Origin of the sequence: Streptomyces sp. NRRL F-5126 (assembly GCF_000721265.1) — a bacterium.
GTDB lineage: Bacteria > Actinomycetota > Actinomycetes > Streptomycetales > Streptomycetaceae > Streptomyces.
In genome coordinates, this window is the sequence record NZ_JOFZ01000009.1 from 223,620 (window position 1) to 270,012 (window position 46,393).

Consider the following 46,393-nt stretch of genomic DNA (forward strand, 5'->3'; position numbering starts at 1 on the left):
GGCCGAGGCGGCCGACGACCCGGCCGACGCGCCGCGTCACCACCCAGTGCAGCCGGCGCATCGGGGCCGTGCCCCGGTAGTACCAGCGCGCCGGGCCGCTGACGGAGACCACCGCGTCCGTCCGCGCGTCCGAGCGGTCACGGTAGAGCGCGGCGTGCCGGACGGCGACGGAGCCGCCCATCGAGAAGCCGACCGTCACCACGTGCCGGTGGCCGAAGGAGCGCGCCCAGCGCACGGCGGCGGCCAGGTCGAGCACCTCGCGGTCACCGACCGTCGAGCGCCCGCCCGAGCCGCCGTGGCCGCGGAAGGTGAACGTGACGACCGCCGCACTACGCGCGAAGACCTCCGCGGCCCTGCGCACGGCGGGCCGGTCGACGGACCCCGTGAAGCCGTGTGCCACCACGATGACGGCACGCTCGGCGACGTCGCCGTCCGCACCCCCGCCACCTGCGGCTTCGGCCCTCGCCGCGTCCGCCGTGCACGGCGTGTACACGGCCTCGACGCGGACGCCGTCCTCGGTGCGCAGCAGCGTCCGCACGCCGCCCGGCGGGCCGGTGCGGGCGGGTGATCTGCGGGATCGGCCTGCCGACAGGGAACGCATGTGGGCTATTGTGCTGGGAAGAGGATCCGGGCGACGCAGCCCCCGGGTCCTTTTGCGTTTTCTGCCTCTTAGTACAGACATTCGTTGTCACCGGCAGAAGGAATTGCCCCCATCGCAGGGACCGAGGAGGAACCGACGTCATGGGCAAGCGATCCAGCGACCCTCACTGTCCGAACCACCTGAGCACCGCACACCGCATGCACCGGCCGGCCGGGGCGGGTGGGCGCCGATGAGCTCGCTGCTGCTGCTGACCAACGCGCTCCAGCCCTCCGCCGAGGTGCTGCCCGCCCTCGGCCTGCTGCTGCACAACGTGCGCGTGGCGCCGGCCGAGGGCGCCGCGCTCGTGGACACCCCGAGCGCCGACGTGATCCTCCTCGACGGCCGCCGCGAGCTGCCGCAGGTGCGCTCGCTGTGCCGGCTGCTGCGCTCCACGGGGCCCGGCTGCCCGCTGCTGCTCGTGGTCACGGAGGGCGGCCTCGCCGCCGTATCCGCCGACTGGGGCATGGACGACGTCCTGCTCGACACGGCGGGCCCGGCCGAGGTGGAGGCCCGGCTGCGGCTCGCGACGGGCCGCAGCCAGATCACGGCGGACGACGCCCCGCCGGAGATCCGCAACGGCGACCTGTCGGTCGACGAGGCCACGTACAGCGCGAAGCTCAAGGGCCGGGTACTCGACCTGACGTTCAAGGAGTTCGAGCTCCTGAAGTACCTGGCGCAGCACCCGGGCCGCGTCTTCACGCGCGCCCAGCTGCTCCAGGAGGTCTGGGGCTACGACTACTTCGGCGGTACGCGCACGGTCGACGTCCACGTGCGCCGCCTGCGCGCGAAGCTCGGCCCCGAGCACGAGTCCCTGATCGGCACGGTGCGCAACGTCGGCTACCGCTTCGTCTCGCCGGAGAAGCCGGAGTCGGGCGACAGGATGGCGATGGCCTGACGGGCCGCGTGGTCGGCCGGGAGGGCCGGCGTGGGGGCGTGTCATCCCGCGTAGACTCCCGTGCGTGGCCAAGGTGACGCGGGACGACGTGGCGCGACTGGCGGGTACTTCGACCGCGGTCGTCAGCTATGTCATCAACAACGGACCCCGGCCGGTCGCACCGGCCACCCGCGAGCGCGTACTCGCCGCGATCAAGGAGCTGGGCTACCGGCCCGACCGGGTCGCGCAGGCCATGGCGTCCCGGCGTACCGACCTCATAGGGATGATCGTCCCCGACGCGCGCCAGCCGTTCTTCGGCGAGATGGCGCACGCGGTCGAACAGGCCGCCGCCGAGCGCGGGAAGATGGTGCTCGTCGGCAACTCCGACTACCGGGGCGAGCGCGAGGTGCACTATCTGCGCGCGTTCCTCGGGATGCGGGTGTCGGGCCTCATCCTCGTCGCGCAGGGGCCGAGCGAGCGCGCGGCGGCCGAGATCGACGCGTGGGACGCGCGCGTGGTGCTGCTGCACGAGCGCCCCGAGTCCATCGACGACGTCGCCGTGGTGACGGACGACGTCGGCGGCGCCCAGCTCGCCACCCGCCACCTCCTGGAGCACGGCCACCCGTACGTCGCCTGCCTGGGCGGCACCGAGGACACGCCGTCCGTGGGCGACCCGGTCGCCGACCACGTCGAGGGGTGGCGGCGCGCCATGCGGGAGGCCGGCAGGCCCATCGAGGGACGGCTGTTCAAGGCCCCCTACAACCGCTACGACGCCTACCGGCTCGCGCTCGGCCTGCTGTCCGGCCCCGACCGCCCGCCCGCCGTGTTCTGCGCGACGGACGACCAGGCGATCGGCGTGCTGCGCGCCGCACGCGAGCTGCGGATCGACGTGCCGGACGGGCTCGCCGTCGCCGGCTTCGACGACGTGAAGGAGGCGGGCCTCACCGACCCGCCGCTGACGACCGTCTCGTCCGACCGGCCCGCCATGGCGCGTGCGGCGGTCGACCTCGTGCTGGACGACGGCCTGCGGGTCGTGGGCGCGCGGCGCGACGGCGTGTACGGGCGCGTGCGGCAGTTCCCCTCGGCGCTGATCGTGCGGCGGTCCTGCGGCTGCGCCTGAGGGCCGGGCGCGCACCCCGCGCAGGCGTCTTTATATCGGGCATACGAGGTTCTGTCGGGCTTCTCACAGCGCCCTCATAGTGTTCTCATCCAACTGTCCGACAGTCGTAGACATGACGAACTTCTTCGGGCACCGCGACAGCCACAACAGCGACGACCAGTCCTTCGGCGAGCGGCCTGAGCAGGCGCAGCACGAGCCTCACCAGGCACAGCAGCAGCCGTACACGTCATCGGCCTTCTCGGCACCCTCGGCGGACCAGAGCCAGGGCCAAGGCCAGAGCCAGGGCCAGGACGAGTCGCACACCGCGCAGTTCCCGCCGCCGCCCGGCTACGCCCCCGCGCACGGCGCGCACACCGCGACCCGCAGGCGCATGCGCGGCCCGGTCGCGCTCGTGGCGTCCGTGGCGCTCGCCGCCGCCGTCGTCGGCGGCGGTGTCGCCACCGTCCTGACGAACGCCGCGAACAACGACCCGAACGCCAGCACCACCGTCGGCGTCAGCGGCACGACCGTCTCGCAGAGCAGCAAGGGCACCGTCGCCGGCGTCGCCCAGGCCGTGTCCCCGGCGATCGTCGAGATCACCGCGGACTCGCAGGCCGGCGAGTCCATCGGCTCCGGCATCGTCATCACGTCGGACGGCCAGGTCATCACGAACAACCATGTCGTGGCGGGCGCGTCGCAGATCAAGGTCAAGATGGACAGCGGCAAGACCTACACTGCGAGCGTGATGGGCACCGACCCGGCCAAGGACCTCGCGCTCATCAAGCTCGAAGGTGCGAGCGGCCTGAAGACAGCGAGCCTCGGCAACTCCGACAATGTGCGGGTGGGCGACCAGGTCGTCGCGATCGGCTCCCCCGAGGGCCTGTCGGGCACCGTCACCAGCGGCATCATCTCGGCGCTCGACCGCGACGTCACCGTCCCCGAGGAGGACGGCAGCGGCCAGTCGCAGAGCCAGCAGGGCGGCGGCAGCCTGTTCGGCGGGGGCAGCGGCGGCAGCGGCGGCGGCGACAACTGGCCGTTCGAGTTCGGCGGCCGGCAGTTCAACGGCGACACCGGCAGCCAGACCACGACCTACAAGGCCTTCCAGACGGACGCGTCCCTCAACCCCGGCAACTCGGGCGGCGCGCTGATCGACATGAACGGCGACATCGTCGGCATCAACTCCGCCATGTACGCACCGTCGTCGAGCGGCAGCTCGAGCAGCGGCTCCAGCTCGGCCGGCAGCGTCGGACTCGGCTTCGCCATCCCGATCAACACCGTCAAGGCCGACCTGGGCAACCTGCGCGACGGCGGCAGCTCGGCCAACTGACCCGAGAGGACGAAACCCCCGTGGCCGACTCCGTTACCTTCGGATACGACAAAGAGGGTGTGGACGGACGAGGGAGCAGCGATATGAGTCCCGCCGAGGCGGATCCGCAGCGGATCCTGATCGTCGACGACGAGCCCGCCGTGTGCGAGGCCCTCCAGCGGAGCCTCACGTTCGACGGGTACGGCACGGAGGTCGCCGTGGACGGCTTCGACGCCCTCGCCAAGGCCGAGTCCTACGAGCCCGACCTGATCGTCCTGGACATCCAGATGCCCCGGATGGACGGCCTGACGGCGGCCCGCAGGCTCAGGAGCGGCGGCTCCAGGGTGCCGATCCTGATGCTCACCGCACGCGACACGGTCGGCGACCGGGTCACCGGCCTCGACGCGGGCGCCGACGACTACCTGGTCAAGCCGTTCGAGCTGGACGAGCTCTTCGCGAGGATCCGCGCCCTGCTGCGCCGCAGCTCGTACGTGGCGACGGCGGCCGGTGCCACGGCCGTGCCGGAGGACGACGTGCTGTCCTTCGCCGACCTGCGGATGGACCTGACCACGCGCGAGGTGACGCGCGGCGAGCGCCGCGTCGAGCTGACGCGCACCGAGTTCACCCTGCTGGAGATGTTCCTCGCGCACCCGCGCCAGGTCCTCACCCGCGAGCAGATCCTCAAGGCGGTGTGGGGCTTCGACTTCGAGCCGAGCTCGAACTCGCTGGACGTCTACGTGATGTACCTGCGGCGCAAGACCGAGGGCGGCGGCGAGCCGCGCCTCGTGCACACCGTGCGCGGCGTCGGCTACGTGCTGCGCGCCGACACGGCCCCCGGCGGCACGGCATGACGTTCCCCACCCGCTCCACCACCGGATCCCACCTGGCCTGGTCGGAGGCGTCGATGCGGCGCTTCCGCGCGCTGCCGATCCGCTCCCGCATGGCCCTGCTCGTGGGCGCGGCCGTGGCGATCGCGGTCGCGGCGATGGCGGTGGCGAGCTGGCTGCTGACCCGCGCCCAGCTGCAGAACGAGCTGGACACCTCGCTGCACAACACCCAGCCACCGAACTCGCAGGTCATCGAGGCCCTGAAGAGTTGCGGGTCGGGTGGCGGCAGCGCCGGGCCCAACGAGAAGAACTTCGAGTACTCGCAGGTGGTGTTCGCCAGCGGTGAGCGCTGCGTCGTGTCGTACTCGCAGCCGGTCAAGGTGACCGACGCCGACGTGGACGTGGCCAAGCAGATGGAGCACGGCCGGTACGCGAGCACCACGCACGACAGCACGACCGACAGGGGCCAGCAGGTGCGGGTCAACACCCGGGTGCAGAACCTCGGCCCCGCGGGGTTCGCGGCCGTGTCCGTGTCCCGGCCGCTGCACGAGATCCAGGCGTCGCAGAACCGCATGGCGCTGCTGCTGACCCTGCTCGCGGGCATCGGCGTCGTCGGCGCGGGCGCGGCGGGCCTGTGGGTGGCGCGCACCGGCCTGCGGCCGGTCGACGGGCTGACGCGGGCCGTCGAGCACGTGGCGCGCACGGAGGACCTGAGCGTGCGCATCCCCGTCGACGGCGAGGACGAGATCGCGCGTCTTTCCCGGTCGTTCAACTCCATGACGGCCGCACTCGCCTCGTCGCGCGAGCGCCAGTCGCAGCTGATCGCGGACGCGGGACACGAGCTGCGCACGCCGCTCACGTCGCTGCGTACCAACATCGAACTGCTGGCGCGCAGCGAGGAGACCGGCCGGGCCATCCCGCCGGAGGACCGCAAGGCGCTGATGGCGTCCGTGAAGGCGCAGATGTCGGAGCTCGCCGCGCTGATCGGCGACCTCCAGGAGCTGTCGCGGCCGGACGCGCTCGCGGCGAGCCAGGTGCAGGTCGTGGCGTTGCACGAGATCGTCGAGCAGGCGCTGCGCAGGGCCCGGCTGCGCGGCCCCGACCTGGTCATCGACGCGACGACCGCCACCTGGTACGTGCGGGCGGAGCCCGCCACGCTGGAGCGCGCCGTCGTCAACGTCCTCGACAACGCGGTCAAGTTCAGCCCGAAGGGCGGCACGGTCGAGGTCGTGCTCGACGGGCAGGGCCGGCTCACCGTGCGCGACCACGGGCCCGGCATCCCGCCCGAGGACCTCCCGCACGTCTTCGAGCGGTTCTGGCGCTCCCCGTCCGCGCGGTCGCTGCCGGGCTCGGGGCTCGGGCTGGCGATCGTGGCACGCACCGTCCAGCAGGCGGGCGGCGAGATCTCCCTCGACCCGGCGGACGGCGGCGGCACGGTGGCGAGGATCAGGCTCCCCGGCGCCCCGACGCCGCCGCCTGACATGCCGGAGGCGTAGGGCCGTCCGCGGCCTGACCGGCGCGCCCCGGCCCCGTACCCTCGTCGCATGACTGACGCAAGCGCTCGCGAGCCCGCACGGCACATCGAGATCCTCGACGCGCTCACGCCCGCACAGGCCGACGCGGTGCTCGGCCTGCTGGCCGACGCCGCCTCGTCCGACGGCATGCAGGCGGTCTCGGAACAGGGCAGGCTGCAACTGCGCGGCGGACACCGGCAAGGCGTGCGGCACCTCCTGCTGACGGCCGGCGACGACGTCGTGGGGTACGCGCAGTTGGAGGACACGGACCCGGTGGAGGCGCCGGCCGCGGAGCTCGTCGTGCACCCCTCGCGCCGCGGCCGCGGCCACGGACGCGCCCTGGGCGACGCGCTGCTGGCGGCGTCGGGGCGGCGGCTGCGTCTGTGGGCGCACGGCGGGAAGCCGGCGGCGCGCCACCTCGCGCAGGTGCTCGGCCTGACGCTCTTCCGCGAACTGCGCCAGATGCGGCGGCCGCTGACGCCGGACGACGCCCCGGAGCCGTACATCCCCGCGGGCGTCTCGATCCGGACGTACCTGCCGGGCCGGGACGACGCCGCGTGGCTCGCGGTGAACGCGGCGGCGTTCGCGCACCACCCGGAGCAGGGCGGCATGACCCAGCGCGACCTCGACGACCGCAAGGCCGAGCCGTGGTTCGACCCGAAGGGCTTCTTCCTCGCGGAACGCGGCGGCGAACTCGTCGGCTTCCACTGGACGAAGGTGCATGCCGCGGAGCGCCTCGGCGAGGTGTACGTGGTGGGCATCAGGCCGGACGCGCAGGGCGGCGGCCTCGGCAAGGCACTCACGGCCATCGGCCTGCGCCACCTGGCGGCCGAGGGCCTGCCGACCGCGATGCTGTACGTGGACGCGGACAACGAGGCAGCCGTCGGCGTCTACGAGGGCCTCGGCTTCACGACCCACGAGACGGACCTGATGTACCGCACGGAACTCTGACCGCCGCGCGGGCCTCGGCCGGCCACATATGCATCAGTGCTAATCTGATTAGCGCTTATGCATATGTGACACGAGGGGGCAGCATGGACGCGCGACGGGTGTTCGACGACCTGGTGCGCTTCGAGACCGACCTGTGGAACGGGATCGACGCCCGGCTCCGCCGCGACGCGGACCTCTCGCTCGGCAACCTCAACGTGATGCTCGTCCTCGATCGCGCCGGTGACTGCAGGGTCAACGACATCGCCGCCGCCCTGTCGATCACGATCGGCGGCGCCAGCCAGGCCGTGGACCGGCTGGAGCGGAGCGGCATGTGCGAACGCAGGCCGAACCCCGCCGACCGCCGCTCCTCGATCGTCCGGCTCACCGGCGCCGGAGCCGCGCTCACCCGCGACGCCGGCCGGATATTCGACGAGGAGCTCGCCACCCGTATCGCCGCGCCGCTCACCGCCACGCAACTCGGCGACCTCGCGACGGCGCTGACCGCGCTGCGCGCCGCCACGACCCGCCCGGCGGCACCCACCCGCAAGGCCTGAACCACCCCAGGAGGCACTCGTGACCGCCGTACCAGCACACGCCCGCGCCGTACGCTTCGACCACTACGGGGACCGCGACGTGCTGCATGTCGCCGACATCCCCGTCCCCCGCCCCGCCGCCGGCGAGGTCCTCGTCGAGATCAGGGCCGCGGGGATCAACCCGGGCGAGATCGCCATCCGTACCGGCGCCCTGCACGACCGGTTCCCCGCGACCTTCCCCTCGGGCGAGGGCAGCGACCTCGCCGGCGTGGTCCTCGAAACCGGCGAGGACGTCACCGGCCTCGCGCCGGGCGACGAGGTACTCGGCTACTCCTGGCAGCGCTCCAGCCACGCCACCCACGCCGCGGTCCCCGCCACCCAGCTGATCCCCAAACCCGCGGGACTGACCTGGCCCGTGGCGGGCAGCCTCTACGTCGCCGCCTGCACGGCCTGGGCCGCCGTCGACGCGGTCGGGCCGCGGCCCGGCGAGACAGTCGCCGTCTCCGCCGCCGCCGGCGGGGTCGGCTCGATCGTCGTGCAACTGCTCGCCCTGCGCGGCGCCCGCGTCCTGGCCATCGCCTCGCCCGCCCGCGCCCCGTGGCTGACGGCCCACGGCGCCGTGCCCGTCCCGTACAGCGACCGGATCGCCGAGGACCTCACCGCCGCTGCCCCTGACGGCATCGACGCCTTCATCGACCTGTTCGGCCCCCAATACGTGCAGCTCGCCGTCGACCTCGGCATCCCGTCCGACCGCATCGAGACGATCATCTCCTTCGAGAAGGCCGCGCAGTACGGCGCCAAGACCGCGGGAAGCGCGGACGGCTCCACGCGCGAGGTCCTCAGCGAAATGGCCGAGCACGCGGCGAGCGGCCGCGTCGAGATCCCCATCGCCGCGACCTACCCGCTCGACCGCGTCCGCGACGCCTTCGCCGAGCTGGAGCAGCGCCACACCCACGGCAAGATCGTGCTCGTCCCGTAAGCGGCGACCGCCCCGTACGGGCCGACTGATTCCAGCCATGGCCGCTGGTCAGCCCGGCGGGCGCGAATCCGCCCCGGGAGTGCCCGTGGGGGGCCGTCGCATCAGTGGGTCCGGAGCTACGATTGGGGCTCTCCAAAGACGCCCCGGAGGTGCCTCCAATCGTGCCGGATTCCTTCGTTCACCTGCACAATCACACCGAGTACTCGATGCTGGACGGGGCCCAGCGCCTCAAGCCGATGTTCACCGAAGTCGCTCGGCAGGGCATGCCTGCCATCGCCATGAGCGACCACGGCAACATGTTCGGTGCGTACGAGTTCCAGCAGGTGGCCCAGGGGTTCGACACCGTCAAGCCGATCATCGGCATCGAGGCGTACGTGGCGCCCTCCTCGCGCCGCAACCGCAAACAGGAGTTCTGGGGTCCGGGCGGGCAGCGGGCCATGTCCGACGACGGCGAGGGATCGAAGGACGTCTCCGGCGGCGGCCGGTTCACCCATATGACGATGTGGGCCCGGAACGTCCAGGGCCTGCGGAACCTGTTCTACCTGTCGACCGAGGCGTCCTACACCGGTCAGTTCCCCGCGGGCAAGCCCCGCATGGACATGGAGCTCATCGGCGAGCACGCCGAAGGGATCATCGCGACGACGGGCTGCCCGTCCGGCGCGATCCAGACCCGCCTCCGGCTGAACCAGTACGACGAGGCCCGGCAGGTCGCCGCGTCCTACCAGGAGATCTTCGGCCGGGAGAACTACTTCCTCGAGCTGATGGACCACGGTCTCGACCTGGAGCGCAACGTCCGCGGCGATCTGCTGCGGCTCGCGAAGGACCTGAACATCCCGCTCCTGGCGACCAACGACGCGCACTACGTCCTGGAGGAGCACTCCGACGCCCACGACAACCTCCTGTGCATCGGCGTCGGCAAGAACAAGAACGACCCGCGCAGGTTCAGGTTCAACGGGACGGGCTACTACCTGAAGACCGCCGAGCAGATGCGGGAGCTGTTCTCGGAGCTGCCGGAGGCGTGCGACAACACGCTGCTGATCGCGGAGCGCATCGAGTCCTACGAGGACGTCTTCAACCACAACGACGAGATGCCGCAGTACCCCGACGTGCCCGAGGGGGAGACACAGGAGTCGTGGCTGCGCAAGGAGGTCCTCAAGGGCCTGGCCATGCGCTACGGCGACCCGATCCCCGAGCATGTCCTCGAGCGGTTCGAGACCGAGATGACGGTCATCGGCCCGATGGGCTTCTCGTCGTACTTCCTCGTCGTGGCGGACATCTGCCGCCATGCCCGGGAGAACAAGATCCCGGTCGGGCCCGGCCGTGGTTCCGCGACCGGGTCGATCGTCGCCTACGCCACCCGCATCACGGAGCTGTGCCCGCTGGAGCACGGGCTGATCTTCGAGAGGTTCCTCAACCCGGAACGCATCAACCCGCCCGACGTCGACCTCGACTTCGACGACCGCCAGCGCGACGCCATGGTCCGCTACGTCGTGGAGAAGTACGGCGACGAGTACACCGCGCTGGTGAACACGTTCGGCAAGCTCAAGGCGAAGAACGCGATCAAGGACACTTCGCGGCTGATGGGCTACCCGTTCTCCCACGGTGAGCGCATCACGAAGGCCCTGCCGGGTGACGTGATGGGCAAGTCCATCCCCATCGACGGTGTCTTCAACCCGGAGCACCCGCGCTACGGCGAGGCCGGCGAGATCCGGGCGCTGTACGAGGCCGAGCCGGATGTGCGGAAGGTCGTCGACGGCGCGAAGGGCGTCGAGGGCCTGATCCGCAACACGGGTGTGCACGCCGCGGCGGTCATCCTCTCGAAGGTCAGGCTGACCGACCGGATCCCGCTGCACATGCGGGCCAAGGACGGCGTCAAGATCACCGGCTTCGACTACCCCAGTTGCGAGAACATGGGGCTGGTCAAGATGGACTTCCTGGGACTGCGCAACCTGGGCGTCATCGACCATGCGCTCGCCAACATCCGCGAGAACCGCGGCGTGCACATCACCACCGACTCGTCGCCCCAGAACGGGGCCCAGGCGATCCCGCTGGACGATGCCGCCACCTACCAGCTCCTCGCCAGGGGTGACACGTTCGGGGTGTTCCAGCTCGACGGCGCCGGCATGCGGACGCTGCTCAAGCTCATGGAACCGACCCGGTTCGAAGACATCGCGGCCGCGCTCGCCCTGTACCGGCCGGGCCCGATGGCGGCCAACGCGCACACCAACTACGCGCACCGCAAGACCGGTCGCCAGGAGATCGAGCCGATCCACCCGGAGCTGCGCGACGCCCTGGAGCCGATCCTCGGCAACACGTTCCACCTGCTCATCTACCAAGAGCAGATCATGGCGATCGCGCGGCAGCTCGCGGGCTACACCCTCGGCGGCGCCGACCTGCTGCGGCGCGCCATGGGCAAGAAGAAGCCCGAGGTGCTGGCCGCCGAGTGGGAGAAGTTCCACGACGGCATGCGCGGCAACGGGTACTCCGAGGAGTCCATCAAGGCCCTGTGGGACGTCATGCTGCCGTTCTCCGGCTACGCCTTCAACAAGTCCCACACCGCCGGATACGGCCTGGTGTCGTACTGGACCGCGTACCTGAAGGCGAACTACCCCGCCGAGTACATGGCCGCTCTGCTGACGTCGGTGGGCGACGACAAGGACAAGGCCGGGCTCTACCTCGCGGACGCCCGCAAGCTCGGCGTGCAGGTCCTCCAGCCGGACATCAACGAGTCCGTCGCCGACTTCACCGCCATCGGCGAGAACGTCCGCTTCGGCCTGCGCTCCGTACGCAACGTCGGTGACGGCGTCATCGAGTCCCTGGTCGCCACCCGCAAGGCGAAGGGGAAGTACGCCTCCTTCCCGGACTTCCTCGACAAGGCCGACGTGGCCGCGTTGAACAAGAGGGCCGTGGAGTCCCTGATCAAGGCGGGCGCGTTCGACTCGCTCGGCCATTCACGCAAGGGCCTGTCCGCCGCCCACGAACCCGCCATCGACTCGGTCATCCCCGTGAAGAAGGCCGCTGCCTTCGGGCAGGACGACCTCTTCGCCGGCCTGGGCGGCGAGGGCACCGACGACGTTCCGTCGTTCGGGCTCGACTTCGCGATCGGCGAGGGCGAATGGCCCCGCAAGCAGCTTCTTGCCACCGAGCGGGAAATGCTCGGCCTGTATGTCTCCGCGCACCCTCTCGACGGCACCGAGCACATCCTCTCCCGCCACCGGGACAGCACCATCAGCGAACTGGTCGGCTCCGGCCGCACGGAAGGCGTCGTACGGCTGGCCGGCCTGATCACCTCCGTCGATCGGCGCATGACCAAGCAGGGCAACGCCTGGGCCATCATCAACCTCGCCGACCGCGACGGCGAGATGGAGGTCCTGTTCTTCCCCGCGTCCTACCAGCTCGTCCAGCACGCGCTGCTGCCGGACTCCGTCGTCTCCGTACAGGGACGCCTCAACGACCGGGACGGCGCGGTGTCCGTCTTCGGCCAGGAGCTGGAAGTGATCGACGTGTCCTCGGCCGAGAGCGGAGGCAGGCCGCCCGTCATGCTCGCGTTCCCCTCCCACAAGATCAACGAGCCGTGCGTCGCCGAACTCAAGCGGATCCTCACCGCCCACCGTGGCGAGAGCCCGGTGCGCATGCGCGTACAGGCTCCGGCGAAGACAGTGATCTACGAGCTCGGCTACACGGTCGACCCCACGTCCGTGGTCTCCGACATCAAGGGCGCCTTCGGGCCCGACGCGTGGTGCGGCCTGACGTAGCGGGGAACACGCCCCGGTCGCGCGGGCACAGCGGTCCTGGCATGGCGCCGGATCACCGGTAGAGGTCCGCTGCCTCGACCAGGACGACACCGGGGTCGGTGGCAGCGCGGTCGCGGAGGTCGTCAGTGAACCCGGTCGCGCTGTAGCAGACCAGACGTGCGTCAGCGGCACCGTAGCGCTCCTGGGCAGTCAGGAGCGCACGGATCCGGGTGAGACGTTCCAGGTGTCCCAGGCCCATCACCTCGCCCCATTTCACCTCGCCGATGGCCAGCAGTGGTGAGCGGTTGTCGTCGTCCAGGCCGTAGGCCACGACGTCCAGTTCGTGGCTGGTGCGTCGGGCCGGGTCGTTGACCGTTCCCGAACCCACCTTGTTGGGCACGTCACCGAACAGGTCGTCAGGGGCGAAGTACCGGGTCCAGTGGCGGCACACGTGTTCCAGGTGCGGGCCCAGGATGTTGCCGATGTAGCGACGTTGCGCACGTTCCCACAGGCGGCGTGCGTCGCGGGTGTGTTCCAGGTCGGACCAGATCGGGCGCATGACGGCGTGGTAGAAGGCGACCAGGGGTTCGTTGATACGGAAGTTGGTCCGGTTGGCTTTGAAGACGTCGGGTTCCCGGGTGATCAGTCCGCAGTCCTCCAAGACGGTGAGCGGGTGGGCGAGATCGCTGGACTTGCGTCCCAGGTAGGAGGCGATGCCGCCGCGGTTGGCGTTGCCGCCCGCGATGGCTGCGAGGACCGAGTGGTACAGGCCGGCATCGCGCAGGTCCGGCTCGTCGGCCAGGAGATAGCGGGCTTCGCGGAACAGCGGGCTGGTCGGAGACAGCACCGTGCGCAGAACCCAGGAATCGAAGTCCTCCGGGCCGACAGGGACGTCGTCGCGGACGAACTCGCGGCGGTAGGCCGGGGTGCCGCCGACGATCGCGTTGACCTTCAACGCGGTGACAGGGTCGACCACCCCCCAGAATTCGGCGGCGAGCCGGTGGTCCAGCGTGGGCACCACAAGCTCCAGGGCCGCTCGCCCCCGCAGCGGTGCGTTGCCGCTGAGGAGACGCCCCATGAAAGACATGGCCGACCCGCACAGCAAAAGCCGCGCCCGGCTCTGGTCGCGCTCCACGCGCAGGGGGGCCAGCGCATTTTGGATGATCGAGGGCAGTCGCGGGTTGGCGCGGGCCAGGTAGGGGAACTCGTCGATCACCACCGGGACCGGGCGCTCGCGACCCAGGGCCAGCAACGCATCCACGACTTGACGCCAGTCGGCGAAGGACAGCGGCGCGGGTGAGCCCAGGTGATCCCCGATCGCGGCGCCGATCTGCCGCAGCGACTCGCCGTCGGTCGCCTCCTCCGCCGCGAAGTAGAAGCCCCCTGTCGCCCGGCACAGCGCTCGCAGGAGGAACGTCTTGCCCTGCCGCCGGCGCCCCGAGACCACCCCCAGGGTCGCGCCCGAAGCCTCGTCGGTGGCGAAGGCCGACAGGGCGCCCCACTCGCGCTCGCGGTCGAACATCTCCATGGGGCGAGGCAATGTGGCCACGAGACCGGCCTCCTCAGTAGGGGAAATTACCATGTCTATAGTTATGGTAGCAGTGGACATGCAAATACCCATCGCCGTCCCGGCCTGCCGGTAGTACCGCGCCTGTGGCGGGGGCTCCCGCTACAGGCGCTTCACGGGCCCGGTGGCGACGATCCTGACGTCCAGGTCGAGCATTTCGGTGCTGATGGCACGGTCCTGCCACATGGGGCGCATGACGCCGCCACGCCCCTTCGGCGGTCCCCGGCCATTCCCGCACGCGGGCATCGCGCATCACATGCGGAGTTCTGGTGACAGCCCAGACCCGGGCGGCAGGGCCCTTCGCCCTTGCTGACTGTGTATGCCAACTGGGCAAGCGGCGTTGTCACATGGCTCAAGCAGTGGGCGTGGCACCGTTCGGTGGTTCATTCGTGCCGTGGAGCGGTGCGTCGTCGCGGTCCCGGCGGCCATCACGGCTTCACCGCTGACATGCGAAAGGTGCACCACGTCGTCGTGCCGTTGTCGCTGACACCCCAGCCGCTTGAGAGCGCAGCAATGAGGAACAGGCCACGGCCCGATACGTCGTCGTCGCCGGCGACGCGCAGTTCGGCGGGGACTGGATTGCTGTCGGACACTTCTACATGCACGTCGTCTGCGCTGTACCGAACCCGCAGAGCGATGTCGCCATGACCGTGCTGGACCGAGTTGGTGACGAGTTCGGAGATGGCGAGCACGATGTCCTCGGCCTGCGAGTCGGGCACGCTCCACATTCGCAAGTGAGCCCGGGTGATGCGCCGGACACCGGAGACCTGGGACCTGTCAGGGGCGAACGCGACCGAGAAGCCGCGGAGCAACTGTGTCTGCGGCTCTGCGGCGGCCCTGGTGTAGATCACCGCGCACGGCGCCGGTTGTTCACCGCAGCAGCCTTCAGTCGTCACCAGGGCGGCGGAGGCCAGGTGATACATGGTCGGGTCGATCTGCGCCTCGCACTCGCCCAGGGCAAGTGGGTCATCCATCATGGTGGACGCTTCGGGATCAAGTCGCTGGCGCATTACTGGCCTCAGTTCGTCGTGGGGTGTTGCCGGTGACGCGGGTCGGTACCTTGGCAGCGCCGCCCCGACGGAGGCCGGCCCGCACACAGTTGCGAGGGCACACCTCCAGGACTGGCGTGAACGGCGTTCCCGATCTGTCCCTCAACCACGGTGGCGCATGTGCGATTTACTGTGCAAGAGCAACGGCGAAAGCCTTAAAATTGGCAATTGCCCAAGCACAGGCAAGGGGTTGTTCAGCGGGGTACAAGGGGTGGGACACTCAGGAGCACGACCCGCCGTGACGCCGGGCATGACATGTGTTGGGCACCGACAGGGCAGGCGAGAGGGTTAGACAGTGGCAGCTAAGCGTGGCGCGACGTTCCGCCGACGGGAGCTGGGCAAGGAACTGCGGAAACTCCGGGACAAGAAGGGCGAAACGCTACAAGAGGTCGCCAAGGCCCTGGGCTTCTCCCACACGAAGCTCGCGCGAGTAGAGATCGGAGAGAACGACCTGCCGCGCGTGAGCGACCTCGAGGCGCTCATCGACCATCTGGACCCGAACCTCCCGAAGGAGGACCTGGAGACGCTTCTCCAACTGCACAGGGAATCCCTGAGCAAGGAGCCGTGGACGCCGTACAAGGCGTACATGCCGTCGAAGATGCCGACGTTCCGCGGATTGGAACAGGACGCGACAGTGATGCGCGCCTGGCAGCCGGCCTTCGTCTTCGGCCTGCTCCAGACGGAGGCGTACGCGCGAACGCTGTACCAGATCGCCAAGCCGGTCGACGAGACGACGAGCGAGTACATCGAGCAGAACGTTCGGCTTCGGATGGAGCGGAAAGAGTTGATCACTCGCTCGGAAGACGCCCTGGAGCTGCGCGTCATCATGGACGAGACGGCGGTCCGCCGGATGGTCGGAGGGCCGGAAGTGATGCTCGCCCAGTACGAGGAGATCGTGAAGCTGGGCGAGCTGGACAACGTGACGGTGCAGGTCCTGCCACACGATGTCGTGACGTACCGCGCGGAATCCAACTTCATTCTGCTGGACTTCGCCGAGGCCCTCGACCCTGTCCTGCAGGTAGACATGTGGAACACGATCAGCGTCACGGACGAGCGGCAAGACGTGCAGCGAAACGTCCGTCGCTTCGACGCGATGCGCGACAGCGCACTGCCCCCGGCCCGAACGGCCGGGTTCCTGCAACAACTAGCACGAGAATGGAAGTAGCCATCAATACCAAGATCATGGCCCACGATGTGGCACCCGAGTCCGACTGGTTCAAGTCGTCCTTCAGCAATGACTCCGGTGGCGCGTGTGTCGAAATCGCAAGCCTGACCGGCAAGGTCGGGATCCGCGACTCCAAGAACAAGCTCGGCCCGGCGCTCGTCGTGCCGAAGGCCGCCTGGTGCTCATTCGTCGGCCTGATGCTCTCGGAGTGATGACACAGCGCGAGCGGCCCGCCTCCCCAAGGCAGCCTCCGGGGAGGTGGGCCCTACTCGTCGCACGGCGGCATCCCGTGGGCCAGTGAGCCACTCTCAGGGGGCGCCCGTAGCTCGCTGTGATCGCGAGGCTCGCGTTCGCGGCCCGCGCTGCCGCCGAGCCCGGGGGTGACCCGGCCGTCCGCGCGGCGCGGACACGGGCCCGGCGCGGGCACGAGCCCGACGCACCCCGCGCGCGGCGCCGCGATTGCCCGGGCGTCATCTCGTCGTCACCGTCGGTTCAGACACCCTTGCGATCCTCGCTGGATGCAGCCCGCTGTGCCCCACGCCCACACGGCAGGAACTCCGCCGTCCCCGCACGCTCCGGGACGCCCGTTTCGGCTCCCGCGCGGAAGAATAGGGACATGAGTCAGCAGCCCGCCGAGGTTCCGGACCAGCAGCTCCCGCCCCCCACCGCGAGCACCGCGCGCACGCGGCGCAAGACGCGCACGTCCACGCCCGAGCCGTCCGTGGGTTTCATCCCCATCCACCGGCCTTACGCCGTCACCGGCTCCGTCTCCGACCTGGAGCCCGACCTCGACTCGGACCTCGACACCTACGAGGAGGCCGGCGCCCCAGACGGCGCCGACGCGCTGCCGCGCGGGCGCTTCCTCGACCGCGAGCGCAGCTGGCTCGCCTTCAACGAGCGGGTGCTCGAACTCGCCGAGGACCCGGCCACGCCCCTGCTTGAGCGGGCGAACTTCCTCGCGATCTTCGCGTCCAACCTGGACGAGTTCTTCATGGTGCGCGTCGCAGGACTCAAGCGCCGCATCGCCACCGGCGTGGCCACCCGGTCCGCCTCAGGACTGCAGCCCCGCGAGGTGCTCGACCTGATCTGGACGCGCTCCCGCGAGCTCATGGAGCGGCACGCCGCCTGCTACCAGCAGGACGTCGCCCCCGCGCTCGGCGACGAGGGCATCCACCTCATCCGCTGGCCCGAGCTGAGCGAGACGGAGCAGGCACGCCTGTTCACGCTCTTCCGCCGGCAGATCTTCCCCGTCCTCACCCCGCTCGCCGTCGACCCGGCCCACCCCTTCCCGTACATCTCCGGGCTCTCGCTCAACCTCGCGGTCGTCGTGCGCAACCCGGTCAGCGGCCACCGCCACTTCGCGCGCGTCAAGGTGCCGCCCCTGCTCTCCCGCTTCCTCGAGGCGTCCCCCGGGCGGTACGTGCCGCTGGAGGACGTCATAGCCGCCCACCTCGAAGAGCTGTTCCCCGGCATGGAGGTGCTCGCGCACCACATGTTCCGCGTCACGCGCAACGAGGACCTGGAGGTCGAGGAGGACGACGCGGAGAACCTGCTCAAGGCCCTGGAGAAGGAGCTGATGCGGCGCCGCTTCGGGCCGCCCGTGCGGCTGGAGGTCGAGGAGTCCATCGACCCGTACGTCCTCGACCTGCTGGTGCGCGAGCTGAAGGTGTCCGAGGCCGAGGTGTACCCGCTGCCCGGGCTGCTGGACCTGACGGCGCTGTTCGGCGTGGCGTCACTGGACCGGCCCGAGCTGCTGTTCCCGCGGTTCATCGCGGGCACGCACCGCGATCTCGCGGAGGTCGAGTCCGCGTCCGCGCCGGACATCTTCGCGGCGGTGCGCGAACGGGACGTCCTGCTGCACCACCCCTACGACTCGTTCTCGACCTCCGTGCAGGCCTTCCTCGAACAGGCCGCCGCCGACCCCGACGTCCTCGCGATCAAGCAGACGCTCTACCGGACGTCCGGCGACTCCCCCATCGTGGACGCGCTGATCGACGCGGCCGAGTCCGGCAAGCAGGTACTCGTCCTCGTCGAGATCAAGGCGCGCTTCGACGAGCAGGCCAACATCAAGTGGGCGCGCAAGCTCGAAGAGGCCGGCTGCCACGTCGTGTACGGCCTCGTCGGCCTGAAGACCCACAGCAAGCTGTCGCTGGTGGTACGGCAGGAGGGCGACGTCCTGCGCCGCTACAGCCACGTCGGCACCGGCAACTACCACCCGAAGACGGCCAGGCTCTACGAGGACCTCGGCCTGCTCACCGCCGACCCGCAGGTGGGCGCCGACCTGTCCGACCTGTTCAACCGGCTCTCCGGCTACTCGCGCCGCGAGACCTACCGGCGGCTCCTCGTCGCGCCGAGGTCCCTGCGCGACGGCCTGATCTCCCGCATCGGCAAGGAGACCGCCCACCACCGCGCCGGCCGGCCCGCGTACATCAAGATCAAGGTCAACTCGATGGTGGACGAGGCCGTCATCGACGCCCTGTACCGGGCGTCGCAGGCCGGGGTCCCCGTGGACATCTGGGTGCGGGGCATCTGCGCGCTGCGCCCTGACGTACCGGGCCTTTCCGAGAACATCCGCGTGCGCTCCGTGCTCGGACGCTTCCTTGAGCACTCCCGCGTCTTCGCGTTCTGCAACGGCGGCGAACCCGAGGTGTGGCTCGGCAGCGCCGACATGATGCACCGCAACCTCGACCGCCGCATCGAGGCCCTGGTACGGGTCACCGACCCCGCCCACCGCGCGGCGCTTACCCGGCTGCTGGACACCGGCGTGTCCGACGAGACCTCGTCGTGGCACCTCGGCGCCGACGGCCAGTGGACGCGGCACGCGACGGACGCGGAGGGGCAGCCGCTGCGGCACGTCCAGGAGACACTCATCGACGCCCGGAGGCGCCGGCGTGCGGCACCATGAGGCCCGGGCCGCCCGGCTCACGGCGGGGGACACACGGACGTCGGGGGGCGCGGGGGCCCCGGACGCGGCGGGGGACGCGCCGGCCCCGGGGAGCGTGCTGACGGCGCGGGACGCGCTGTCGGGGTACCTGCGGGACCGTGCCGGTGACTTCCTGCGCGGCCTGCGGCTTTACGGCGACAGCGGCTCAGGCGCGGCCGCGGCCGCCGCCGAGCAGGCGGTGCGGGAGCTGCGCGACTCGGCTCGCGGGATCGGCTCGACGCTGGAGACGTACGGGGCGCTGTTCGACCCCGCGTGGGCGGGCCACTTCGGCGGCGAGCTGGCGTGGCTGTCCGCCACGCTGGGGCAGGAGCAGGCGTGCGCCGCGCGGCTGCACCGGCTGGTGTCCGCGCTCGGGCGGCTGTCGGGGCTCGCGGTGCCGCCCGCGAGCACGCGGGTTCCCGCGCCCGCGCCCGAGGCGGCGCCGGGCGCCGCGTCCGTGCCGCGCCCCTCGCCGGGGCCCGGCGCCAACGGCGCCACCGTCCCCCGCGCCGCGGTGCCGGGCGGTGCGCCGGCGGGCGAGTGGGCCGAACCCCCGGTTGCCGCGCCGGAGCCCGCGCCCGCACCGCCGGCCCCGCCGGGGACCGCGACGCTGACCGTCGGCGCCTCGCGGGCCGGCGCCCTGCTCGACCGGCAGCTGACGCTGGCGCGCACTCGCGCGCACACCGCGGCGCTCCGGGCGCTCGGCTCGTCCCGCTTCCATGCCGTCGCCGACGCCGTGGCGGTCCTCGCCTCCGACGTTCCGCTGCGCCCCACGGCCCAGGCGCCCGCCGAACATGCGCTCGCGGGCCCGGGCGAGGCGGCGCGGCGGCGGCTGCTCGACGCGGTCGCCGCGCTCCCGCTGGCCCGCGCGGCCCACCCGTACAACGCCGAGGCGCTGCTGCACGGCCTGTCCGCCGCGCCGGGCAGCGAGGCGCAGGACGCACCCTGGCACCGGGTGCGCCACCTGCTGCGCCTGCACCGCTGCGCGAACGAGGCGCGCGGCCTGCGGGACGCCGCCGACGCCCAGTGGATCGAGGGCGCCGCTCGCGCCCTCGACCGCCACCGCGACGCGGCCGAGGCCGCGGCCGCCGCGGCGAGCGCGGCCCGCACCCCGAGGATCGCCCCGGCCACCGCGTACGCGCTCGGGGTGCTCCACGCGGACCAGCGCCTGGAGGTGGAGGCGGCCCGCTTCGCCTTCCAGCGGCTCTGGCAGCAGCACGCGGCGGACGCCGCGCGCTGACAGCGCGCGGCCGGCCACGCACGGGCCCGCGATCCCACGGGCGACGGACCACGGCCCGAGTGGCGGGCGACCAGGGGCGAACCAGGCCGTCCCCCACGGTTCACCGTGCGTTCATTTCCCCCCGTCGGCGCCTTCATCTCATCTGCCTAATTTCGGGCTTACACGGTGACGGCCGAACGCCCCACCACGAACCCGACGCACGCCGCCCTCCCGTCCCGTACGCACGGCGGCTCCTGGAAGGAACGACCCCAAGTGAAGCTTCTGCGCAAGAACGGGCTGCGTGCCACCGCGCTCGGTGCCCTCGCCGTCTCCGGCGCCCTGGTTCTCACGGCGTGCGGCTCGGACGACAACAGCGGCGGCAGCGGCAGCAGCGCGAGCCCCGGCACCAGCACGAACTCGGCCGCGGCCGGCTCCGCCGACTGCGGCAAGGGCTCGGGCAACCTGCTGGCCTCAGGATCCACGGCCCAGCAGAATGCCATGGACCAGTGGGTCAAGGCCTTCACGCAGTCCTGCTCCGGCATCCAGATCAACTACAAGGGCATCGGTTCGGGCGCCGGCGTGCAGCAGTTCCTGCAAGGCCAGACGGCCTTCGCCGGCTCCGACTCCGCGCTCAAGCCCGAGCAGATCGCCCAGTCCAAGAAGATGTGCACCGGTGGCCAGGCCATCGACCTGCCCATGGTCGGCGGCCCCATCTCCGTCGTCTACAACGTCCCCGGCGTCGACAACCTGACGCTGGACGCGAAGACCATGGCGCAGATCTTCGACTCGAAGATCACCAAGTGGAACGACCCCGCCATCGCCAAGCTGAACCCGGGCGCCAAGCTGCCCGCCACGGCGATCCAGCCCTTCCACCGCTCGGACGACTCCGGCACGACGGACAACTTCACCAAGTACCTGATCGCCGCCGCGGGCAGCGACTGGCCCTACTCGGGCGGCCAGACGTGGCAGGCCAAGGGCGGCCAGTCCGCCCAGGGCTCCGCCAACGTCACCGCGCAGGTCAAGCAGACCACCGGCGCCATCGGCTACACCGAGCTGTCCTACGCCAACGCGAGCAAGCTCTCGACCGTCGACCTGGACACCGGCGCGGCCCAGCCCGTCAAGATCAGCTCCGACGCCGCCTCCAAGGCGATCGCGGACGCGAAGGTCGTCGGCACGAACGGCGACCTCGCCCTCAAGATCAACTACACCACCAAGGCGGACGGCGCCTGGCCGATCACCCTGGTGACCAACGAGATCGTCTGCGACAAGGGCAACAAGTCGGCGACCCTCGACGCCACCAAGTCCTTCCTGACCTACATCGCGAGCGCCGACGCCCAGAAGCAGATCACGTCGCTGGGTTACGCGCCGCTGCCGGAGAACATCGCGAGCCAGGTACGCACGGCGATCAAGTCGCTGTCCTGACCCGGCCGTCCTCCCCGTTCCCGACCCCTGATTCGTGTACGGCGGGTCCCCGAGCGGCCACCGCCCGCGGGACCCCCGTACATCCGGTGCACCGCCGCCGGGGGAGCCAGGCTCCCCCACCCAGACCGGAGACCTCACCCATGGACATGACGCAGACGGCCGACGCGCCGCCACCGAGCCCGCCCAAGCCATCCGCGACGCCGGACACGGAGGTGCGGGAGCGCCCCGCGCTCCGGGCCGGCGACCGCCTGTTCCTCGGCCTGTCCGGGGGATCCGGCATCCTGCTGCTGGTCCTCATGGCCGCCATCGCCGGCTTCCTGAGCTACCGCGCGGTCGACGCGATCTCCCAGGACCACGGCAACTTCTTCACCACCTTCGAGTGGAACACCGACGCCACGCCGCCGGTGTTCGGCATCGCGGTCCTCGCCTTCGGCACCATCGTCAGCTCGGTCATCGCGATGGCCGTCGCCGTGCCGATCTCGATCGGCATCGCGCTGTTCATCACGCACTACGCGCACCGCAGGGTCGCCTCGCCGCTCGCCTACCTCGTCGACCTGCTCGCGGCCGTGCCCAGCATCGTCTACGGCCTGTGGGGCGCGCTGTTCCTCGTCCCGCACATGAACGGCCTCGACCTCTGGCTCGACCGGTACTTCGGCTGGACGTACATCCTCGACCAGTCGACGCCCGGCTCCGCCGCGCGCTCGCTGCTCACGGTGTCGATCCTGCTCGCGATCATGATCGTGCCGATCATCACCAACGTGAGCCGCGAGGTGTTCCGGCAGGTACCGCGCGCCCACCAGGAGGCGGCACTCGCCCTCGGGGCGACCCGCTGGGAGGTCGTGCGCCTCTCGGTGCTGCCGTTCGCGCGCTCCGGCATCATCAGCGCCTCCATGCTCGGCCTCGGCCGCGCGCTCGGCGAGACGATGGCCGTCGCGACCGTCCTGTCGTCCTCCTCGGTGCTGTCGCTGCACCTGCTCGACCCCGAGGGCGGCACCTTCGCGCAGAACATCGCCTCGCACTTCGGCGAGGCCACGGACTTCGGGCGCGACGCCCTGATCGCCGGCGGCCTCGTCCTCTTCGTCATCACGCTGATCGTCAACGGCGCGGCCCGCCTGATCATCGCCCGCCGCAAGGAGTACTCGGGGGCGAACGCATGAGCCACACCGTCAACGACCTGACCGCGCCCCAGGCGCGCCCGCACGGCCGCCTCGCGCAGCGCAGGCTCCCCCGCTGGACGCCGCTCGCGATCGCGGTGGGCGCGGTGCTCGCCGGCGCCGGCATCGGCGCGGGCGCGGGCCTCGGCAGCCACGTGCAGTGGGGGCTGATCGCGCTGATCCTCTTCGTCGCCGCCAACTACGCGCTCACGCGGGCGGTGGAGGGGCGGCGGCAGGCGAAGGACCGGGTGGCCACCAGCCTCGTCTACGCGTGCTTCGTCCTCGCCATCGTGCCGCTGTACTCGCTGATCGAGACGACCGTCGCCAAGGGCGCGAAGGTGCTGAACGGCACCTTCCTCAGCCACTCGATGGGCGGCGTGCTCGGCACAGAGCCGGGCGGCGGCATCTACCACGCGATCATCGGCACGCTCGAACAGGTCGGCATCGCCACCGTCATCGCCGTGCCGATCGGCGTGTTCACCGCCGTCTACCTCGTCGAGTACGGCAAGGGCGCGCTGGCCAAGGCCATCACGTTCTTCGTCGACGTCATGACGGGCATTCCGTCGATCGTCGCCGGCCTGTTCATCCTGTCCTTCTGGATCCTCATCCTGGGCTTCGGCTTCTCCGGCTTCGCCGGGTCGCTGGCCCTGACGATCCTGATGATGCCGATCGTCGTGCGCTCCACCGAGGAGATGCTGCGGCTCGTGCCGAACGAGCTGCGGGAGGCCTCCTACGCGCTGGGCGTGCCCAAGTGGCGCACGATCGTCAGCATCGTCGTCCCGACGTCCATCGGCGGCATCATCACCGGCGTCGTCCTCGCCGTCGCGCGTATCGCGGGTGAGACCGCGCCGGTGCTGCTGCTGGTCTTCGGCAGCCAGGTGATCAACAACGACCCGTTCAACGGCCCGCAGTCGTCGCTGCCCTTCTACATCTACGAGCAGTACAACCTGGGCAACACGGCCAGCTACGACCGCGCCTGGGGAGCGGCCCTCGTGCTGATCATCCTCGTGATGATCCTGAACCTGATCGCCCGCGGCATCGCCCGCTGGAAGGCCCCGAAGACGTCCGGCCGCTGACGCGGCCATCCACCACCTGATTGCGAGCAGTACCCATGGCCAAGCGCATCGACGTCAGCGGACTCAGCGCCTTCTACGGCGGCTTCCGCGCCATCGACGACATCTCGATGACCGTAGAACCCCGCACCGTGACGGCCTTCATCGGCCCGTCGGGATGCGGCAAGTCGACCTTCCTGCGCACCCTCAACCGGATGCACGAGGTGACCCCCGGCGGCCGCGTCGAGGGCAAGGTCCTGCTGGACGACGAGAACCTGTACGGCTCCGAAGTCGACCCCGTCTCCGTGCGCCGCACGGTCGGCATGGTCTTCCAGCGGCCGAACCCGTTCCCGACCATGTCGATCTACGACAACGTGGCGGCAGGACTCAGGCTCAACGGCAGGCGCCGCAAGCAGGAACTCGACGAGGTCGTCGAGAAGTCCCTGACCGGCGCCAACCTGTGGAACGAGGTCAAGGACCGCCTGAACAAGCCGGGCGCCGGGCTGTCCGGCGGCCAGCAGCAGCGGCTGTGCATCGCCAGGGCCATCGCCGTGGAACCCGACGTGCTGCTGATGGACGAGCCCTGCTCGGCGCTCGACCCGATCTCCACGCTCGCGATCGAGGACCTGATCGGCGGCCTCAAGGACCGCTTCACGATCGTGATCGTCACGCACAACATGCAGCAGGCGGCGCGCGTCTCGGACCGCACCGCGTTCTTCAACCTCGCGGCGGTCGGGCAGCCGGGCAAGCTGATCGAGATCGACGAGACCGAGCGCATCTTCTCCAACCCGTCCGTGCAGGCCACGGAGGACTACATCTCCGGCCGCTTCGGCTGACGGGCGGCCTTGGCCCACCGAGCCTCCCGCGGTGCTGCATGGCGGTGTCACCGCGGGACAGGGCCCGCCCTCCCCGGAGGGCGGGCCCTTCTTGCCATCGGGCCCTGCCGTCAGGTCAGGATCTCGACGTACCCGTCGCCGCCGTGCACGCGGATCCGCTGCCCGTCCCTGATCAGCCCGGTGGCACCCGCCACGCCCACGACGGCCGGTAGACCGTACTCCCTGGCGATCACCGCGCCGTGCGTCATCAGGCCGCCCACCTCCGTCACCAGGCCCGCGATCCCGACGAACAGCGGCGACCAGCTCGGGTCCGTGTGCGCGGTGACCAGGATGTCGCCCGCCGCCAGGTCCGCCCGCGCCATGTCGAGGACGACGCGCGCCCTGCCCTCGACCGTCCCCGCGGAGACCGGCAACCCGGCCAGCGCACCGGCCGGCACGTCGTCGCGCCGGTACGAACCGGAGATGGCCTCGCCCTCCGACGTGAGCACCCGGGGCGGTGTGAGCGCCTGGTACGAGCGGAACACGTCCTTGCGCCGCCGGACCAGCCGTTCGTCGACGCGCCGCGTGCGCACGGCGTCGTGGAACTCCTGGAACGTGAGGTAGTACACGTCCTGCGGCTCACGGACCACGCCCGCCCGCGCGAGGCGCCCGGCCTCCGCGAGCAGCGCACGCTTGTAGACGAGGTAGCGGCTGACGACGTCGTACTTCGGGTACTCCCGGTACCCGATGAACGTACGGACCCGGTCGATCATCCGCTTGGCCTCGGCCGCCTTCGCGTCGCCGTCCGGCAGTGCGCGCAGCCGCGCCAGCACGTCCCGCTCCTTGCGCGCGGCCTCCTGACGGCCGTGCTCGAATCGGCGAGCGGCGGCGCCCGGCTCGAAGTTGCGCACGTTGTCGAGGATCACGGGCACGAGCGTGGCGGGGCGCTCGCGCCAGCGCGGCCTCGTGATGTCGATCTCGCCGACGCAGCGCATGCCGTACCGGTCGAGGTAGGCCTCGATGGCGTCCCGGGCCGCGGCGCCGCCCTCGATCTTCGCCAGCCCGTCCGGGAGGCCGCCGTCCCCGGCGCCCTCGGCGTCCCCGGCGCTCTCGGCGTCCCGGAGGAACGCGACCACCCGCGGGTACGGGCGGATCACGTCGGCGACATCGAGCAGCGCGAGACCCATCTCCGACGTGACGTTGCCGGGCGCGGACAGCGTGAGCGCGTCGACGGCGTTCCTCTCGCCCAGCCACTCACCCAGCTTGTCTCCCAGCCACCACGTGGCCTCCATCCCCGCCATGATCACCTGGATGGACAGCGGATCGGCGAGCACCCGCTTGTGCTCCGCGAAGGCCTCCCGCAGGAAGTCGAACAGCGCGGGCCCTGTCTTCGCCGCGATGTCGCGTTCCAGCGCGCCGAGTGAGGCCCGGCTGCGCTCGATCAGCCCGGCGACGATCGCCGGATCGGTCTCGACCGGTGCGGGGGCGGCGCCGCCGGCGGGCGGCCGCGCGTGGCCCGCGTCCTGCGGCGGCGGGAGGAAGCCGTCGCGGCCGAGTACGGTCTCCAGCGCGTCCCTCGTCAGCGGGTCGCCCCTGCCCACGAGGTCGACGAAGGCGGCGCGGCTCGCGGGCGAGGCCAGGCGCCCGGTGGCGTCGACGAACAGCCTGCCGCCCGCCTCGACCATGGGCGCCATGGCCGTCAGCCGCCACATGGAAAGACCCAGGGGCCTCATGGCGTCGGTCATCATCTGCTGGTGGCCGACGGAGAGGTAGACGTGGTTGTCGTCGTCGGCGGCCTCGGGGACGGGGAAGAGCGTCGTGATCGGCCGGCTCTGGACGATCCGGAAGCCGTCGTCGACCAGGCACCACTCGATGTCCTGCGGGCATCCGAAGTGCGCCTCGATCCGCCGCCCGAGTCGCACGAGCGCCACGGCCTGCGCGTCCGTCAGCGCGGGCTCCTCCCGCCGCCGCGGGTCGACCGCCACCTCCCGCGTGCCGCCGCCCGGCAGGGCGTGGACGGCGCGGTCCTTGGCGGCGATCGTCCTGGCGACGACCTCGCCGCGGCGGACCGTGAAGACGTCCGGGTTCACCAGCCCGGAGACGAGCGCCTCGCCGAGGCCGGGGCCGGCGTCCACAGTTGCGGTCCTCCGGTTGCCGGTGACGGGGTCGGCCGTGAACAGGACACCGGCCGCCCGCGGGAAGACCATCCGCTGGACGACCACCGCCATGTGCACCGCGCGGTGGTCGATCGAGTTGCGCCGGCGGTAGGCCACCGCGCGCTCGGTGAACAGCGAGGCCCAGCACCGGCTGATGTGCCTGAGCACCTCGGCCGCACCGACGACGTTGAGGTACGTGTCCTGCTGGCCGGCGAAGGAGGCCGTCGGCAGGTCCTCGGCCGTCGCGCTGGACCGTACGGCGAAGGCGGCCTCCGCGCCGTGGCGGCGGAGGAACCCGGCGAGTTCCTCCGCGACATCGCCCGGGACGGGGGTCTCCTCGATGGCCCGGCGGATCTCCGCGCTGAGCGCACCGACCGCCGGGCGGTCGTCCGGGTCCAGGCCCGACAGCCGGTCGAGCCGGTCCCCGACCGACGGCGCCGCGTCCGCCATGACGCGCCGGAACGCGTCCGTCGTGACGCAGAAGCCACCCGGCACGCGGACGCCCTCGATCCGGGTCAGCGCACCCAGGTTCGCGCCCTTGCCGCCGACGACGGCGACCTGGGTCTCGTCGACGTCCTGAAGATCCCGCACGTACACACGCACGTATGCCCCGTTTCCGCTGGTTGTGGCCATGGCCGACGATTTTGCGCCACGATGGGGGCCTTGTGGCAAGCCCCCCTGTGCGCTATACGTTGAGAGTGGCAAGGAGAGGATCTCGTCCTCCTTGCCTTTCTTATTGCCTTTGCGCTCGCCGTGGCGGGCGAGACCTTCACCTACCCGCGCGACCCCGATCAGGAGCAGGGGCGCGAGTGGTGGCTGCCGGCGCCGCCCGACCGCGCGGTCGTCGGGACGGCGAAGATGAACCGCAACCAGGCGGGCAACGGGTCGCACGTCGCCAGTGCGAGCTACATGGTCGACCCGGCGCACGCCGGGCGCGGGATCGGGCGCGCACTGTGCGCGTACTCGCTGGAGTGGGCGCGCGACGCGGGGTTCCGCGCGATGCAGTTCAACGCGGTCGTGGAGACCAACACGCACGCGGTGCGGCTGTACCGGTCACTCGGCTTCACGGTGGTGGGCACGGTGCCCGAGGCGTTCCGGCATCCGGCGGAGGGCTACGTCGGGCTGCACGTCATGCACCGCCCGCTGGTCTGACGGGCAGCGGCGCCGAACACGGCGCGGCTCAGCCGAAGATCGCCCTGACGATCCAGTAGACGATCGCCGCCACGGCCCCCGCCGCCGGCATCGTGATGAACCAGCCGATCACGATGTTCCTGCCGACCCCCCACCGCACGGCGTTCACGCGCTTCGTCGCGCCCACACCCATGATCGCCGACGTGATCACGTGCGTCGTCGACACCGGTGCCTGGAAGACGTACGACGTCGTGTAGAGGATCGACGCGCCCGTGAGCTCCGCCGCGAACCCCTGCGGCGGGTCCAGCTCGATGATCTTGCGGCCCAGCGTGCGCATGATCCGCCAGCCGCCCGCGTACGTGCCGAGCGACAGCATCAGCGCGCAGACGATCTTCACCCACACCGGGATGTTGCTCGTCGAGCTCTCGTCGCCCGCGATGACCAGCGCGAGCACGACCACGCCCATCGTCTTCTGCGCGTCCTGCAGTCCGTGCCCGAGCGCCATGCCGGCCGCCGACACCGTCTGAGCGATCCGGAATCCGCGCTTCGTCTTGTGCGGGTTGGACTTCCTGAACAGCCACAGGATCGCCAGCATCACGAGGTAGCCGACGATCAGGCCCACGACGGGCGAAAGGATCATCGGGATGACGACCTTGTCGATCACTCCCGACCAGAGGACCTCGCTGCCACCCGCGAGCGCGGCACCCACCAGGCCGCCGAACAGCGCGTGCGACGACGAGGACGGCAGCCCGAGCCGCCAGGTCACGACGTTCCAGACGACCGCCCCCGCGAGCGCGGCGAAGAGGATGCCCATCCCCTGGTCGCCGTGCGGGGTCTCGATCAGCCCCTTGCTGACGGTCTCGGCGACGCCCTGCCCGAGGAACGCGCCGGCCATGTTCATCACGGCCGCCATGGCGAGCGCCGCACGCGGCGTGAGGGCGCGGGTCGACACGGAGGTCGCGATCGCGTTCGCGGAGTCGTGGAAACCGTTGGTGTACGTGAAACCGAGCGCGACACCGATGGTCACGATCAGCGCGAGGGTGTCCACGGCAGTCAGGACTCCTTGACCGCGATGGTCTCCACCGTGTTCGCGACGTGCTCGAACGCGTCGGCCGCCTCTTCGAGTACGTCCACGATCTGCTTGAGCTTGAGCACGTCCATGGCGTCGTACTTGCCGTTGAACAGGTGCGCGAGCAGCTTGCGGTGGATCTGGTCGGCCTGGTTCTCCAGCCGGTTGATCTCGATCCAGTACTCGGTGAGGTTGTTCATCGTGCGCAGGTGGGGCATCGCCTCCGCGGTCAGATCCGCGGCCCTGCTCAGGACCTCGATCTGCTCCTCCACGCCGCGCGGCAGCTTCTCGATGTTGTAGAGGACGACGAGATCGACGGCCTCTTCCATGAAGTCCATGATGTCGTCGAGCGAGGACGCCAGGGTGTAGATGTCCTCGCGGTCGAACGGCGTGATGAACGAGGAGTTCAACTGGTGGAAGATCGCGTGGGTCGCGTCGTCACCCGCGTGCTCCGCGGCCCTCATCCGTTCGGCGATCTCGGCTCTCGCGGATGCGTCCGCACCGAGGAGTTCCATCAGGAGTTTGGAGCCCGAGACGATGTTGTCCGCGGACGCGGCGAACATGTCGTAGAAGCTCGTCTCCCTGGGGGTAAGACGAAAACGCACCTGGAGTCCTCGGGGTCCCTGGAATTTCGGTCAGGCTGATGCTAGATGAATGGGGTCCCAGTGTCGCTCATCGTGCGGGACCGCCCTGAAGGACCCCCTGACCCAACCTCCCCGTAGAGGTATCATATACCCGCAGGGGGTATAACCGCCCAAACGGACAGCAACGGGACCATGACGGAGGACGCCATGACGACCACGGACGCGGCCGGCGCGACCGGCGAAGCGCCCTCCCAGGCGCCGCCCGGCCCGCACGGCGAGCACCAGGTGTACGGCTACCACAAGAGCAAGGACGAGCACCTCAAGCGGCTGCGCAGGATCGAAGGCCAGGTCAGGGGCCTGCAGCGCATGGTCGGCGAGGACGTCTACTGCATCGACATACTCACCCAGGTGTCCGCGTCCACGAAGGCGCTCCAGGCTTTCGCGCTCCAGCTCCTGGAGGAGCACCTGCGCCACTGCGTGGCGGACGCGGCTGTCAAGGGCGGCGCGGAGATCGACGAGAAGGTCGAGGAGGCCAAGCAGGCCATCGCACGCCTGCTGCGCACCTGACCGGGGACGTCCCGGGACGAGCCGTCCCGGGCGGGTCATCCCAGGACGGGTCATCCCCGGACGTGAGATATCCGACGCGCGTGCGTCGCCCGCCCGTCAGGCGCCCCGGCGGCGGTCCCGCCTGAGGCGCGCGGCACGGTCGGCCTCCACCTTCAGCACCTCGTCGATGCGGTCCGGGCTGAGCCGGTCCCCGTCCGCGTCGGACGCCGCGATCATCAACTCGCCGCACAGCTCGATCTCGACCAGGGCCACGTGGTCGTGAACGGTCGGCGTACGCAACGGAGCCACGTGCATCACCTCTCCCGGTCGGTGCCGGCTTCCTAGCGTAGGGAGGTTAATACGCACCGCGCATGGCACTTCCGGACCATTTAACGCTCTATTCTCATCCCTCGACCCGCCCCGAGTAGATGTCGGCACGCGGCGGCAGCCTCACCGGCACCGGTGTGCCGAAGTCGTACAGCAGGGTCGTCGAGGACACCGTCACGGCGCCACCCTTGTTGACGTAGCGGAAGCTCTGGCGCACCTTGCGCAGCCGCCCCGCGTCGTCCAGGTAGGCGTCGAACGGGACGGTCCGCGTGGCGAAGCCGTGCACGGCCGCCTTCAGCGCGCCCCGCGCGTACGGCGCCGCCCGCTCTCCCGCGGCGGAGAGGTCGGCGATGCCCCTGTAGTGCCGCACCTCGGTGCCCGCCAGGTCCTCCTCGCCCTCGTACGACACCTTCGTGGCCGTGCGCAGCAGCTCGGCGGCGGCGAGCGGATCGGTGGCGCCGCCGGTGACGAGGTTGCCGTCGTCCAGCGACGCGGCCTCGATCCGCACCCACTTGCCGGCCGGCACGCCCGCGCCACGGTTCTTCATGTAGAGCAGGGACGGCGACAGCAGCTCGGTGATCGGCCGGTGCTCGGACGCGCCGGCCGGGTCCTTCGGCAGCGTGACGGTGAGGCTGCCGATCCGGTCGCGGAAGTCGTAGCGCCCCTCGCCGCGGATCGTGACGCGCGTGCCGCCCGAGGCCATCTCCATCGACGTGGCGATCCTGGCGCCGCCCGCGGCCGCCAGGGCGTCCGCCGCGCCACGCACCGCGGACGTCCCGCCGCCCGGGCGGCCGTCGGCCGCGGCCCCGCTCGTCACCGCACAGCCGCAGGCCGCCGCCACGATCCCGGCCACACCCGCCGCCGCGGCGGCGAACACCATGCCACGCCGGTGCCGACGCTCCCGCTCGCGCTCCACCATGCCCTGCCAACCCCCAGCGCCGACCCGCCGATTGCCGAGACCCCCTGACGCTCCGGTTAACGACGCCGCGCCTGCCACGGTCACGCGGCCGCCGTCCCGGGTCGTGGCCCGGCGGCCGCGGGTACCGTGGACGGCGTGCGCGACGACGAACCCCGCGAGGGCGCCCACCCCCACCGTCACCTGACGTCCACCGCCGAACGCGGCTCCTTCTGCTCCGCGCGCTGCACCTGCGGCTGGCGCGGCCCCGCGCGCAGGTCCCGCGACCTCGCCCGCACCGACGCCCGCACGCACGAGGCGCCGCCGCCACCTTGCTGACGGGCGCGCGCGCCGCCCCCGGGGGCAGACCCCAGGGGGCACTCTCCCGCGCCCGGGGCCGCACTCGTACCGTCTCGTAGTGACGAAGGACGCACCCCACGCCCCGTCCTTCGCGGGAGGGGTCTTCGACATGTTCCGCGACACCAGCCGCACAGGCGGCACAGGCGGGCGCCGGCCCGCGCGCCGTGCGGTGCTCGCCGGCGCCGCCGCGCTCGCCGCGACGGCCGCCGCGTCCTCGCTCGCCGGATGCGACAGCGGCGACGGCACAGGCGCCCAGCGGCCCGGCAGCGGCGCCGGCTCCCGCGGCCCCGGCGCTTCGAGCGGCGCCGCGAGGTCCACCCCGTCGCCCGGCGCTCCGAGTTGGAGCGCGCTCGGCAAGGGGCTCGAAGGCGACCTCGTACGCCCGGACGACGCCGACTATCCGACGGCCCGGCAGCTCTACAACACCCGGTTCGACGGCCTGAAGCCGGCGGCCGTCGCGTACGTGGCGGGCGAGGCGGACGTCAAGGAGTGCCTGGCCTTCGCGCGGACCCACTCCACCCCCGTGTCCGTGCGCAGCGGCGGCCACTCGTACGCGGGCTGGTCGAGCGGCGACGGCCGCCTCGTCATCGACGTGTCACGGCTCGACTCCCTCGACCGCACCTCGTCCGAGGCGAGCGTCGGCGCCGGTGCCCGGCTCGCCGGCATCTACCGCGGCCTCGCCGAGCACGGCCGCACGATCCCCGGCGGGTCCTGCCCCACCGTCGCGATCTCCGGGCTCACGCTCGGCGGCGGACACGGCGTCACCTCGCGCGCCTACGGGCTCGCGTGCGACAGCCTCGTCTCCGCCACGCTCGTCACCGCCGACGGCAGGACCCTGACCGCCGGCGCCCACCGCGACAGCGACCTGTTCTGGGCGCTGCGCGGCGCGGGCAACGGCAACTTCGGCGTCGTCACCGAACTGCGCTTCCGCACCCACCCGGCGCCCGACGGCGTCGTGGCGTACATGAGCTGGCCGTGGGCCAAGGCCGGGCGGCTGCTCGCCTCCTGGCAGGAGTGGGGCCCTTCCCAGCCCGACGAGATCTGGTCGGCGCTGCACCTCGACGCGGGCCCGGGCGGCGTCGCGCCGACGGCGTCCGTCTCCGTCTTCTCCCTCGGCACCGAATCGGACCTGCACAACGCCGTCGACCGGCTCGCGGACCAGGCGGGCGGCCCGGGCCCGGCGAGCTCCGTGTCCCTGCGCACGCGCTCCTTCGAGGACGCCATGGAGGTGTACGGCGGATGTTCGGGGCTGACGGCCGATCAGTGCAGGCTCCCGGGCACCACGCCCGGCCGTTCGCCGCAGGGCGCGCTGCACCGCGAGACGTACGCGGCGGCCTCCGACTTCTACGACAGGTCGCTGTCCGCGGCGGGACGCCAGGCGCTGCTCGGCGCGGCCGAGGCGTTCACCCGGCTGCCGGCGGCGCGGGGCGGCGGCGGGTCCATAGACCTGACGGCGCTCGGCGGCGCGGTGAACAGGGTGGCCACCGGCGCGACCGCGTTCGTGCACCGCGGCTCGCGGATGCTCGCGCAGTACGTCGCGTCGTGGCAGCCGAACGACGCGGGCAGCGCGCACCGGGCATGGCTGCGCTCGACGCAGGCGGGAATGCGCAGGTACGCGTCGGGCTCGGCGTACCAGAACTACGTGGACCCGACGCTGAAGGACTGGCGCACCGCGTACTACGGCGGGGCCGCGGGCCGGCTCGCCGACCTGAAGAAGAAGTACGACCCCGACCGCCTCTTCGACTTCCCGCAGGCCCTGTGAGGCGCGGGTCCCCCGTACGGCCCCGCCCCGACCTGCCGTTCCCCCGTACGGCCCACCGGCGTTGCCGGTAGCGGCCGCTGCGGGTGGCCTGGATGCATGCCCGAGCCCCCGCACCCGCCCGCACGCCGCACGCCGACCCTGGTCGCGGCCGTGGCCGCCGCCCTGCTGCTCGTCCTGCCGGCCGCGGGCCCGGCCGCGGCCGTCACGAAGCCGACGCAGCCGCGCAGGCTGACCCTGATCAGCACGGCGAACGGGGCGGCGCTCGCCGACGCGAAGGGCAACCCGCTCTACCTGCGGGAGGACGACGCACCCGGCGTGCCCGGCTGCACCGGCCGCTGCGTGAAGCTGTTCCCCGCGGCGGTCGGCTCGCCGTCGAAGGGGCACGGCGTCGCGGGAAAGGTCACCAGGACCAGGACCCACGCGCGCGGCAGCCGGCTGCCGCAGGTCCTGTACGACAACCACCCGCTGTACTACTACGCGAAGGACCACCCGAAGCGGCCCGCGGGGCAGAACGTGCCAGGACTCGGCTTCCGCCTGGTGGCGCCGGACGGCACCGCGCTGCCGACGGGCGAGATCTCGGTGGCGACGTCCCGCCCGCGCCCGCATGCCCCGGCGGCCACCCACCGGGCCACCCACCGGGCCACCCACAAGGCCACGCACAAGGCCGCCAACAAGGCCACGCACCGGGCGACGCGCGGTAGGCCCCACCATGCGTCACACCCGCCGGCGCATCACGCGACGCGCACGCCGCACCGCAAGGCGCCGGCCCACCGGCCGCCCGCGACGCCGGTCACGAGCCACCGCCCGCACACGTCCCGGCCGCAGCCGCACACGACGGGACCGGCCGGAACGGTCCCGGCTGCCCCCGCATCCGCCCGGGCGACGGCGGCGGCCCCGGCGCGGAGCACCCCGGCGCGGAACACCACGGCGTCGCCCACCGCCGTGGGTGCCCTCCAGGCCACCCCGTCGGGCGCGGTGGACGGGGGCGCCCCGCACCCGGCGGCCGTGGCCGCCGCCGACCGGGCACGGGCGGACGACGCCGCGGTCGTCGCGCTCGCCGTCGGCGGCGCGGCGGCCGTCGCGGCCGGTGCGCTGATGCTCGTCCGCGGGCAGCGGCGCGACGCGTCGGGCGGCGACCACTGACCGGCAGGGGCGCGCGGCCGCGCCGGGGAAGCCCGGGCAAGCGCCTGGACCACGTGGGGCCGCGCCGGGCCGACAGGGCGCCGAGGGCGCTGCTCGCCCTGGCCGCACTCTGCGCGGCAGCCGCCGTCGTACTCCAGCTCTTCCCCCACCTGACCGCGTCGTCCGCGTCCACAGCACAGCCTCCGCACTCCACGGCGGCTCCGCGCCCGATGCCGGTCAGTGACGCGCACAGTGCGCCCGTACGCCTGTACGCGCCGGCCATCGGCCTGTCGGCCGAGGTGCTGCCGCTGTCGCTCGACGGCGCGGGCGCCATCGAGGTACCCGGGTTCGCCGACGCGGCGAAGGCCGGCTGGTACGCGCTGGGGCCGCGCCCCGGGCAGCCGGGGCCCGCCGTCTTCGTGGGCCACCGCGACGCGCCCGACAACGTGTACCGGCACGGCAAACGCATCGGCGGCACGCACATCAAGAACGGCGCGTTCGCGAAGATCGGCAGGCTGCACCCGGGCGACCGGGTCGAGGTGGAACGCGGCGACGGGTCACGCGTCGCGTTCCGGGTGACGCGGATCGACACGTACCGCACGGACAGGTTCCCGACGGCGCGCGTCTACGCGCCGTCGCGGCGGCCGGAGCTGCGGCTGATCACCTGCGGCGGGCTGATCGCCCCCGACGGCCACTGGGACGCGAACGTCGTGGTGACCGCGGTGGCCGCCCGCTGACGTCAGGCCGCGAGGTTGGTGTCGTCGGGCCGCGGCCCGCCCATGCCCAGCTCGCGCGTCCCGGCGGCGGTGCCCGCGGCGTGGGGCGCCGCACCGTCCTCGCCGCCCGCGCTCGCGCGGCGCGAGCGCACCAGACGGCCGAAGCGCGAGGAGGCGGCGACCGCCGACACCAGCGGCGTCAGCAGCGCCGTCGCGATCGGGTTCAGCAGCAGGGCGACGGCGGTACCGAGCGCGAAGCCGCCGATGACGTCCGTCGGGTAGTGGACGCCCAGGTAGACGCGTGTGAAGCCCTCGAGCACGGCGAGCGCGATCGCGGCCAGGCCGAACTTCCTGTGCACGACGAAGAGCCCGACGCCGACGGCCATCGCCACGGTGGCGTGGCCGCTGACGAAGGCGTAGCCGTGCTGGCCGTGTGCGAGGACCTCGATGCCCTTGTGGTCGAGGAACGGCCGCGGCCGCTGCACGAAGCTGCGCACGGGGATGTTGACGAGCAGCGCGGCGCCCGCCGCCAGCGGCGCCCAGATCAGCCCGGCGACGCCGCCGACCGCGTCATCCGCCGCATGGCGCCGGCGCACGGCCAGCCAGCAGCCGAGCACGACGAGGACCAGCGCGATGAGGACGCCGTACGCGCCGACGAACTCCACCACGCGGTCGAACCACGACGGCGTTCCCTTGGCCAGCCCGTTGACGTCGTAGAGCAGGCCGACGTCGGGGTTCGAACCGTCGAGTGCCAGTCCAGCCATCTGCCTCGGCCCCTTGCCTGTCGCCCGGCCCTGACTCCCGGCCGTGTGCCCTGTCGGACCCGGAGTGCGGCACGTGACATGTGACACATGACAGGCGCTCAGCCACAACGGGTAGTCCGTCCAGGAAACGGCCTGGGGGCGGCCGGCGTTCCGCTATCCACGGAACGAGCACCAGGACGTTATCGAAGAGTGACCCATCACCCCAGCTCAGGGCCCTGGCTTGACGGAGAGTGAGGACCGCGCGGGGGTTCACGCGGAAGCGGGCAGATCGGTGGGCAGCGAGGCCGCGCCGTCCTGGGTGACCCTGGTCGCCCCGAAGTAGTCGGGCGAGTCCACGTTGTCGATCCGGACGTCCGCCCCGGTGTGCGGGGCGTCGATCATCTTGCCGCCACCCACGTAGATGCCGACGTGGTGGATGGCCCGCGAGTTGCTCAGGTCGGTCGAGAAGAAGACGAGGTCCCCGGGGCGCAGCTCGCTCCGCGACGGGTGCGGCCCCGCGTTGTACTGGTCGTTCGCGACGCGCGGCAGCTCGACCCCCACCGCGCGGTAGGCGGCCTGGGTCAGCCCGGAGCAGTCGAACCTGCCGCCCTGCGCGGCCGTGCCGTTACCGCCCCACAGGTAGGGCGTGCCGAGCTTGCTCTGCGCGAAGTTGATCGCCCCCGCCGCCTGAGCGGTCGGCGCCACCCTGCCGACGGGCTTCGAGAAGCTCTTGGCGAGCGTGGTGATGGACTTGACGTAGTTCCGCGTCTCCTTGTACGGCGGCACACCGCGGCTGTGGAGGACGGCGTACGTGCCGGCGTTGTACGCCGCGAGCATGTTGGCGGTCTGATCGCCCGGCACGCTCCGCACGTACTTGGCGAGTTCGCAGTCGTAGGCGGCGGCCGAGGCGATCGCATCGGCGGGGTCGAAGATGTCGCGCTTCCCGTCGCCGTCCCCGTCGACGGCGTGGGCGGCCCAGGTGGACGGCAGGAACTGCCCCATCCCGTAGGCGTTGGCCGCGCTCCTCGCGCGCGGGTTCCACCCGCTCTCCTGGTAGAGCTGCGCGGCGAGCAGGGGCGCGCTGATGGCGGAACAGGTATGGCCGAAACGCTGCACGAGGGACGTGTACTGCGCCGGCACGGCCCCGGCGGCGAGCCCGACGGCGGCCCCCGCGGCACCACCCGCGAGCCCCGAGGCGGCCACGAACGTCCCCACCAGCAGCAACCCGACGAACCCGGCCCCGCAACCCCCGACCGCGCCGCCGACCAACCAAGCCTTGCGCACAGTCAGACCCCCCTCTCCAGCGGCACGGAGCAAGTGTAGGCGGGCTGACGCACACTCAGCCGGTGGCGCGGAGAAGGACGACCGGAAGTAGCCGCGCACATGGCCCGCGCACGGCGGGGGCCCGGGGAGCGGCGAGGGCGCACGGGGCGTACACGGCACCCGTCACGACGGCCGCCGGGGGCCGGCCCGCGCCCGCCGTGCGGCCTGCCGCCGGATTCTGCGTCGAGGTGTACCAACGACAGTCATTGCCCAAAGTCACGCACCGTGATACACAGAGTAACCGACCGTGTCGCCACGCGACCGCTGCACACCAGGTCAGGGCATCAAGATCGGTCATATGTGCGGTGATCGGGTAAAGAGAGCCGCCAAGCGGCGTACGGGACCGGTTCCATCAGCGATGATTGGACCTGACCCGTGCCGTGCGGCACGGGCAGCGAAAGACCAAACAGGGGCGGTGAGTTACATGTACCTGGCGGCCAACAAGGGCGACATCAACACCATCATCGGTGGCATCGCCCCCAACTGGGGTCCTTTCTCGAGCCTGGGCAGCGAGGCCAAGGTGATGATCGAGGTGGTGATGGCGGTGGCCATCCTCCTCTGCCTCGGCATCGCGATCTGGGGCGCCGCCAAACAGCGGATCGGCGCGACGGCACTGCGCGACACCTTCAGCGCGGAACAGGGCAAGGGCCTCATCGTCGCCGGACTGACCGGGGTGTTCATCATCGGCTCGCTCGGCACCCTCTTCACGATCGTGTACGGCATGGCGGTCTGACGACGCGCGGGCCGGCGGCCGCCCGCCCCTCCACCCGACCCGCCGCGCCCACCGGCTGAGGATGCGCCACTTCGATGTCCCGCCCACTGCTGAACCCCAAGAACCCGAACCCGAACCCGGCCACACCCTCGCTCTCGCCCTCGCCCTCGCACCCGGCGGCGAGACACCGCAGGGCGACGGCGGTACGCCTGACGCCGAGTCACCGCGACGCGCACCGGGCCGGTCCGGCCGGGCTACCGTCATACGTGGGCGTACGCGTCAACGCGCACGGTGAAGGGGACGGGCAATGAGCTTCGGCGACGACCACGACTACGGCGGCGATCCCGGCCAGACCCGCACCCGCCTGCCGGAAAGCGGCGGCGACGCCCACGGCGGCCGTCGGCCCATGCGCACATCACGCTCCCTCGTGACCGTGGTCGGCGTGGTCGTCCTCCTCGTCGCGGCGATCGCCTTCGCGAACCGCGGCGGCGGAGGCAACGGCCCCGCGTCCAGCGGCAAGGGGTCAGGGGGCTCCGCCGCGGGCGCGGCGGCCGACCCCACGGCCCCGACCGGCACCAAGCCGGTCACCGGCACGTCAGGGCCTGACGGCGCGATCCCGTCGGGCTTCGCCGACACCCAGCAGGGCGCGGCAAGCGCCGCGGCGAACTACGCCGTCGCGCTCGGCTCCGTCGGCATGTTCCACACGCAGCAGCGCCACGCCATCGTCGACACGATCTACACCCCGGCCGCCGCGGCCAAACTGCAGCCCAGCCTCGACACGGCCTACTCCACCGACTTCCTCGCCCAACTGGGCCTGGACGCCTCCGGCAACGCCCCGCACGGCTCCACCTTCATCTCCCGCACGATCCCGGTGGGCACCAAGGTCGACAGCTACAGCACCGGCGCCGCCAAGATCTCGGTCTGGTACACGGGCCTCATCGGCATGGCGGGCACCACCTCGAAGAACCCGGTCGCCACGACCTGGAAGACGGCCACCTTCCAGCTCCAGTGGGCCGGCAAGGACTGGAAGATCGTCTCCGACACGGAGAAGAGCGGCCCCGCCCCGGTCCCCGGCGACGACGCGGCCTCCACAGCCGAGCAGATCACCAAGGCCGTCAAGCAGTTTGGAGGCTTCACCTATGCCAGGTAGCTCCCGCACGCCGGGCGACCAGAGCCTCCCCTGTGCGGTTTCTCCCAGCACTCATGCCCCATCCGAAGGACCGCTCACCGAAGTCCGCGACAGCACGTCTGCCGCGCGCACTCCGAAAGCGCCGCGCGCGCACGGCACGGCAAAGCGCCCACGCGCACCCCACGCCGCTCCGAGAGCCGGTGCCGTGCGCCGCCGTGCCCGTTCACTCGCCCTCACCCTGGCGGGCGTGCAGGCGACCGTCTTCCTTCTCGCCGCACGCGCGACCGCCGACCCACCGGGCAACTGCGACCTGCTGAAAGGACTCGTCAAGGAGCAGTGCAAGAAGGGCGATACCGGACCGGGAAGCGGCACCGGCGGCATCCCCACCCCCGACTCCCTCGACCCCCTCTCCTCCCTCGGACGCGGCTGCGCCGAAGCCGCCGCGTGGACCATCGGGAAGTTGTCGAGCGCCGTCAAGGAGACCGCGAACGTCGACTTCACGAACGCGTCGTTCCTACGCCAGTACGCCGTCGTCTTCGCCGCCTCCACCATCCTCACGCTCATCCTGTGGCTGCTCGCCGTCGCCAAGCGCGCCGTCCGCGGCGTCCCCCTTACCACCGCGATCTCCGAGGCCGTCGGCTTCCTCTGGCTGACCGTCCTCGCCTCCGCCTTCACCCCGCTGATCCTCTACACCGTCGTCTCCGCCGTGGACAGCGTCACCGACGTCATCGCCAAGACCACCGGCGGACAGACCGACGTCTTCTTCGGCGGGTTCTCCGACGCCCTCAAGAAGGGCAACGACATCGGCGGCGGCCCCATCATGCTGATCGTCGTCTCCCTCGTCTCCATCCTCGCCGCCGGCGTCCTCTGGCTCGAACTCGTCATCAGAGCCGCTCTGCTCTACGTCGGCGCCCTCCTCGGCACCGTCGTCTACGCGGGGCTCGTCGACAAGAACATGTGGGGCCACGTCCGCCGCTGGGCGGGCATCATGATCGCCGTGATCATGGTGAAACCCGTGATCGTCGTCGTGCTGAGCCTCGCCGGCGCCCTCTCGGGCGACAAGGGCCCCGACGCGTTCTCCGCCGTCGTCTCCGGCCTCGCCATCATCCTGCTCGCGATCTTCGCCTCCGCCATGATCTACCGCTTCGTACCCGGCTTCGGCGACGAGATCGCCACCTCACGCGCGGGCCGCAAGCAGGCCACCGACGGGTCCCAGGCCGCCGCCGTGCTCTCCTCGCCGGCCAACCTCGTCGCGCAGGGCATCAAGACCCACTCCACCCGCGCCCCCCAGCGCGGAGGCAGCGGCGGCAGCGCCGACGGCGGCGGGGGCGGCGCCGCCCGCCCCGCCAACCCGGTGAGCGGCGGCGTCAGCGCCCACGGATCCCGCGCCCCCCAGACCGGGGGCGGGGCAGGCGGCGGACATGTCCCCTCCGCCGCACCCCCGCCCCGCAGCCCGAGCCCGGCAGGCCCGGGCCCGACCACCGGCACACCCCACGGCTCCCGCCGCACCGGCGGCGGCCAGGGCGGCCCAGGCAACGACAGCAGGAGGTAGAGGGCGTTGACGACCCAGTCCCACCCCATCGCGCCCCGCCGCACGTATCTCATCGGCCGCGCCCGGCCGAACGCGATCGTCGGCAAGAACCGCGAGACCGGCGAGATCGCCCTGATCATCGCCGGCGCCTTCCTCGGCATGATGAGCGGCCTCATCGTGCCCGTGCTGTCCCTGCGGATCGTCTTCCTCATGGGCTTCCCCATGCTGGCGCTCGCCGCCGTCTACGTGCCGTACAAGCACCGCACGTTCTACAAGTGGTTCGAGATCAACCGCAGCTACAAGCGCGTCCTGCGGCGCGGCACCACCTACCGCTCCGCCGCCATGGAGGCCGGCACCTCCGCCGACGGACGCGAGGTCGAGATCGGCCCGCCCCCCGGCATCGGCCACATCAACTGGCTCGCCGCCCCCTTCGGCCCCGACGAGATCGCCGTGCTCCTGCACGCCGACCGCCGCACCGTCACCGCCGCCATCGAGATCGAGGGCCCCGGCGTCGGCCTGCGCGACAGCGAGGACCAGGAAGCACTCGTCGACCGCTTCGGCACCCTCCTCAAGCACGTCGCCAACGGCGACGGCTTCGTCACCCGCCTGCAGATGCTCGCCCGCACCCTCCCCGCCGACCCGGACGCCCACGCCAAGGACGTCTCGCAGCGCGGCGACGACACCGCCCCACGCTGGCTCCAGGACTCCTACGACCAGCTCCAGTCCATGGTCTCCACCTCCAGCGAGCAGCACCGCGCCTACCTCGTCGCCTGCATGCACTTCAACCGCGAACTGGCCGCCGAGGCCCAGGCCATGGCACGCGCCGCCCGGCACGCCGGCGGCACCGGCGGCAAGCTCGACCACGACGCGGGCCTCGCCGTCGTCATGGCACGCGAGCTCACCGACATCTGCGCACGCCTCGCCGAGGCCGACATCCGGGTGCGCCAGCCCCTCGGCCAGGCCCGCCTCGCGTCCCTCGTGCACTCCATGTACGACCCCGACCACCCCATCGACCACATCCAGGCCATGACGAAACGAAACGCCTGGCCGGCCGAGCTCGACGCCGTCGAACCCACCTACCTCAAGGCCAAGACCCGCGAGTCCACCACCCGCGCCCCCTGGTGCCACTCCACGGCCTGGGTCAAGGAGTGGCCGATGACGCCCGTCGGCGTCAACTTCCTCGCCCCGCTGCTCGTCCACACCCCGGACGTGATCCGCACGGTCGCCGTCACGATGGACCTGGAGCCCACCGAGATCGCCATCGAGCGCATGCTCACCGAGAAGGTGAACGACGAGGCCGAGGCCAGCCGCGCCGCCAAGATGAACCGCACGGTCGACCCGCGCGACATCGCCGCACACGGCAGGCTGGACCAACGGGGTGAAGATCTCGCCAGCGGCGCCGCAGGCGTCAACCTCGTCGGGTACATCACCGTGTCGTCACGCTCACCCGAGGCCCTCGCCCGCGACAAGCGCACCATCAGGGCGTCCGCCGGAAAGTCCTACCTCAAGCTGGAGTGGTGCGACCGCGAGCACCACAGGGCCTTCGTCAACACCCTGCCGTTCGCCACCGGCATCCGCCGATGACACACCGCCGATGACGGAACGCCGATGACGCACCGCCGAGCCGCAAGCCGAGCCGAAAGGGGTCCGCGATGAAAGACCCGCTGTCCGCCGTCACGGACGCGTTCACCAGCTTCCTGTTCGGAGCCGTGGAGACCACGCGGCTGCCCGTGCGCACCTCGACGGGCCAGGCACAGGCCGTCTACCTGCCCACCGCCGCCCCAGGGCTCGGCGACAGCGGAGTGATCATCGGCCGCGAGGTCTACAGCGGCAAGGGCTACATCTACGACCCCTTCCGCCTCTACGGACAGCAACTTCCCGCCCCGCACTGGCTGGTACTCGGCGAGTCGGGCAACGGCAAGTCCGCGCTGGAGAAGACGTACGTCCTGCGCCAGCTGCGCTTCCGCGACCGCCAGGTCGTCGTGCTCGACGCCCAGGGCGAGGACGGCGCGGGCGAGTGGAACCTCATCGCGCAAGAGCTGGGGATAACCCCCATCCGCCTCGACGCCATGGCCGCCCTCGACGACGGCATCCGCCTCAACCCCCTCGACCCTGCCATCACCACCACAGGCCAGCTCGCCCTGCTGCGCACCATCATCGAGGTCGCCATGGGCCACGGCCTCGACGAGCGCTCCGGCTTCGCGCTCAAGGTCGCCCACGCCTACGTCAACGAGACGATCACGGAGCGCCAGCCCGTCCTGACGGACATCGTCGACCAGCTGCGCCACCCGGAGCCCGAGTCCGCCGAGGCGATGAACGTCGACATAGACGACGTACGCGCCTGGGGCCTCGACGTCGCGCTCGTCCTCGACCGCCTCGTCGACGGCGACCTGCGCGGCATGTTCGACGGACCCACAACCGTCGGCATCGACCTCGACGCCCCGCTCATCGTCTTCGACCTCTCCCACATCGACCGCAACTCGATCGCCATGCCGATCCTCATGGCCATCGTCGGCGTCTGGCTGGAACACACCTGGATCCGCCCCGACCGCAAGAAGCGGATCTTCCTCGTCGAAGAGGCCTGGCACATCATCAACAGCCCCTTCGTGGCGCAGCTGTTCCAGCGGCTGCTCAAGTTCGGCCGCCGCCTCGGCCTCTCGTTCGTCGCCGTCGTCCACCACCTCTCCGACGTCGTGGACGGCGCGGCCGCGAAGGAGGCGGCCGCGATCCTCAAGATGGCCTCCACCAGGACCATCTACGCGCAGAAGGCGGACGAGGCCCGCGCCACGGGCCGCGTGCTCGGCCTGCCACGATGGGCCGTGGAGATCATCCCCACGCTCTCCCCCGGCATCGCCGTCTGGGACGTCAACGGCAACGTGCAGGTCGTCAAGCACCTGGTCACCGAGGCCGAACGGCCCCTCGTCTTCACCGACCGCGCCATGACCGAGGGATCCGAGCGCGCCGGACTCCCCGGCGTCGGCGCGCAGCCGCTGCCCGAGGAACTGCCCGAGGACATCAGGGCCGCCGAGTGGGAGACCGAGCAGCGAGCCGCCTACCTGGAGCACCAGCGGCGAATCAACGAGTCCTCCGAGTCCGAGTCGACGGTGGCGTGACGCCGATGGCCCGCGACGACACCCGCAGGTACGGCCAGGCCGGCGGCAGCGGAGAGGCACGCGGCGGCCGGCAGGGCGGCGTGCCCGACGGGCTGCTGCTCGGGCTGATCGCGTTCATCCTGGGCCTCACGGTCCTGGTCTGGACGGCGACGGGGCTCGGCGGCCTCTTCACCCACGGCGGCTGGCCCGACGGCGTCGACTTCACCCGCACCCCGTCCGCCATGCGCGCCCTGGTGACCCACCCGCACGACCTGCACGGCGCCTGGCCGGCCACGCCTCCGGGCCAGCTGTCCGGATACGGCCTCTTCTGGGGCCTGCTGATCAGCCAGCTGATGGTCCTCACCGTGCTCACGGTGTTCGTGCTCGGCGTCGTGACGCGCTACCGCGCGGTGCGGGCGAGCCGCCGCGACCGGGCGAGGCGGGAACACGAGCGCGCGTACGACGACGCGTACGAGCGTGACCGCGCCCGCGACCACGAGCGCGGTGGCGGGCCGGACCACGAGCACCCCCACGCCCCGCCGCGTCCCCCGGCGCCGGCGCCGGCAGCGCGGGACGTCCTCCCGGCGGTGCCGCCCCTCGAACAGGACCAGGCCCAGACCCATGGCCCGACGGAGCAGCCGCCGCCTGCGGCGCCCGGTACGGCTGCCGTGGGCCGGTCCCCCGCGGTCCCCGCCGTCCCCCTCCCTGCGCAGCGCGCGCCCCAGCAGGTCCACTACGGCGACGTCGACGCGCGCAGGCCGACGGCCGCGGCCGCCATCAGGGACGCCGAGGGCCCCGCCCTCGTGGTCACCTCGGACCCGAGGCTCTGGTCCGAGACCAAGGACGCGCGCGCCAAACTGGGGCCCGTACTCGTCTACGACCCGGGCCACCTCTGCGACACCCCGGCCCGGCTGCACTGGGCGCCCACCACGGGGTGCGAGGACCCCGCCATCGCGGCGGACAGGGCCATCGGGCTCCTGGCCCCGGTACGTCCCCACGCGGCGCTGGACGCGGCGATGGCGGACACCGCGGAAACACTCCTGCGCTGCTGGCTGCACGCCGCGGCCGTGGACGGACGCCCCTTCCGCCAGGTCCACCGCTGGGCACAGGGCAACGGCGCGCAGGAGGCCGTACGCATCCTGCGCACCCACCCCAAGGCCGCGTCCGGCCACGGGGGCCTCCTGGAGAGCGCCCTGACCGCGCACGCCGAGCGCCGGGAGGTCGCGCAGCAGCTGACGGCGCGTGCGCTGGAGGCGCTCTCGTCGATCCACATCAGGGACGCCTGCACGTACAGCAGAACTGACGCCGTCTCACTGGAGTCGTTCGCGGCGGAAGGGGGGACACTGTACGTGGTGGGTGAACCCATCGAGGATCCCCGCTCACGCCCCGGCGCGATGCCGCTCCTGACGGCTCTCGCCTCGCACGTGGTCGAGCACGGCCGCCGCATGGCCGCACGGTCACCTGACGGTCGGCTCGACCCACCAATGTCCCTCGTCCTCGACGACGTGGCCGCGGTCGCCCCGCTGCCGATGCTGCCCGAGCTGCTGGCCACGGGCCGCGCGCAGGGGCTGCCACCGCTGGCGCTGCTGCGCTCAAGGGAACAGGGCCGCGCCCGCTGGCCGCGCCACGGGTTCGTGGAAGCCCCCTGAGCCTGAGTCCGAGCCTGAGTCTGAGTCTGAGTCTGAGTCGGAGCCGGGCTCAGGGCCGGCTGACGGCCATCTCCACTTCCTTGGCCGAAGGGTCGGTCGCGAAGGGCACGAGCAGCCCGGTCGGCGCGAACCCGGCCTTGCGATAGGCCGCTTGCGCGCGGGGGTTCCGCTCGTGCACATAGAGCCGTACACGCTCCAGGGGCGGCCCGTCGAGTGACCAGGCCCAGTCCAGTGCGGCGGCCATCAGCCGCCCCAGGAGGCCGGCACCGCGCTGATCGGCACGCACGAAGACGCCGACGACGTGCCCCTGCCGCTGCTGGATGACGGTCTCCATGAAGTCGATGCTGCCGGCTTCCTCGACGAGGAGGGTCACGGTGCCCGACCAACTTCCGTCGGGCGCCTCGGCGATGAACTGCCGCGCCGCGCCGGGGCGTCCGGCGGCACGCTGCATCCAGAAGGAATCGGGCTCCTTCAGGGAACGCTCGTAGGTGTCGAGGAAGGCGATGGGAGCCGCCGGGTCCCGCAGGGCGAGCAGGCGCAGCTCCTTCACCTTCTCCCATTCCTCGGCGCGCACGGCGCGGATCACGTGGTCCATGGTGGCGATGCTCCCCGCGGGACCGGCAGCCCCGCAAGTCAAAAACCACGGCGGGAAATGCGAAAAGGCCCGCACCAGATGGTGCGGGCCTCCCCGGTCCTGCAACGTATTGTTCGGCGGCGTCCTACTCTCCCACAGGGTCCCCCCTG

Annotated in this window: 39 protein-coding genes and 1 pseudogene (1 of these 40 running past the window's edge); 29 read left to right on the forward strand and 11 right to left on the reverse strand. The window is 71.6% G+C overall.

The genetic code is table 11. The annotated features are described in order from the left end of the window. On the reverse strand, positions 1–601 hold the 5' portion of the coding sequence (locus tag IH48_RS0121240; RefSeq protein ID WP_051840297.1) for an alpha/beta hydrolase family protein. It extends 326 nt beyond the left edge of the window; only the first 601 of its 927 coding nucleotides appear in the window; its start codon is at positions 599–601; the stop codon falls past the left edge of the window. 229 nt (positions 602–830) lie between these two features. On the opposite strand from IH48_RS0121240, the gene IH48_RS0121245 reads away from it, so the two are divergent. The 9 genes from IH48_RS0121245 (at position 831) to dnaE (ending at position 12,457) form a co-directional block, all read left to right on the forward strand. Continuing rightward, positions 831–1,535, forward strand: coding sequence for a response regulator transcription factor (locus IH48_RS0121245; RefSeq protein WP_030906843.1), 705 nt, complete (start codon positions 831–833; stop codon positions 1,533–1,535). Between the two features lie 64 nt (positions 1,536–1,599). Beyond that, the gene (locus IH48_RS0121250; protein ID WP_030906846.1) at positions 1,600–2,634 is read left to right on the forward strand and encodes a LacI family DNA-binding transcriptional regulator; all 1,035 of its coding nucleotides are present in this window, start codon (positions 1,600–1,602) and stop codon (positions 2,632–2,634) included. Positions 2,635–2,746: 112 nt separating this feature from the next. Further along, on the forward strand, positions 2,747–3,940 hold the full coding sequence (locus IH48_RS0121255) for a S1C family serine protease (RefSeq protein ID WP_078849919.1): 1,194 nt from the start codon (positions 2,747–2,749) through the stop codon (positions 3,938–3,940). An 83-nt stretch (positions 3,941–4,023) separates the two neighbouring features. After that, entirely contained in the window at positions 4,024–4,770 is a 747-nt protein-coding gene (locus IH48_RS0121260) for a response regulator transcription factor (RefSeq protein WP_030906852.1), read from the forward strand. Then, a complete protein-coding gene (locus tag IH48_RS0121265; RefSeq protein ID WP_234434331.1) occupies positions 4,767–6,242 on the forward strand; it encodes a sensor histidine kinase in 1,476 nt (491 codons plus the stop codon). Before IH48_RS0121260 ends, IH48_RS0121265 begins: the two co-directional genes overlap by 4 nt. 48 nt (positions 6,243–6,290) lie before the next feature. Then, positions 6,291–7,211 carry a mycothiol synthase gene (gene mshD, locus IH48_RS0121270; RefSeq protein WP_030906857.1) on the forward strand — a complete coding sequence of 307 codons (921 nt, stop codon included), beginning with the start codon at positions 6,291–6,293 and terminating at the stop codon, positions 7,209–7,211. A gap of 83 nt (positions 7,212–7,294) precedes the next feature. Continuing rightward, complete coding sequence (locus IH48_RS0121275; RefSeq protein ID WP_030906860.1) at positions 7,295–7,744, forward strand: MarR family winged helix-turn-helix transcriptional regulator; 450 nt, start codon at positions 7,295–7,297, stop codon at positions 7,742–7,744. Positions 7,745–7,763: 19 nt separating this feature from the next. Next, complete coding sequence (locus IH48_RS0121280) at positions 7,764–8,702, forward strand: NADP-dependent oxidoreductase (protein ID WP_030906863.1); 939 nt, start codon at positions 7,764–7,766, stop codon at positions 8,700–8,702. A 161-nt stretch (positions 8,703–8,863) separates the two neighbouring features. Next, a complete protein-coding gene (dnaE, locus tag IH48_RS0121285; RefSeq protein ID WP_037842762.1) occupies positions 8,864–12,457 on the forward strand; it encodes a DNA polymerase III subunit alpha in 3,594 nt (1,197 codons plus the stop codon). 52 nt (positions 12,458–12,509) lie between these two features. On the opposite strand, the gene IH48_RS0121290 is transcribed toward dnaE, so the two are convergent. Both IH48_RS0121290 and IH48_RS0121300 read right to left on the reverse strand, forming a co-directional pair. Then, the gene (locus IH48_RS0121290; RefSeq protein WP_107059343.1) at positions 12,510–13,958 is read right to left on the reverse strand and encodes an AAA family ATPase; all 1,449 of its coding nucleotides are present in this window, start codon (positions 13,956–13,958) and stop codon (positions 12,510–12,512) included. Between the two features lie 473 nt (positions 13,959–14,431). Then, positions 14,432–15,013: an ATP-binding protein gene (locus IH48_RS0121300; RefSeq protein WP_234434332.1), complete on the reverse strand. Its 582-nt coding sequence runs from the start codon at positions 15,011–15,013 to the stop codon at positions 14,432–14,434. A 334-nt stretch (positions 15,014–15,347) separates the two neighbouring features. On the opposite strand from IH48_RS0121300, the gene IH48_RS0121305 reads away from it, so the two are divergent. The 8 genes from IH48_RS0121305 to pstB all read left to right on the forward strand — a co-directional run bounded on the left by IH48_RS0121305 (position 15,348) and on the right by pstB (position 24,823). Then, positions 15,348–16,217 (forward strand): helix-turn-helix domain-containing protein, encoded by an 870-nt coding sequence (locus tag IH48_RS0121305; protein ID WP_030906874.1) that lies wholly within the window; start codon positions 15,348–15,350, stop codon positions 16,215–16,217. After that, the gene (locus IH48_RS0121310; RefSeq protein ID WP_234434333.1) at positions 16,208–16,429 is read left to right on the forward strand and encodes a DUF397 domain-containing protein; all 222 of its coding nucleotides are present in this window, start codon (positions 16,208–16,210) and stop codon (positions 16,427–16,429) included. Before IH48_RS0121305 ends, IH48_RS0121310 begins: the two co-directional genes overlap by 10 nt. Before the next feature lie 404 nt (positions 16,430–16,833). Beyond that, positions 16,834–19,122, forward strand: a complete 2,289-nt coding sequence (locus tag IH48_RS0121315) for an RNA degradosome polyphosphate kinase (protein ID WP_030906880.1) — start codon at positions 16,834–16,836, stop codon at positions 19,120–19,122. Between the two features lie 94 nt (positions 19,123–19,216). After that, positions 19,217–20,380, forward strand: a complete 1,164-nt coding sequence (locus IH48_RS0121320) for a CHAD domain-containing protein (protein WP_037842876.1) — start codon at positions 19,217–19,219, stop codon at positions 20,378–20,380. A 252-nt stretch (positions 20,381–20,632) separates the two neighbouring features. Next, positions 20,633–21,781 (forward strand): phosphate ABC transporter substrate-binding protein PstS, encoded by a 1,149-nt coding sequence (pstS, locus tag IH48_RS0121325; RefSeq protein WP_030906884.1) that lies wholly within the window; start codon positions 20,633–20,635, stop codon positions 21,779–21,781. Positions 21,782–21,921: 140 nt separating this feature from the next. Beyond that, the gene (gene pstC / locus IH48_RS0121330) at positions 21,922–22,938 is read left to right on the forward strand and encodes a phosphate ABC transporter permease subunit PstC (protein ID WP_030906887.1); all 1,017 of its coding nucleotides are present in this window, start codon (positions 21,922–21,924) and stop codon (positions 22,936–22,938) included. Continuing rightward, a complete protein-coding gene (pstA, locus tag IH48_RS0121335) occupies positions 22,935–24,011 on the forward strand; it encodes a phosphate ABC transporter permease PstA (RefSeq protein ID WP_030906890.1) in 1,077 nt (358 codons plus the stop codon). Before pstC ends, pstA begins: the two co-directional genes overlap by 4 nt. Before the next feature lie 35 nt (positions 24,012–24,046). Further along, on the forward strand, positions 24,047–24,823 hold the full coding sequence (gene pstB, locus IH48_RS0121340; RefSeq protein ID WP_030906893.1) for a phosphate ABC transporter ATP-binding protein PstB: 777 nt from the start codon (positions 24,047–24,049) through the stop codon (positions 24,821–24,823). A gap of 110 nt (positions 24,824–24,933) precedes the next feature. Here pstB and rph read toward each other — a convergent pair whose 3' ends face one another. Next, positions 24,934–27,591: a rifamycin-inactivating phosphotransferase gene (rph, locus tag IH48_RS0121345; RefSeq protein ID WP_051840300.1), complete on the reverse strand. Its 2,658-nt coding sequence runs from the start codon at positions 27,589–27,591 to the stop codon at positions 24,934–24,936. 120 nt (positions 27,592–27,711) lie between these two features. Here rph and IH48_RS0121350 point away from each other — a divergent pair, with 120 nt between their 5' ends. After that, positions 27,712–28,110: a GNAT family N-acetyltransferase gene (locus tag IH48_RS0121350; RefSeq protein ID WP_234434334.1), complete on the forward strand. Its 399-nt coding sequence runs from the start codon at positions 27,712–27,714 to the stop codon at positions 28,108–28,110. A gap of 28 nt (positions 28,111–28,138) precedes the next feature. Here the strand turns inward: IH48_RS0121350 and IH48_RS0121355 are convergent, their stop codons facing one another. Together IH48_RS0121355 and IH48_RS0121360 are read right to left on the reverse strand one after the other, a co-directional pair. Then, complete coding sequence (locus tag IH48_RS0121355; RefSeq protein ID WP_030906902.1) at positions 28,139–29,137, reverse strand: inorganic phosphate transporter; 999 nt, start codon at positions 29,135–29,137, stop codon at positions 28,139–28,141. A gap of 5 nt (positions 29,138–29,142) precedes the next feature. Next, the gene (locus IH48_RS0121360) at positions 29,143–29,763 is read right to left on the reverse strand and encodes a DUF47 domain-containing protein (protein ID WP_030906905.1); all 621 of its coding nucleotides are present in this window, start codon (positions 29,761–29,763) and stop codon (positions 29,143–29,145) included. Positions 29,764–29,949: 186 nt separating this feature from the next. On the opposite strand from IH48_RS0121360, the gene IH48_RS0121365 reads away from it, so the two are divergent. Then, positions 29,950–30,309 (forward strand): metal-sensitive transcriptional regulator, encoded by a 360-nt coding sequence (locus IH48_RS0121365; RefSeq protein WP_030906908.1) that lies wholly within the window; start codon positions 29,950–29,952, stop codon positions 30,307–30,309. Between the two features lie 96 nt (positions 30,310–30,405). Here the strand turns inward: IH48_RS0121365 and IH48_RS0121370 are convergent, their stop codons facing one another. Next, positions 30,406–30,603, reverse strand: a complete 198-nt coding sequence (locus IH48_RS0121370; RefSeq protein WP_037842770.1) for a hypothetical protein — start codon at positions 30,601–30,603, stop codon at positions 30,406–30,408. Positions 30,604–30,691: 88 nt separating this feature from the next. Continuing rightward, entirely contained in the window at positions 30,692–31,534 is an 843-nt protein-coding gene (locus tag IH48_RS0121375; protein ID WP_030906913.1) for a hypothetical protein, read from the reverse strand. Between the two features lie 135 nt (positions 31,535–31,669). Between IH48_RS0121375 and IH48_RS0121380 the strand changes: the two genes are divergently transcribed. The 4 genes from IH48_RS0121380 to IH48_RS0121395 all read left to right on the forward strand — a co-directional run bounded on the left by IH48_RS0121380 (position 31,670) and on the right by IH48_RS0121395 (position 35,491). Beyond that, positions 31,670–31,849: a hypothetical protein gene (locus IH48_RS0121380; RefSeq protein ID WP_037842878.1), complete on the forward strand. Its 180-nt coding sequence runs from the start codon at positions 31,670–31,672 to the stop codon at positions 31,847–31,849. Positions 31,850–31,979: 130 nt separating this feature from the next. After that, positions 31,980–33,632: an FAD-binding oxidoreductase gene (locus tag IH48_RS0121385; RefSeq protein WP_051840324.1), complete on the forward strand. Its 1,653-nt coding sequence runs from the start codon at positions 31,980–31,982 to the stop codon at positions 33,630–33,632. 96 nt (positions 33,633–33,728) lie between these two features. Next, entirely contained in the window at positions 33,729–34,775 is a 1,047-nt protein-coding gene (locus IH48_RS0121390) for a hypothetical protein (protein WP_030906922.1), read from the forward strand. A 53-nt stretch (positions 34,776–34,828) separates the two neighbouring features. Continuing rightward, positions 34,829–35,491, forward strand: a complete 663-nt coding sequence (locus IH48_RS0121395) for a sortase domain-bontaining protein (protein WP_051840306.1) — start codon at positions 34,829–34,831, stop codon at positions 35,489–35,491. 2 nt (positions 35,492–35,493) lie between these two features. Here IH48_RS0121395 and IH48_RS0121400 read toward each other — a convergent pair whose 3' ends face one another. Further along, positions 35,494–36,234: a phosphatase PAP2 family protein gene (locus tag IH48_RS0121400; protein ID WP_030906928.1), complete on the reverse strand. Its 741-nt coding sequence runs from the start codon at positions 36,232–36,234 to the stop codon at positions 35,494–35,496. Between the two features lie 249 nt (positions 36,235–36,483). After that, positions 36,484–37,497 carry an NlpC/P60 family protein gene (locus IH48_RS0121405; RefSeq protein WP_030906931.1) on the reverse strand — a complete coding sequence of 338 codons (1,014 nt, stop codon included), beginning with the start codon at positions 37,495–37,497 and terminating at the stop codon, positions 36,484–36,486. A gap of 463 nt (positions 37,498–37,960) precedes the next feature. Here IH48_RS0121405 and IH48_RS0121410 point away from each other — a divergent pair, with 463 nt between their 5' ends. From IH48_RS0121410 to IH48_RS0121435, 6 genes and pseudogenes are all read left to right on the forward strand, one after another. Then, positions 37,961–38,269: a hypothetical protein gene (locus IH48_RS0121410; RefSeq protein ID WP_030906933.1), complete on the forward strand. Its 309-nt coding sequence runs from the start codon at positions 37,961–37,963 to the stop codon at positions 38,267–38,269. 286 nt (positions 38,270–38,555) lie between these two features. After that, a complete protein-coding gene (locus IH48_RS0121415; protein WP_030906936.1) occupies positions 38,556–39,398 on the forward strand; it encodes a hypothetical protein in 843 nt (280 codons plus the stop codon). 226 nt (positions 39,399–39,624) lie between these two features. Then, positions 39,625–40,939 (forward strand): annotated as a pseudogene (locus IH48_RS33540) (hypothetical protein). Further along, a complete protein-coding gene (locus IH48_RS0121425; protein ID WP_030906938.1) occupies positions 40,936–42,492 on the forward strand; it encodes an SCO6880 family protein in 1,557 nt (518 codons plus the stop codon). Before IH48_RS33540 ends, IH48_RS0121425 begins: the two are co-directional and overlap by 4 nt. Before the next feature lie 68 nt (positions 42,493–42,560). Further along, positions 42,561–44,021 carry an ATP-binding protein gene (locus IH48_RS0121430; protein WP_030906941.1) on the forward strand — a complete coding sequence of 487 codons (1,461 nt, stop codon included), beginning with the start codon at positions 42,561–42,563 and terminating at the stop codon, positions 44,019–44,021. Between the two features lie 5 nt (positions 44,022–44,026). Then, positions 44,027–45,649 carry a type IV secretory system conjugative DNA transfer family protein gene (locus IH48_RS0121435; RefSeq protein ID WP_030906942.1) on the forward strand — a complete coding sequence of 541 codons (1,623 nt, stop codon included), beginning with the start codon at positions 44,027–44,029 and terminating at the stop codon, positions 45,647–45,649. Positions 45,650–45,698: 49 nt separating this feature from the next. Here the strand turns inward: IH48_RS0121435 and IH48_RS0121440 are convergent. Further along, a partial coding sequence (locus tag IH48_RS0121440) for a GNAT family N-acetyltransferase (RefSeq protein WP_324604322.1) occupies positions 45,699–46,393 on the reverse strand: 695 nt, incomplete at its 5' end.

Bases quoted from the DNA above. Each gene is read 5' to 3' on its own strand.
- IH48_RS0121245 (WP_030906843.1), top strand. From the start codon at position 831: ATGAGCTCGCTGCTGCTGCTGACCAACGCGCTCCAGCCCTCCGCCGAG.
- IH48_RS0121255 (WP_078849919.1), top strand. From the start codon at position 2,747: ATGACGAACTTCTTCGGGCACCGCGACAGCCACAACAGCGACGACCAG.
- IH48_RS0121260 (WP_030906852.1), top strand. From the start codon at position 4,024: ATGAGTCCCGCCGAGGCGGATCCGCAGCGGATCCTGATCGTCGACGAC.
- IH48_RS0121265 (WP_234434331.1), top strand. From the start codon at position 4,767: ATGACGTTCCCCACCCGCTCCACCACCGGATCCCACCTGGCCTGGTCG.
- mshD (WP_030906857.1), top strand. From the start codon at position 6,291: ATGACTGACGCAAGCGCTCGCGAGCCCGCACGGCACATCGAGATCCTC.
- IH48_RS0121275 (WP_030906860.1), top strand. From the start codon at position 7,295: ATGGACGCGCGACGGGTGTTCGACGACCTGGTGCGCTTCGAGACCGAC.
- IH48_RS0121290 (WP_107059343.1), bottom strand. From the start codon at position 13,958: ATGTTCGACCGCGAGCGCGAGTGGGGCGCCCTGTCGGCCTTCGCCACC.
- IH48_RS0121300 (WP_234434332.1), bottom strand. From the start codon at position 15,013: ATGCGCCAGCGACTTGATCCCGAAGCGTCCACCATGATGGATGACCCA.
- IH48_RS0121310 (WP_234434333.1), top strand. From the start codon at position 16,208: ATGGAAGTAGCCATCAATACCAAGATCATGGCCCACGATGTGGCACCC.
- IH48_RS0121315 (WP_030906880.1), top strand. From the start codon at position 16,834: ATGAGTCAGCAGCCCGCCGAGGTTCCGGACCAGCAGCTCCCGCCCCCC.
- pstC (WP_030906887.1), top strand. From the start codon at position 21,922: ATGGACATGACGCAGACGGCCGACGCGCCGCCACCGAGCCCGCCCAAG.
- pstA (WP_030906890.1), top strand. From the start codon at position 22,935: ATGAGCCACACCGTCAACGACCTGACCGCGCCCCAGGCGCGCCCGCAC.
- pstB (WP_030906893.1), top strand. From the start codon at position 24,047: ATGGCCAAGCGCATCGACGTCAGCGGACTCAGCGCCTTCTACGGCGGC.
- rph (WP_051840300.1), bottom strand. From the start codon at position 27,591: ATGGCCACAACCAGCGGAAACGGGGCATACGTGCGTGTGTACGTGCGG.
- IH48_RS0121365 (WP_030906908.1), top strand. From the start codon at position 29,950: ATGACGACCACGGACGCGGCCGGCGCGACCGGCGAAGCGCCCTCCCAG.
- IH48_RS0121370 (WP_037842770.1), bottom strand. From the start codon at position 30,603: ATGCACGTGGCTCCGTTGCGTACGCCGACCGTTCACGACCACGTGGCC.
- IH48_RS0121375 (WP_030906913.1), bottom strand. From the start codon at position 31,534: ATGGTGGAGCGCGAGCGGGAGCGTCGGCACCGGCGTGGCATGGTGTTC.
- IH48_RS0121385 (WP_051840324.1), top strand. From the start codon at position 31,980: ATGTTCCGCGACACCAGCCGCACAGGCGGCACAGGCGGGCGCCGGCCC.
- IH48_RS0121390 (WP_030906922.1), top strand. From the start codon at position 33,729: ATGCCCGAGCCCCCGCACCCGCCCGCACGCCGCACGCCGACCCTGGTC.
- IH48_RS0121400 (WP_030906928.1), bottom strand. From the start codon at position 36,234: ATGGCTGGACTGGCACTCGACGGTTCGAACCCCGACGTCGGCCTGCTC.
- IH48_RS0121410 (WP_030906933.1), top strand. From the start codon at position 37,961: ATGTACCTGGCGGCCAACAAGGGCGACATCAACACCATCATCGGTGGC.
- IH48_RS0121415 (WP_030906936.1), top strand. From the start codon at position 38,556: ATGAGCTTCGGCGACGACCACGACTACGGCGGCGATCCCGGCCAGACC.
- IH48_RS0121430 (WP_030906941.1), top strand. From the start codon at position 42,561: ATGAAAGACCCGCTGTCCGCCGTCACGGACGCGTTCACCAGCTTCCTG.
- IH48_RS0121435 (WP_030906942.1), top strand. From the start codon at position 44,027: ATGGCCCGCGACGACACCCGCAGGTACGGCCAGGCCGGCGGCAGCGGA.